At 58.2% G+C, this 55,649-nt stretch carries 57 protein-coding genes and 4 tRNA genes (1 of these 61 running past the window's edge); 54 read left to right on the top strand and 7 right to left on the bottom strand.

The window, feature by feature from the left end; all coding sequences use genetic code 11:
• The 8 genes in view from Q9Q94_RS15260 to hycI are tightly spaced (at most 30 nt apart) and all read left to right on the top strand, a layout consistent with a single transcriptional unit that may run on beyond the window.
• On the top strand, positions 1-161 hold the final stretch of the coding sequence (locus Q9Q94_RS15260) for a hydrogenase 4 subunit D (RefSeq protein ID WP_305980984.1). The gene continues 1,279 nt to the left of window position 1, outside the view; 161 of the gene's 1,440 nt are visible here — the last part of the coding sequence; the start codon falls outside the window, past its left edge; it ends in the stop codon at positions 159-161.
• A 10-nt stretch (positions 162-171) separates the two neighbouring features.
• Positions 172-822, top strand: coding sequence for a hydrogenase 4 membrane subunit (gene hyfE, locus Q9Q94_RS15255; RefSeq protein WP_305980983.1), 651 nt, complete (start codon positions 172-174; stop codon positions 820-822).
• A gap of 13 nt (positions 823-835) precedes the next feature.
• On the top strand, positions 836-2,392 hold the full coding sequence (locus tag Q9Q94_RS15250; RefSeq protein ID WP_305980982.1) for a hydrogenase 4 subunit F: 1,557 nt from the start codon (positions 836-838) through the stop codon (positions 2,390-2,392).
• Between the two features lie 30 nt (positions 2,393-2,422).
• Positions 2,423-4,135 (top strand): NADH-quinone oxidoreductase subunit C, encoded by a 1,713-nt coding sequence (locus tag Q9Q94_RS15245; RefSeq protein WP_305980981.1) that lies wholly within the window; start codon positions 2,423-2,425, stop codon positions 4,133-4,135.
• 11 nt (positions 4,136-4,146) lie between these two features.
• On the top strand, positions 4,147-4,683 hold the full coding sequence (locus Q9Q94_RS15240; protein ID WP_305980980.1) for a formate hydrogenlyase complex iron-sulfur subunit: 537 nt from the start codon (positions 4,147-4,149) through the stop codon (positions 4,681-4,683).
• A gap of 1 nt (position 4,684) precedes the next feature.
• A complete protein-coding gene (locus tag Q9Q94_RS15235) occupies positions 4,685-5,479 on the top strand; it encodes an NADH-quinone oxidoreductase subunit B family protein (protein WP_371929862.1) in 795 nt (264 codons plus the stop codon).
• Positions 5,476-5,892 (top strand): formate hydrogenlyase maturation HycH family protein, encoded by a 417-nt coding sequence (locus Q9Q94_RS15230; protein WP_305980979.1) that lies wholly within the window; start codon positions 5,476-5,478, stop codon positions 5,890-5,892. The genes Q9Q94_RS15235 and Q9Q94_RS15230 overlap by 4 nt, the downstream gene beginning before the upstream one ends.
• Positions 5,889-6,356: a hydrogenase maturation peptidase HycI gene (gene hycI / locus Q9Q94_RS15225; protein WP_305980978.1), complete on the top strand. Its 468-nt coding sequence runs from the start codon at positions 5,889-5,891 to the stop codon at positions 6,354-6,356. The genes Q9Q94_RS15230 and hycI overlap by 4 nt, the downstream gene beginning before the upstream one ends.
• Positions 6,357-6,516: 160 nt before the next feature.
• Here hycI and Q9Q94_RS15220 read toward each other — a convergent pair whose 3' ends face one another.
• On the bottom strand, positions 6,517-7,599 hold the full coding sequence (locus Q9Q94_RS15220) for a BMP family ABC transporter substrate-binding protein (RefSeq protein ID WP_305980977.1): 1,083 nt from the start codon (positions 7,597-7,599) through the stop codon (positions 6,517-6,519).
• 166 nt (positions 7,600-7,765) lie between these two features.
• On the opposite strand from Q9Q94_RS15220, the gene Q9Q94_RS15215 reads away from it, so the two are divergent.
• The 9 genes from Q9Q94_RS15215 (at position 7,766) to Q9Q94_RS15175 (ending at position 18,475) form a co-directional block, all read left to right on the top strand.
• Positions 7,766-9,301 (top strand): ABC transporter ATP-binding protein, encoded by a 1,536-nt coding sequence (locus tag Q9Q94_RS15215; protein WP_305980976.1) that lies wholly within the window; start codon positions 7,766-7,768, stop codon positions 9,299-9,301.
• 4 nt (positions 9,302-9,305) lie between these two features.
• The gene (locus tag Q9Q94_RS15210) at positions 9,306-10,403 is read left to right on the top strand and encodes an ABC transporter permease (protein ID WP_305981146.1); all 1,098 of its coding nucleotides are present in this window, start codon (positions 9,306-9,308) and stop codon (positions 10,401-10,403) included.
• Positions 10,400-11,320, top strand: coding sequence for an ABC transporter permease (locus Q9Q94_RS15205; RefSeq protein ID WP_305980975.1), 921 nt, complete (start codon positions 10,400-10,402; stop codon positions 11,318-11,320). The genes Q9Q94_RS15210 and Q9Q94_RS15205 overlap by 4 nt, the downstream gene beginning before the upstream one ends.
• Positions 11,321-12,587: 1,267 nt before the next feature.
• Positions 12,588-13,133, top strand: coding sequence for a hypothetical protein (locus Q9Q94_RS15200; protein ID WP_305980974.1), 546 nt, complete (start codon positions 12,588-12,590; stop codon positions 13,131-13,133).
• 89 nt (positions 13,134-13,222) lie between these two features.
• Complete coding sequence (locus tag Q9Q94_RS15195; protein ID WP_305980973.1) at positions 13,223-13,741, top strand: hypothetical protein; 519 nt, start codon at positions 13,223-13,225, stop codon at positions 13,739-13,741.
• 251 nt (positions 13,742-13,992) lie between these two features.
• Positions 13,993-14,811, top strand: coding sequence for a hypothetical protein (locus Q9Q94_RS15190; RefSeq protein WP_305980972.1), 819 nt, complete (start codon positions 13,993-13,995; stop codon positions 14,809-14,811).
• Between the two features lie 168 nt (positions 14,812-14,979).
• Positions 14,980-15,744: a hypothetical protein gene (locus Q9Q94_RS15185; RefSeq protein ID WP_305980971.1), complete on the top strand. Its 765-nt coding sequence runs from the start codon at positions 14,980-14,982 to the stop codon at positions 15,742-15,744.
• A 271-nt stretch (positions 15,745-16,015) separates the two neighbouring features.
• Positions 16,016-17,203, top strand: a complete 1,188-nt coding sequence (locus Q9Q94_RS15180; protein ID WP_305980970.1) for a replication initiation factor — start codon at positions 16,016-16,018, stop codon at positions 17,201-17,203.
• A gap of 207 nt (positions 17,204-17,410) precedes the next feature.
• Complete coding sequence (locus tag Q9Q94_RS15175) at positions 17,411-18,475, top strand: site-specific integrase (protein ID WP_305980969.1); 1,065 nt, start codon at positions 17,411-17,413, stop codon at positions 18,473-18,475.
• A gap of 26 nt (positions 18,476-18,501) precedes the next feature.
• Here Q9Q94_RS15175 and Q9Q94_RS15170 read toward each other — a convergent pair.
• Positions 18,502-18,577, bottom strand: a tRNA-Asn gene (locus Q9Q94_RS15170).
• A gap of 131 nt (positions 18,578-18,708) precedes the next feature.
• Between Q9Q94_RS15170 and Q9Q94_RS15165 the strand changes: the two genes are divergently transcribed.
• Both Q9Q94_RS15165 and Q9Q94_RS15160 read left to right on the top strand, forming a co-directional pair.
• A complete protein-coding gene (locus tag Q9Q94_RS15165) occupies positions 18,709-19,893 on the top strand; it encodes a hypothetical protein (protein ID WP_305980968.1) in 1,185 nt (394 codons plus the stop codon).
• A gap of 60 nt (positions 19,894-19,953) precedes the next feature.
• Complete coding sequence (locus Q9Q94_RS15160) at positions 19,954-20,334, top strand: thioredoxin family protein (RefSeq protein ID WP_305980967.1); 381 nt, start codon at positions 19,954-19,956, stop codon at positions 20,332-20,334.
• 172 nt (positions 20,335-20,506) lie between these two features.
• On the opposite strand, the gene Q9Q94_RS15155 is transcribed toward Q9Q94_RS15160, so the two are convergent.
• Positions 20,507-21,712 carry an amino acid aminotransferase gene (locus Q9Q94_RS15155; RefSeq protein ID WP_305980966.1) on the bottom strand — a complete coding sequence of 402 codons (1,206 nt, stop codon included), beginning with the start codon at positions 21,710-21,712 and terminating at the stop codon, positions 20,507-20,509.
• 124 nt (positions 21,713-21,836) lie between these two features.
• Between Q9Q94_RS15155 and uvrB the strand changes: the two genes are divergently transcribed.
• The 3 genes from uvrB to Q9Q94_RS15140 all read left to right on the top strand — a co-directional run bounded on the left by uvrB (position 21,837) and on the right by Q9Q94_RS15140 (position 24,720).
• Positions 21,837-23,891: an excinuclease ABC subunit UvrB gene (gene uvrB, locus Q9Q94_RS15150; RefSeq protein ID WP_305980965.1), complete on the top strand. Its 2,055-nt coding sequence runs from the start codon at positions 21,837-21,839 to the stop codon at positions 23,889-23,891.
• A 14-nt stretch (positions 23,892-23,905) separates the two neighbouring features.
• Complete coding sequence (locus Q9Q94_RS15145; protein ID WP_305980964.1) at positions 23,906-24,364, top strand: low molecular weight protein-tyrosine-phosphatase; 459 nt, start codon at positions 23,906-23,908, stop codon at positions 24,362-24,364.
• Positions 24,365-24,516: 152 nt separating this feature from the next.
• Positions 24,517-24,720: a cold-shock protein gene (locus Q9Q94_RS15140; RefSeq protein WP_305980963.1), complete on the top strand. Its 204-nt coding sequence runs from the start codon at positions 24,517-24,519 to the stop codon at positions 24,718-24,720.
• Positions 24,721-24,840: 120 nt separating this feature from the next.
• Here Q9Q94_RS15140 and Q9Q94_RS15135 read toward each other — a convergent pair whose 3' ends face one another.
• Positions 24,841-27,567 (bottom strand): Rne/Rng family ribonuclease, encoded by a 2,727-nt coding sequence (locus tag Q9Q94_RS15135; RefSeq protein ID WP_305980962.1) that lies wholly within the window; start codon positions 27,565-27,567, stop codon positions 24,841-24,843.
• A gap of 493 nt (positions 27,568-28,060) precedes the next feature.
• Here Q9Q94_RS15135 and Q9Q94_RS15130 point away from each other — a divergent pair, with 493 nt between their 5' ends.
• The 4 genes from Q9Q94_RS15130 to Q9Q94_RS15115 are packed head-to-tail and all read left to right on the top strand — an operon-like array spanning position 28,061 to position 30,981.
• Positions 28,061-29,047: an RluA family pseudouridine synthase gene (locus Q9Q94_RS15130; protein ID WP_371929861.1), complete on the top strand. Its 987-nt coding sequence runs from the start codon at positions 28,061-28,063 to the stop codon at positions 29,045-29,047.
• 1 nt (position 29,048) lies between these two features.
• Positions 29,049-29,708 carry an HAD-IIIA family hydrolase gene (locus tag Q9Q94_RS15125; RefSeq protein WP_305980960.1) on the top strand — a complete coding sequence of 220 codons (660 nt, stop codon included), beginning with the start codon at positions 29,049-29,051 and terminating at the stop codon, positions 29,706-29,708.
• Positions 29,696-30,037, top strand: coding sequence for a Rieske (2Fe-2S) protein (locus tag Q9Q94_RS15120; RefSeq protein ID WP_305980959.1), 342 nt, complete (start codon positions 29,696-29,698; stop codon positions 30,035-30,037). Before Q9Q94_RS15125 ends, Q9Q94_RS15120 begins: the two co-directional genes overlap by 13 nt.
• Complete coding sequence (locus tag Q9Q94_RS15115) at positions 30,034-30,981, top strand: S49 family peptidase (protein WP_305980958.1); 948 nt, start codon at positions 30,034-30,036, stop codon at positions 30,979-30,981. The genes Q9Q94_RS15120 and Q9Q94_RS15115 overlap by 4 nt, the downstream gene beginning before the upstream one ends.
• A 129-nt stretch (positions 30,982-31,110) precedes the next feature.
• On the opposite strand, the gene Q9Q94_RS15110 is transcribed toward Q9Q94_RS15115, so the two are convergent.
• Together Q9Q94_RS15110 and Q9Q94_RS15105 are read right to left on the bottom strand one after the other, a co-directional pair.
• Positions 31,111-31,830, bottom strand: a complete 720-nt coding sequence (locus Q9Q94_RS15110) for an SAM-dependent methyltransferase (protein WP_305980957.1) — start codon at positions 31,828-31,830, stop codon at positions 31,111-31,113.
• The gene (locus Q9Q94_RS15105) at positions 31,827-32,411 is read right to left on the bottom strand and encodes a Maf family nucleotide pyrophosphatase (RefSeq protein ID WP_305980956.1); all 585 of its coding nucleotides are present in this window, start codon (positions 32,409-32,411) and stop codon (positions 31,827-31,829) included. The genes Q9Q94_RS15110 and Q9Q94_RS15105 overlap by 4 nt, the downstream gene beginning before the upstream one ends.
• Before the next feature lie 83 nt (positions 32,412-32,494).
• Between Q9Q94_RS15105 and Q9Q94_RS15100 the strand changes: the two genes are divergently transcribed.
• The 9 genes from Q9Q94_RS15100 to Q9Q94_RS18045 all read left to right on the top strand — a co-directional run bounded on the left by Q9Q94_RS15100 (position 32,495) and on the right by Q9Q94_RS18045 (position 39,245).
• On the top strand, positions 32,495-32,995 hold the full coding sequence (locus Q9Q94_RS15100) for a DUF177 domain-containing protein (RefSeq protein WP_305980955.1): 501 nt from the start codon (positions 32,495-32,497) through the stop codon (positions 32,993-32,995).
• A gap of 43 nt (positions 32,996-33,038) precedes the next feature.
• Positions 33,039-33,218: a 50S ribosomal protein L32 gene (gene rpmF / locus Q9Q94_RS15095; protein WP_305980954.1), complete on the top strand. Its 180-nt coding sequence runs from the start codon at positions 33,039-33,041 to the stop codon at positions 33,216-33,218.
• A 189-nt stretch (positions 33,219-33,407) separates the two neighbouring features.
• Positions 33,408-34,448, top strand: coding sequence for a phosphate acyltransferase PlsX (gene plsX / locus Q9Q94_RS15090; protein ID WP_305980953.1), 1,041 nt, complete (start codon positions 33,408-33,410; stop codon positions 34,446-34,448).
• Positions 34,445-35,410 carry a beta-ketoacyl-ACP synthase III gene (locus Q9Q94_RS15085; RefSeq protein WP_305980952.1) on the top strand — a complete coding sequence of 322 codons (966 nt, stop codon included), beginning with the start codon at positions 34,445-34,447 and terminating at the stop codon, positions 35,408-35,410. Before plsX ends, Q9Q94_RS15085 begins: the two co-directional genes overlap by 4 nt.
• A 22-nt stretch (positions 35,411-35,432) precedes the next feature.
• Positions 35,433-36,380: an ACP S-malonyltransferase gene (gene fabD / locus Q9Q94_RS15080; RefSeq protein WP_305981145.1), complete on the top strand. Its 948-nt coding sequence runs from the start codon at positions 35,433-35,435 to the stop codon at positions 36,378-36,380.
• A gap of 4 nt (positions 36,381-36,384) precedes the next feature.
• On the top strand, positions 36,385-37,140 hold the full coding sequence (gene fabG / locus Q9Q94_RS15075; RefSeq protein WP_371929870.1) for a 3-oxoacyl-ACP reductase FabG: 756 nt from the start codon (positions 36,385-36,387) through the stop codon (positions 37,138-37,140).
• A gap of 107 nt (positions 37,141-37,247) precedes the next feature.
• A complete protein-coding gene (gene acpP, locus Q9Q94_RS15070) occupies positions 37,248-37,487 on the top strand; it encodes an acyl carrier protein (RefSeq protein ID WP_101944085.1) in 240 nt (79 codons plus the stop codon).
• A 34-nt stretch (positions 37,488-37,521) separates the two neighbouring features.
• Positions 37,522-38,760 (top strand): beta-ketoacyl-ACP synthase II, encoded by a 1,239-nt coding sequence (gene fabF / locus Q9Q94_RS15065; protein WP_305980951.1) that lies wholly within the window; start codon positions 37,522-37,524, stop codon positions 38,758-38,760.
• A gap of 56 nt (positions 38,761-38,816) precedes the next feature.
• Positions 38,817-39,245 (top strand): protein YgfX, encoded by a 429-nt coding sequence (locus tag Q9Q94_RS18045; RefSeq protein WP_371929860.1) that lies wholly within the window; start codon positions 38,817-38,819, stop codon positions 39,243-39,245.
• Between the two features lie 43 nt (positions 39,246-39,288).
• On the opposite strand, the gene nadB is transcribed toward Q9Q94_RS18045, so the two are convergent.
• On the bottom strand, positions 39,289-40,902 hold the full coding sequence (nadB, locus tag Q9Q94_RS15060; RefSeq protein WP_305980950.1) for an L-aspartate oxidase: 1,614 nt from the start codon (positions 40,900-40,902) through the stop codon (positions 39,289-39,291).
• 249 nt (positions 40,903-41,151) lie between these two features.
• On the opposite strand from nadB, the gene rpoE reads away from it, so the two are divergent.
• The 19 genes from rpoE (at position 41,152) to Q9Q94_RS14965 (ending at position 55,648) form a co-directional block, all read left to right on the top strand.
• The gene (rpoE, locus tag Q9Q94_RS15055; RefSeq protein WP_305980949.1) at positions 41,152-41,751 is read left to right on the top strand and encodes an RNA polymerase sigma factor RpoE; all 600 of its coding nucleotides are present in this window, start codon (positions 41,152-41,154) and stop codon (positions 41,749-41,751) included.
• Between the two features lie 2 nt (positions 41,752-41,753).
• Positions 41,754-42,284: a sigma-E factor negative regulatory protein gene (locus Q9Q94_RS15050; protein WP_305980948.1), complete on the top strand. Its 531-nt coding sequence runs from the start codon at positions 41,754-41,756 to the stop codon at positions 42,282-42,284.
• An 11-nt stretch (positions 42,285-42,295) separates the two neighbouring features.
• Positions 42,296-43,243: a MucB/RseB C-terminal domain-containing protein gene (locus Q9Q94_RS15045; protein WP_305980947.1), complete on the top strand. Its 948-nt coding sequence runs from the start codon at positions 42,296-42,298 to the stop codon at positions 43,241-43,243.
• A 41-nt stretch (positions 43,244-43,284) separates the two neighbouring features.
• The gene (locus tag Q9Q94_RS15040; protein WP_305980946.1) at positions 43,285-43,701 is read left to right on the top strand and encodes a SoxR reducing system RseC family protein; all 417 of its coding nucleotides are present in this window, start codon (positions 43,285-43,287) and stop codon (positions 43,699-43,701) included.
• A gap of 71 nt (positions 43,702-43,772) precedes the next feature.
• A complete protein-coding gene (locus Q9Q94_RS15035) occupies positions 43,773-45,101 on the top strand; it encodes a Do family serine endopeptidase (protein WP_305980945.1) in 1,329 nt (442 codons plus the stop codon).
• A 96-nt stretch (positions 45,102-45,197) separates the two neighbouring features.
• The gene (gene lepA / locus Q9Q94_RS15030; protein ID WP_305980944.1) at positions 45,198-46,994 is read left to right on the top strand and encodes a translation elongation factor 4; all 1,797 of its coding nucleotides are present in this window, start codon (positions 45,198-45,200) and stop codon (positions 46,992-46,994) included.
• A gap of 25 nt (positions 46,995-47,019) precedes the next feature.
• Complete coding sequence (gene lepB, locus Q9Q94_RS15025) at positions 47,020-47,841, top strand: signal peptidase I (protein ID WP_305980943.1); 822 nt, start codon at positions 47,020-47,022, stop codon at positions 47,839-47,841.
• 17 nt (positions 47,842-47,858) lie between these two features.
• Positions 47,859-48,209 carry a DUF4845 domain-containing protein gene (locus Q9Q94_RS15020; protein ID WP_305980942.1) on the top strand — a complete coding sequence of 117 codons (351 nt, stop codon included), beginning with the start codon at positions 47,859-47,861 and terminating at the stop codon, positions 48,207-48,209.
• 8 nt (positions 48,210-48,217) lie between these two features.
• A complete protein-coding gene (gene rnc / locus Q9Q94_RS15015; protein ID WP_305980941.1) occupies positions 48,218-48,889 on the top strand; it encodes a ribonuclease III in 672 nt (223 codons plus the stop codon).
• Positions 48,886-49,776, top strand: coding sequence for a GTPase Era (gene era, locus Q9Q94_RS15010; RefSeq protein ID WP_305980940.1), 891 nt, complete (start codon positions 48,886-48,888; stop codon positions 49,774-49,776). The genes rnc and era overlap by 4 nt, the downstream gene beginning before the upstream one ends.
• Positions 49,777-49,792: 16 nt before the next feature.
• Positions 49,793-50,515: a DNA repair protein RecO gene (gene recO / locus Q9Q94_RS15005; protein ID WP_305980939.1), complete on the top strand. Its 723-nt coding sequence runs from the start codon at positions 49,793-49,795 to the stop codon at positions 50,513-50,515.
• Between the two features lie 45 nt (positions 50,516-50,560).
• Positions 50,561-51,322, top strand: a complete 762-nt coding sequence (locus Q9Q94_RS15000) for a pyridoxine 5'-phosphate synthase (protein ID WP_305980938.1) — start codon at positions 50,561-50,563, stop codon at positions 51,320-51,322.
• A gap of 9 nt (positions 51,323-51,331) precedes the next feature.
• The gene (acpS, locus tag Q9Q94_RS14995) at positions 51,332-51,712 is read left to right on the top strand and encodes a holo-ACP synthase (RefSeq protein WP_305980937.1); all 381 of its coding nucleotides are present in this window, start codon (positions 51,332-51,334) and stop codon (positions 51,710-51,712) included.
• On the top strand, positions 51,709-52,740 hold the full coding sequence (gene nagZ, locus Q9Q94_RS14990) for a beta-N-acetylhexosaminidase (protein ID WP_305980936.1): 1,032 nt from the start codon (positions 51,709-51,711) through the stop codon (positions 52,738-52,740). Before acpS ends, nagZ begins: the two co-directional genes overlap by 4 nt.
• A 193-nt stretch (positions 52,741-52,933) precedes the next feature.
• Positions 52,934-54,673 (top strand): excinuclease ABC subunit UvrC, encoded by a 1,740-nt coding sequence (uvrC, locus tag Q9Q94_RS14985; RefSeq protein ID WP_371929869.1) that lies wholly within the window; start codon positions 52,934-52,936, stop codon positions 54,671-54,673.
• A gap of 17 nt (positions 54,674-54,690) precedes the next feature.
• Positions 54,691-55,257, top strand: a complete 567-nt coding sequence (gene pgsA / locus Q9Q94_RS14980) for a CDP-diacylglycerol--glycerol-3-phosphate 3-phosphatidyltransferase (RefSeq protein ID WP_305980934.1) — start codon at positions 54,691-54,693, stop codon at positions 55,255-55,257.
• Positions 55,258-55,309: 52 nt separating this feature from the next.
• Positions 55,310-55,385: transfer RNA gene (locus Q9Q94_RS14975), tRNA-Gly, on the top strand.
• Between the two features lie 100 nt (positions 55,386-55,485).
• Positions 55,486-55,559: transfer RNA gene (locus Q9Q94_RS14970), tRNA-Cys, on the top strand.
• Positions 55,560-55,572: 13 nt separating this feature from the next.
• Positions 55,573-55,648 (top strand) — tRNA-Gly (locus Q9Q94_RS14965).
• The last annotated feature ends 1 nt before the right edge of the window (position 55,649 follow it).

Genomic DNA, 55,649 nt, shown 5'->3' with positions numbered 1-55,649 from the left:
TTGCGTGGTTCCTGCGCTGGTTTGGCGCGACAAGTCCGGGAGCGACGTCTGAGGCTGTAGCCAGTGCGGCTCCTGTTCCGCTGGCAATCCAGTTCGTGCTGAATTTGCTGCTGGTCATGTGCGTCGGCTCAAGCTTCATCGCTGCAGCCTGGCTTGGATAAGGGAGTCGTCATGAACGGAACATTGATGGTAAATGGCCTGGCCGGGCTGCTGATTGTCACCTCGCTGCTGGTGACAGGTGCTCGCAACACGGCTCAGGCCGCCAGGCTGTATGCCCTGCAGTCATTCGTGCTGGTGCTGATCTTTCTCGCGCTGGCGGTGTCGCATGACGCACATGAGCTGTACTGGTGGGGCGTTTCTGCCTTCATCACCAAGGTGGTGCTGGTGCCCGTGATCATGCTGAGGGCATTGGGGCCGCTGCCTCAGACGGAGGAGCTTCCCGGGGTGCTCGGACCGGCCTGGCTGGTTCTGGTGGCTGCCGTGATCGTCGGCCTGTCCTGTTACGCCGTATCGTCGGTACAGCTTGCGGTGGTTGCGCAGCTCAAGCCGGCATTGGGTGTGTCACTGGGGCACTTCCTGCTCGGACTGGTCTGTATCGTGAGTCAGCGCAACATTCTCAAGCAGGTCTTCGGGTACTGCCTGATGGAAAACGGCGCGCACCTGACGCTGGCCCTGCTGGCCTACAAAGCGCCGGAGCTGGTCGAAATCGGCATCGCGACGGATGCCGTTTTTGCGGTACTCATCATGGTTGTGCTGGTCAGGAAAATCCACCACACGCTGCACACGCTTGACGTGAGGCAACTCACGGCCTTGAAGGGCTGACAACATGATTTCCATGGAACTTCTTTCCACGCTTCTGCTGATTCCACTGCTGACGGCGCTGCTGGCGTTTGCGGCCCGCTGGGCCGGGGCGGCGACCCACATGCTCGTGACCGTGATCCAGAGCGCCGGGATTGCCCTGCTGCTGGTGTTTTCCCTGTTCGTAGTTGGGCAGGTGCTGGTGTCCGGCCCGCTGTCTGCGCTGCACGACTGGATGTATGTGGACGCGCTGGGCGCGGTCTTCCTGATGTTGATCGGTGTCGTTGGCTTCCTGACCGGTTTGTATTCGATCGGCTACATGAACCACGAGTTCGACCATGGCCATCTGGACGCGAAGAAGCTGTGCAGCTATTACGGCATCTTCAATCTGTTCGTGTTCACCATGCTGCTCGCCGCGACGGCCAACAACATCATCATGATGTGGGTAGCAATCGAGGCGACGACACTGGGCTCGGTGTTTCTGGTGGGGTTCTACGGCAAGCGTTCGTCGCTGGAGGCCGCCTGGAAGTACGTGATCATCTGTACCGTGGGGGTGGCGTTCGGCCTGTACGGTGTGGTGCTGGTGTATTCCAATGCGGTCGGGGTGCTGCCGCACAGTGGTGATGCGGCGTTCTGGACGGTGCTGCTGACGCAGGCCAAGGCGCTTGATCCGACCCTCATGAAGCTGGCTTTCGTGTTTGTGCTGATCGGCTTCGGCACCAAGGCGGGGTTGTTTCCGATGCACGCCTGGCTGCCGGATGCCCACTCCGAGGCACCCAGTCCGGTCAGCGCGCTGCTTTCTGCTGTGCTGCTCAATTGTGCGATGCTGATCGTGGTGCGTTTCTACATGATCGTATCGAAAACCATCGGCCCGGCTTTCCCGCAGACACTGCTGATCGTGTTCGGTCTGATGTCGGTGGCCGTGGCGGCCTTCTTCATCATCGTGCAGCGCGACATCAAACGCCTGCTGGCCTATTCCAGCGTCGAAAACATGGGGCTGATCGCACTGTCCTTCGGTATCGGTGGCCCGCTCGGTGTGCTGGCGGCACTGTTTCATACGGTCAATCACAGCCTGGCCAAGGCGCTGCTGTTCTGCGGCTCGGGCAATGTGCTGCTCAAATACGGCACGCCGGACATGGACAAGGTGAAAGGTCTGCTGAAGCTTGCCCCGCTGACCGGCGTGATGCTCACGGCCGGAGCTCTGGCGCTCGGTGGCGTGCCGCCGTTCAACGTTTTTGTCAGCGAATTCATGGTGGTCACGGCCGGCATCAAGAGCGGCCACATAGGGCTGATGATCATTCTGCTGCTGCTTCTGACCATCGTGCTGGCAGGGCTGGTGCGCATGGTGGCTGGCACGGTGTTCGGCCCGGCACCGGAAGGCCTGAAGAAGGGCGAGACGGGTGTGCTGACTCTGGCGCCGATGGTGATCCTGCTGGCATTGATGCTGGTGATGGGGATCCGCGCACCGGAGCCGGTGGTGCATTTGCTCGACAGTGCGGCTCGTGTAGTGCTGGCGGGCAGTGACGAAGTGAAACCGGATGTGCCGGCGCCGATTCTGCTGCCTGCACCCGCAGTGCCCGCAGCGACCCATTGATCCCCCGAGCAGGCAAGGAGACGACGAAACATGTCCGTAGCTGAACAATCCCGGATCGGGCGTAACTATATCGCCGGGCTGAGCGAGAAATTCCCGGCCGCGATGCTGGAAGTGGAATGGCAGACGGCCGACCAGATCACCGTGACGGTCAAGCCGGATGCCTTGCCCGAGGTGGTGTCCTGGTTGTACTACGATCAGGGCGGCTGGCTGTCGGTGCTTTTCGGCAACGATGAGCGCACCCTGAACGGCAGCTTTGCTGTGTACTACGTGCTCTCGATGGAAAAGGACGTGAAGTGCTGGGTGACGGTGAGGACGCTGGTTGATCCGGTCACCCAGGAATACCCCTCGGTCACGCCAAAGGTCCCTGCCGCCGTGTGGGGCGAGCGCGAAGTGCGTGACATGTATGGCCTGCGCCCGGTGGGGCTGCCGGACGAACGCCGTCTGGTGTTGCCGGACGACTGGCCCGAGGATCTGTATCCGCTGCGCAAGGATACGATGGGTTACAACCAGCGACCGGCGCCGACCACCGACACGGAGACCTATCAGTTCGTCAACGACGGGGGCGAGAGCCGCGTGGTGCCGCTGGGGCCGCTGCACATCACTTCCGACGAACCCGGGCACTTCCGTCTCTTCGTGGATGGAGAAGACATCGTCGATGCTGATTACCGCATGTTCTACGTGCATCGCGGCATGGAAAAGCTTGCCGAAACGCGCATGGGCTACGACGAGGTCACTTTCCTTGCCGACCGCGTCTGCGGTATCTGCGGCTTTACCCACAGCGTGGCCTACGCCAGCTCGGTCGAGAATGCACTGGGTATCGTTGTGCCGCCGCGTGCGCAGGCCATCCGCAGCATCTTCCTCGAAGTCGAGCGCCTGCACAGTCACCTGCTGAATATCGGTCTGGCCAGTCACTTCGTAGGTTTCGACACCGGTTTCATGCAGTTCTTCCGCGTGCGCGAGAAGGCCATGACCATGGCCGAGCTGCTCACCGGCGCGCGCAAGACTTATGGGATGAACGTGATCGGCGGGGTGCGCCGCGACATCCTCAAGGACGAACGCGCCAAGACCCTCAAGCTGTGCGCCGAGTTGCGTGCCGAAGTGACGCCGCTGGTCGAGATGCTGATGGAAACGCCCAATCTCAAGCAGCGCACGCAAGGCGTCGGGCGCCTTGATCCGAAGGTGGCACGCGATTTCAGCCCGGTCGGGCCGGCAATCCGTGGCAGTGGCTTTGCCCGCGACATTCGCGTTGATCACCCGTACGCGGCTTACGCCGACATGCCTTTCGGCCTGCATGTGCTGGACGGCTGCGATGTGCTCTCCCGCGTGCTGGTGCGCGTGAAGGAGTTCTACGACTCGCTGGCGATCATCGAACATGCGCTTCACAACATGCCGGAAGGCCCGTTGCTGATCGAAGGCTTTGCCTATACGCCGCACAAGTTCGCACTGGGCTATGCCGAAGCGCCGCGCGGCGAGGACATCCACTGGAGCATGCTGGGTGACAACCAGAAGCTGTTCCGCTGGCGTTGTCGTGCGCCGACCTATGCCAACTGGCCGCCCCTGCGCTACATGCTGCGTGGCAATACAGTGTCGGATGCGCCGCTCATCGTGGCCTCCATCGACCCCTGCTATTCGTGTACCGACCGGGTGACCCTGATCGATGTGAAGAAGCAGAAGGCCACCACGGTGCCGTATCAGGAAATCGAACGCTATGGTCGCGAGCGCAAAGACTCGCCGCTGAAGTAAGGAGCCGATGAATGTTCAAACTGCTCAAGATCATCCGCGGGGCAGGGGAGGCGACCGAAAAGTATCCGTTCGCGCCTTTCCCGGTCAGTCCGAATTTCCGCGGCAAGCCGGAGCACTCGCCAGCGCAGTGCATTGCCTGCGCCGCCTGCGTGACGGCCTGTCCGCCGAATGCGCTGACCATGCAGACCAATACGGCAGAGGGCAAGCGCACCTGGCAACTCAATATCGGTCGCTGCATTTTCTGCGGGCGTTGCGAAGAGGTCTGCCCGACCCGGGCGATCAAGCTCTCGCAGGAGTTCGAGCTGGCCGTCGGCAGCAAGGCCGACCTGCTCCAGCGGGCGGATTTCACGCTGACCTCCTGCTATTGCTGCGGCAGCGCCTTCGCACCCGCCAAGGAAGTCGACTATGCCCTTGCCTTGCTGGCGCAAGGTGCGCTTTCGGCCGAGCAGGCCGAAGCCATGCGGCCTCATCTCGAGACCTGCCCGGAGTGCAAGCGCAAGCAGGCGCTTGCCAGCATCGAACCCGCCCAAGCCCTGATGCGAGGCTGACATGAACAAGCCCATCGAATTTGCTCCGCGCAACGCCAATGGCATGCCCGTGCCGCTGACTCTGGATGAAGAGGTCGCCAGGCTCAAGGGGACCTTGCTGAAGGACATCCAGCGTTCCGCCTACGTCTATCGCGTGGACTGCGGCGGCTGCAACGGCTGCGAGATCGAGATCTTCTCGGCGATCACGCCGGTCTTTGATGCCGAGCGCTTCGGCATCAAGGTCGTGGCCTCGCCGCGGCACGCGGATATTCTGCTGTTTACCGGTGCGGTCACGCGCTCGATGCGCATGCCTGCGCTGCGCGCCTACCATGCCGCACCGGACCCGAAAATCGTCGTGTCTTACGGAGCCTGTGGCTGCTCGGGGGGGATCTTCCACGATTGCTATTGCGTGTGGGGCGGTACCGACCAGATCGTGCCGGTGGATGTGTATATCCCCGGCTGCCCGCCGACACCGGCCGCGACCCTCTACGGTTTTGCCGTGGCGCTGGGCCTGCTGGGCCAGAAGCTGAAAGGCACGCATCACGAGGAAGCGGCTGGCGAACAGGCTGCGCTGGCTCATCCTGGCGTGCCGCTGGACTTGCGCGTGCTGCTCGAACGCGAGGCTCGGCGCATGGCGGGCTACCGCCATGGTGGCTTGATTGTTGATGAGTTCATGGGCCTGATCGAAGCAGCCGGCACGCCGCAGGATTTCGAGGCACAGGTCAGCCGCTTGCTGACGGAGCGCGATGATCCGCGTCTGGCCGAGATTTATGGCAATCTGCAGGGCATTATCCGCAGCGCCGTGAAACCTGCATGACAGACAAGGTCATCTTCTATCAGCTTGGGCAGAAGTTTCTCGACCGGCAGGAAGACATGCCGGCGGAAGCCAAGCAGGTGGTGTATTACTCGCTGGCCATCGGTCACCACATTGGTGTGATCGACTGCCTCAAGCCCATCCTGGAATGCCCGAGCGAGGCTTATGCTGCTTGGCTGGACAAGATGCCCGAGGGGGATGCCCGCAGCAAGCTGGTGGGCCTGCTCAAATGGGGCGAGATCACCATTGACCGCTCGCATACGGGCTTGCTGGCGGGCATGCTGGACGCGACGCGTGCCGGCTTCGATGCGCTTGAAGCAGACTGGACCGCTGCGCTGATGCAATCGCTGCAGTCCATCGAGGCCGAACCGGCGATCTACCTGATCGCCAAGAGACGGATAGGCGGGCGCACATGAGCGGCGTCATTCTGACCGTTGGCAACAGCATGATGGGGGATGATGGCGCTGGCCCGCTGCTGGCGGATCTGCTGACGAAGACGCCTGCGTCGGGCTGGAGCGTTATCGATGGTGGCTCCGCACCCGAGAACGTCGCCCATGAAGTGCAGGCTCTCAAGCCTCAGCGCGTGCTGGTGGTGGATGCGGCGGACTTCGCCGAGGCGCCTGGCACTGTGCGCCTGATTGACGATGCGGCGATTGCCGACATGTTCATCATGACCACTCACAACCTGCCGCTGAGCTTCCTGATCGAACGCTTGCGAGAAACCATTCCGGAGGTGCTGTTCCTTGGCATCCAGCCGGATCTGGTGGCCTTTGGCTTTCCGATGGGCAGCGCCGTGCGCTCGGCAGTCGAGGCCCTGCATACGGGCTTGTGTGCCGGCGAGGATCCGGCTACGTATCCCTGGCTGCAGATACCTGCCTGAAGATCCGCTTCTGGCGGGCTTTTTCGGGATGGCGTACTGAAGAGCCACGTCTGGTGGGCATGTCCGACATGGGTGGCTGAAGAGCTCCGCCAGAAGCGACTTTCCGGGCGGGTCAACAAAAAAGCCCGGCCAGAGCCGGGCTTGTGCTGGCCGGAGCAACTTACTTCGGCACGCTGCCTTCGACGCCTTCGACGAAGACGCTCATCTTGCGCAGTTCCGGGTCGGCCAGAGTCTTGCCGGCGGCGACCAGTTCCTTGCCGGTGTTGTCCTTGAGCGGGCCGCTGAAGGGGTGCAGCTTGCCGGACTTGAGCGCATCGCGACGCTCTTCGGCCAGTTTCTTCGCATCCGCCGGTGTGGATGGGCCGAAGTTGTCGATGTTGACCGCGCCTTCCTTCACGCCGTACCAGATGTCGGTGGTTTTCCATTCACCCTTCTGGATCTTCTCGATCTGTTCGCTGTAGATCACATCCCAGTTGAGGATCGAAGCGGCCAGTTGGGCCTTGCCACCGAACTTGCTCATGTCCGAATCCCAGCCAAAGGCGTAAACCCCTTTTTCCTGAGCCGTCTGGACAACCGCGGGCGAGTCGGTGTTCTGCATCAGCACGTCGGCGCCTTGCGAAATCAGGGTCAGCGCGGCTTCACGCTCCTTGCCCGGATCGAACCAGCCGTTCACCCAGATCACGCGGGTGCTGGCCTTCGGGTTCACGCTGCGCGCGCCGATGGTGAAGGCATTGATGTTGCGGATCACTTCGGGGATCGGGATCGAGCCGACGACGCCGAGCTTGCCGTTCTTGCTCATCTTGCCGGCCACGACGCCGAGCATGTAGGCACCTTCATAGGTGCGCACATCGTAGATGCCCAGATTCTTGCCGGTCTTGTAACCGGTGGCGTGCATGAAGATGGTCTTGGGGAACTGGCGCGAAACCTTGTCCATCGCGTTCATGTAGCCGAAGGAGGTGGCGAAGATGACCTTGTGGCCTTTGGTGGCGAGGTCGCGGATGACGCGCTCGGCGTCGGCGGTCTCCGGCACGTTTTCGACGAAAGTGGTTTTGACCTGGCCGGCGAATTTGGCCTCGGTGGCCTTGCGGCCCACATCGTGGGCGTAGGTCCAGCCATGATCCCCAGTCGGCCCGATATAGAGGAAACCGGCTTTGAGCGGTTCAGCGGCCTGGGCTCCGCTGCACAGGGCGGCGGCAGTCAGGGTAAGGGCGGCCAGGCGGCCGAGGGTCTGGAACAAACGCATCGAAAAATCTCCTGATCAGGTCCTGAAAGAGGAAGCTGGGAACGGTACGGAAACAGGGCAGTAAAACTGGCGAGATTATGACTCTAATCAGCGTTCGGTGGCGTACAGACCAGGCCAGGCTGATAGACTGCGCGCTTCAATCTGTTCGTGTCCGAGAACCTGCTGCATGAGTGTGCCGCTTTCCCCGCCCGAGATCCCGCCCCGCCTGGCGCTGTGGCATGTCACCAAGCGTTATCCGGGCGTTGTCGCCAATGATGATGTGAGTCTTGCCGTCATGCCTGGCGAGATTCACGCCGTGCTTGGCGAAAATGGAGCCGGCAAGAGTACCTTGATGAAGATCATCTACGGTGCCGTGCAGGCTGATGAAGGCCACCTGGTCTGGAACGGGCAGGAAGTGCGCATTGCCAATCCGGCCGCAGCCCGTCATCTCGGCATCGGCATGGTGTTCCAGCATTTCCAGCTGTTTGATACGTTGACGGTGGTCGAGAACATCGCGCTGGCGCTGGAAGGCCGGTTCGATCTGAAGACGCTGGCGCTGCAGGTGCGCGCCGTGTCGGAGAAGTATGGTTTGCCGCTTGATCCGCAGCGTCTGGTGCACAGCCTCTCGGTGGGCGAACGCCAGCGTGTCGAGATCGTCCGCTGCCTGTTGCAGAACCCCCAGCTGCTGATTCTGGATGAACCGACCTCGGTGCTTACGCCACAGGCGGTGCGCAAGTTATTTGACACACTGCGTCAGCTTGCCAGTGAAGGGGTGAGCATTCTGTATATCAGCCACAAACTCGACGAGATCCGCGAGTTGTGCGACCGGGCGACGGTGATGCGGGGTGGCAAGGTGACCGGAGAGACCGATCCGCGTCAGGAAAGTGCTGCCAGTCTGGCGCGCATGATGATCGGACGCGAGTTACCGGTGTGTTCGGCGCCGCCGTATCACGGTGAACGTCGGCCGGTATTGCAGGTACAGGGCCTCAACTTTCGCAATGAGGACCCCTTTTGTGCTTCCCTGTTCGATGTGAATCTGAGCGTCAATGCCGGGGAGGTGGTCGGTATTGCCGGGATCTCCGGGAATGGCCAGGCCGAGCTGCTGGCAGCCCTCTCGGGGGAGCAGGTTTCGCGTCCGGACGCCGTTTTGATAGAAGGAGCTCCGGTCGGACATCTGCATGCCGGTCAGCGGCGCAACCGCGGGCTGGCTTTTGTGCCTGAGGAGCGCCTCGGGCGCGGCGCGGTGCCCGCGATGACACTGGCCCAGAATTACCTGCTGACGGCGCATCGCCAGCCCTCCCTGCGCCGCCACGGGTTGATCAGCCGGACGCGGGCACGAGAGTTTGCGGCCCGCTGCATCGAGCGTTTCGACGTGCGCTGCAACGGTGTTCTGGCCGCTGCACGCAGTCTCTCGGGGGGCAATCTGCAGAAATTCATCGTTGGCCGCGAAGTGATGCAGGAGCCCAAGGTGATGATCGTGGCGCAGCCGACCTGGGGCGTGGATGTCGGCGCTTCGGCATTCCTGCGGCAGACCTTGCTGGATATAGCGCGTAGCGGTGTCGCCGTGCTGGTGATATCCGAAGAGCTGGAAGAACTTTTTGAAATCTGTGACCGCATCGGTGTGCTTGCAGGGGGACGTCTTTCCGAGCCTGTGCCGCGCGAAGAGACGGATGCCGAACAGATCGGCCTGCTGATGGCGGGCACTCAACAACAGGCGGCGTGACGTGATGCAGATCCTTGAACCTCGTGGCAATCCTTCACAGCTGATGCGCTGGCTTGCTCCGCCGCTGGCGATCATGCTGACCCTGCTGGCGGCTGCGGCCATTTTCGCGTTGCTTGGCAAATCACCGCTGCAGGCTTTCTACGTTTTCTTCATTGAGCCGCTGGAATACGCCAATGGCTGGAGCGAGTTGCTGCTCAAGGCTTCTCCGCTGATCCTGATCGCGCAGGGGCTGGCGCTCGGGTTTCGCGCACGGGTGTACAACATCGGAGCCGAAGGGCAATTCCTGCTGGGCGCCATCTGTGCCAGCGGGGTCGCGATTTATACCGACGGGATGACCGGCTGGTGGATACTGCCGGCCATGGTTTTGGCTGGCGCTATCGGTGGCGGGTTGTGGGGAGCGCTGCCGGCCTGGCTGAAAACCCATTACAACGCCGAGGAAACCCTGACCACGCTGATGCTTGGGTATGTGGCGAGCTATCTCTTGTCCTGGCTCGTTGGCGGTCCCTGGAGAGATCCGGCAGGAACCAATTTCCCGCAGTCCATCCTGTTTTCCGAGCCCGCGATGTTTGCCCCGGTTTTCGAAGGCTTGCGTCTGAACAGCTCGGTATTCATCACTGCACTGGCTGTTCCCCTGTTCTGGCTTTTCGTGTCCAAGAGTTTCATGGCCTACCAGCTCGCGGTAGGGGGAGAGGCGCCTGCTGCGGCACGTTACGCGGGTTTCTCGGCAAGGCGTACGGTATGGGTCAGTCTGATCGTCTCAGGCGTCACGGCGGGAATCGCAGGGGCTGCCGAGGCCGCCGGGCCGGTTGGACAACTGACCTTGTCGCTTTCTCCGGGGTATGGTTTTGCGGCAATCATCGTGGCGTGGGTCGGACGTCTGCATCCGGTCGGGATTGTCCTGTCAGGTCTGCTGCTGGCATTGATCTATATCGGTGGCGAGGCCGCGCAGGTTTCCATGCAGCTGCCCTCGGCCATTTCCTGGCTGTTTCAGGGCATGCTGCTGTTTTTCCTGCTGGGGGCCGATGCATTTGTTGATTTTCGTCTCAAACGGCGCCCCCTCAAGTTGTGGCTGAAAGACCGGGCGAAGGAGCAGGAAGCATGATCGAGCAGTTGATTCCGATACTTGCCACAACCCTGGCGGCTGCGACGCCGCTGGTGTTTGCCGGGCTGGGCGAGCTGGTGACCGAGAAAAGTGGTGTGATCAATCTCGGGGTAGAGGGCATGATGCTGGTCGGCGCGATCGCCGGGTTTGCGGCGGCCCTGCACTGGGGCGTCGCCGGAGGAATTGTGGCGGGCGCTGTGGCCGGCGCGTTGGCGGCACTGCCGTTCTGCTTTCTGACGCTTTCATTGGGCACGAATCAGCCTGCTACCGGGCTGGCATTGACGATTTTCGGGATCGGGCTGTCCGCCTTCATCGGGCAGTTCTACGTCAGCCAGAGTCTGCCGGGGCTGCAGCCTTATGCCATTCCCCTGCTGTCCTCGATCCCGCTGCTTGGCCCCGTGTTTTTTGAGCAGAGCGCGGTGGTCTATCTGTCCTACCTGGCTTTCGGTCTGGTTGCCTGGATGCTGGCTCGGACACGCTGGGGACTGATTCTGCGAGCGGTAGGCGAGAGCCCTGAAGCCGCACATGCGATTGGCTATCACGTGATTGGCATCCGGTATGCGGCCACCTGTTTTGGTGGCGCGATGGCGGGGATCGCGGGGGCTTATCTGTCGACCGTATATACGCCGCTGTGGGTGCAGAACATGACTGCAGGGCGGGGCTGGATTGCTGTGGCGCTGGTGGTTTTTGCCACCTGGAAACCCGCGCGGCTGATGCTCGGCGCCTACCTTTTTGGTGGCATGACGATTTTGCAATTGCATGCGCAAGGATTCGGCGTGGACTTGCCGTCCCAGCTGCTGGCGGCGGTGCCCTATGTGGCGACCATTCTCGTCTTGGTGCTGATCTCGCGAGATCGCAAGGTCCTGTTGCTGAACCTGCCTGCATCGCTCGGCAAGCCCTATATTTCGGGAGGCTAAGGCCTTCCGGGCGCTGCGCAGCCGCGTCCTGCATCTTCTGGCCGATCTTGGGGACGATGCTGACAGCCGCGCCTGTGCATATTCCAGGATTGAGCATTGCTCATCCAGAACGGTCTGGTGAGTCAGTGCGGACCATGGCCGTCCGTATTGGAAAACCGGCGTGAGATCGAGTGGGCAGGGACGCAGTTCGCCGGGCGGCGTGTATATCTGGATGTTCATGGGCTCCATGGCTTGCCGGGCCATGTCGTTACTTGTATTCATCTCCGTCCGGATGAAAAGCGTCGTCTGGTGCAAAGCTTCACTGCGATAGCAGGCCGTTGATCGCTTGGTCAGTAAGGGACTGACTACCTGACTTTTGCGGTCAGTTCCTTGGGCCGGTAGCAGATTGAAGTTCTGCCTGTTGAGATTGCTCATCCCCTCTGACGGGTAGGCCGTCGTTGATGGGGCGAGCTGGGTTTTTCTTCTCCGAGGGGCCTGGCCGGGGTGGTGATTCTTCGCGTGGCCCTTGGTTGTTCTTCGGTGGACAGCGATGTGCGCGCACTTTGCTTCCCAGTATCCCAGCCCGCAATCGTGCGGAGCCCTTTAATGACCCTTCAGCCGGATTTTTGTGTCAGTAGGCAGGTATGGTCCGGTCCTGCTTACGTTTCGACCATCCCGGATGCTGCTGGAATAGACTGATTTGACCCTCGGATGGATTGTGCGTGCGCAGGCCCGCCAAGCCTGCCAGAGATGGTCGCGCGGGGCCTGAGAGTGGTTTCGGGCCTGTGCTAGGCTGTAGAACGACGGGCGTGGAACAGGGTGCGTCAGGCGGGGTGAGGAGTGATGTGATCTAGGGGATAATCACGTTCTCAGGCGCTGAAACGAAGAAAGCCAGCACCGAAGTGCTGGCTTTCAGATTTGGCTCCCCGACCTGGGCTCGAACCAGGGACCTACGGATTAACAGCCGACTAGGTCATTGATTTTAAAGTGTTTTGTGCCCGCCCTCACACGCCAAAACACGCTGGCGCTCGCCGTTTCTGTCACGTTCCCTTTGTCCCTGAATCAACGCTCAAACCCCAAGGGTTATCCACGGGGCCGCCGACGGCTGCCTCATACAAGCCAGAGGAGAGCGGCCCGGTGGGTAACCCGGCAATTTCGGGTGTAATCTATCGGCATAGGGCTGTATCCGGCCAGAAGGCGACGTTCGCAGATGAGCGCCGTATGCGGTCATTCGATAACGTTCTTAAATGATAACTTTCATCATTCGTTAGCCGCCCAAGGAGAACACGTGGCCAATCGCGCGTATTTAATGAACCACTCACAGGAAGCCGCAATAATTGCCGCAGCTTCTGAAGAGAGTTGTCTCCTTGGCGCCAACTATCAGGCCCCAATACTCTGGGTTGCTCTTTTCGAGCCCAATGACCTTACTTTCGTTTCCGTCCCATGCACAAATGACAACGGTGATGAGGTCATCGAGAAAATTCCAACTCTCTTTGCCCCAACAGCCAAGGCAAAGAACACCTACGCAGCGCGAAGCGTTTCATTGGCAAGGGCATTGGGTACGGAGAACGCCTGTCACATTTCAGAATGGGAGGCATTTCTTTCATCGGACCTTCCCGCATCAATGCTACAAATAGACCTTGCTGAGTTGTGGATGATGTATGAAAACCAAACAGACCTCGAACTGGACCTTCGTGAGTGGTTGTCTGGCGTAAACAACCTATCGGGACATGAATGGGAAAGTCTATGCTCCCAGGCCAACCTGAACGACTCTGAGGTTCGGCGTTACGGCCTCCGCGGTTTTCCGTGGCAATCCAACGTTCAGTGGGCATAGCCGGCCACAAGCTGACCTTCGTTATCCGCCCACGAAGCAGTCGTTCAAAGCCGTTTCGGGCATGAAAATATTTACCTACTGGGTGATCCATGGCTGACTTCCCAACACCTCGTGACCTCATCGACCGGCGAGATCAAATCAATCAAGAGCGAAATTCAAAACTTCAACTTGAGTTAAAAGTCGCGCTCTATGCCTATGCTGAAAAATACCTCATCGTCTCCTCCACAACAGGAATAGCTGAGTCAGGAGAACCTATGGTTCTTTCGTTCGACGTCGACGACGAAGAGCTCGGGACAGTTGTTCTCAACAAACTCGTTGATTGCTATCGCGCTCCAGCTCCGTCGTATCGGGAACATAAACTCTCAGATTGGCGTGCGTTTGCTTTGTCTGGCGCGAAAACTGGCCGTGCCTTTGAGAGTTCTTCAATCTACATTTCTGTCGAAACAGTTAATACTGCTTTGCGCGTCGAAGCTTGTCCGCGAACGCCTATGTCGGGGATTTTTGTCGGCAAGTTGCACTCTGTTGCCGCTAGTCCTGAGGAAATTGGTTCAACCATTCGTGCTGTAATTGCCTCCATTAAATTGCTTGGCGACCACAATGCGCTCTAATACGCGTGCAATCAGGCGGGAGCCGGCCACTAGCGGACGATCAGGCTTGCGGCTTCAAAGCAGCCGTTCGACGCACCGGAACTGAAATCTGTAGAGTGAGGTTTTTGTCGATTCTGTTAATGCGGCTCATTTTTACAGCGGAATCATGGAGAGCCGCTCTGGAAGCCAATCTTCGCTGGTCGGTCGTGCCATGTTGGGGAGCACGCGCCGATGTTGGGCGGCAAAACTGATCCCTATAACACGTTAGGCCAATGATGCCTCGAGTCCATTTTTCAATAGTTCGTTACCTTCCATTACTGATTTGTACCTTGGCGCCGGGCTGCACCTCACCGCAAAGTGTTGCGGCTCAAAAATGGAAGGATCAATTTGCAAAAGGGGAGGCACTCTTCAAGGAGAAGTGCAGCTCAGTGGCGGGAATGAAGATATACAGAACCGTTGAGAACGTCGACGGTCTTTTACTACTTAAGGTAAGGGGCACCCCCGGAGAGCGCGAATGGAGAGACCCGATGTGGCCGAGCGCCGCATTCGAAAATGAATACGGCGGTGAGACATACATCAAATCATTTCTAAGCCAGGAACACGCTCCGGGAAACGCCGATGGAACACCAGGAGCAATAACCCCACAATACCGAGGCTATCTCAATACAGCCCGTCGTCCTACTGGACGCCCGGGCTATCTGTTCGTTGATGTCATCGACGAAAGAGACGGCACGCGATATAGATACAAAGGTCGATGGGAAGAACCATGGCAATACGACAAATCCTATCTCAAAGGGTATATCAAATTCTTCCTCGACAAAGCAGTGGCTCCGGAACCTGCTCCACGCTATGCAGTGACATACGAAGAATATGTTGTTCCTGAGGAGCGAGCCCTTTGGGTTGCCGGAGGAAAGGTTTCAGTTATTGACCTTGCGAAGAACGAAGTCCTTGGGGAAATGATTCAATACAAACATAGCTGGGGTGGCATAAGCCCTTGGCTTCGAGGTCCGATTTGCCCGGGTTTCGGTGGTACATCTGATGGCTATACCCGGAAATTCGTTGATCAAGTACTAATTCCGGTCGGTAGATAAATGCCATACGACTACCGTCGCTGGTCTAACCCGGCGGTCAAGGGCGCTCCACTTCGTTCCGCTGGACTCCGCCTGCTGCGCAGTCTTCGCCCCCTACCTCTACGTTCAAACGTCCGCTTTCAAATAGTCTGACCGTCCGCTCCGGGTCGATTTCAGTCATATTCGAAAATGAAAGAATACGGAAAACTCTCTCTCGATCAGTTTAAACGCCTTGTGGCCGTGCTTCCTGAACTGCAGCAGCAGATGGCAGATATTCCTAGATTGGTTAGGGGGTGCTCTCAGGAGAAATTGAATCAGTTGTTTGAGAAGGATTTTTTCTGGGCTGATTGCTATGAGTTGCCGTTTGTTGAGCAAATAGCGCTGTTGCTTTACGTTCTTGGTAAAGCACATTTACCGGTCGAGGCGGCTCAACAGCCTGATCCCCAACAGGCTTGCATAGATTTCATTGATCAGGATGAAGAGTGGCAGGGGCCAGTCGAGCCATTTAAGTTGCAAGATGTTGTTGGGCTGACGTTGATGTTGCAGCGAAACATTCTCTCGATAATGCTGTATCAACGTTCCTTGAGTGCGCTTCTTGAAGAAGCTCGCGCGGGGAATTTTGATTCACTCTTCAAAGCTGTTCGTGTAGATCGATCAATAGTGGCTTGTCCGACGGTAGCAGCCTGTATTGCGCGGGCGGAGCTTGCTGACGACAAAGACTTCTTTCTTCGCCTTGGACATGCGTTGAAAGGGCCGTCTAAGAAGCACTGGAAGTCATACCAAAATCTTCATTACGCCATGTATATGTTGCGTGAATGTGGTTTTGACAGGATGTCTGAAGCTCAGCTTGAAAATTTGTTTGTGAATGAGTTGAAGTTGTACGAGGCACATCCTGGTGCCGGTAAAAATCTGTTCAAGCAGTTCAGAGAAGGCAAGGGTTTTTCAACCACCTGAAATTGCAATTTGAGGTGGTCGTTTTTGCCTGTCTAGGCGCATAGCTTTCGTATCCGTTCCGGAAAGCCAAATCGGCATGTCCGGCAGTTCCAAAGGAACGGATATGAGTAAGAGCAAGTCAAGCCCGGAGTCGGGCAAGCCAGTTACCCGCGTTGCCCAAACGGCGCAGCCTGCCGGGTGCGGGAGCGCCTGCGCAGCGGGCGCCCCGTCCCCGACAGAGCAAGCCGTGGATGCGTCTCCTAGTAACACAGCATCCAATTCCTGCAGTGGGATGGTTTTTAAGCCTCTTCGCTGGGGGGTAGATAGTCTTTATCTCTCCTTTGATGGCGAACTCAACGCAGATGTTGAAAAAGAACTTCAGAAGCTGAAGCAGGCTGCTCAGTCCTCGGAAGAGCCTGAGCAGGCGTGCGCGCAATTCGCTCTGGAAGACCATCTGTTTGAGGTAAAGGACAAGGGATCGGGCTTGTTTCCCTATGTTCTGGACGACAACGCCTTCCGGATACAGCTTTCGCGACGCAACAAGCGCTTGCCGATGGCCTATGTGAAAGTCTCGTCTGCTTACCTGTCCAGCAAGCGCCCGTGCGACATAGAAGACGATCTGCTCTGGTTGCTATGTCAGGTCGGGACGAACGTTGATCCTGCAAAGGTTAGCCGGATCGATCTGTACCTTGATTTCGTCTGCGACATATCGATGGAGAGCTGGACGCGTGCGGCGTGGCTGACGCGCGCTTCATCGGTGAATGCCTACGCCATTGATAACGAGTTTTCGGGGTGGTCCATCGGGCAGGGCGGGGTGCTGTCCTGCCGTCTTTACGACAAGACGCTGGAGTTGGAGAAGAGCAAGAAGTACTACCTTCAGCCGCTCTGGACAGAACGAGGATGGAAGGCCGGGGAGCGGGTTTGGCGGCTTGAGTTTCAGTTCAGGCGTGAGGTGCTGACCCAGAAGGGGCTGTCTGAACTTTCAGGCATGCTGAGGCACCTGAACGGGCTGTGGAGTTACGCCACAACCGAATGGCTCAAGCTGACGATGCCTAATCCAGACGATCAAACCCGCTCACGCTGGCCGATTCATCCCTTGTGGATCGCTCTCGCGTCGATTGATTGGGAGACGGATGGCGGGCCTCTGAGCAAACGTTTTTCCCCGAATCGGGCGCCGCAGGATGCAACGCTTTGTCGTTTTGCGTTCAGCGCCCTGACAAGCTTCATGGCGCGTGAAGGTGAGTTCGATTTCTGGCGGGGCTGGTCGCTGCTGCGTGAGATTGTCGAGGACCACTATCAGCAGCGGGCCGAGTTTGAGGGCATCCCCTTCGAACAATTGGTGGAAGAGAAAGTCAGGTTCAAGGGGCGCAAGTTCAATACGCTCTTCAATCCTGCGCCAGTATCGGAGGAAGAACTTGCCGAGCGGGAGGCGGAGGCCTTTGAGCGTGAGTACCGGAAGCAGAGCCGTGGCGGCTGGTGAGCCAGAACAAGGCCTGCCCCTGCCTGCTGTGCGATGCCTGACAAGGGAGCAAGCCGCCGAATATCTGGGGATCGGCGTCACCTTGCTCATGGAGTTGGGCATCCCTGCGTTGCGCTTGGGTCGTCGCTGCGTGTTCGACAAGCTTGACCTTGACGCATGGCTTGACGACTATAAGGCTAGAGGGCGGGCCGGAAAGGAGTTATCGATATGGCCCGTGAAACCGGTATCTACCGGCGACCGGATTCCCGGTTCTGGTGGATCAATGCCACGCTTCCAAATGGAAAGCGCATACGCCAGAGCGCTGGGACTGAAAGCCGAGAAGAAGCAGAAGCCTTGTTAGCCAAGCTTACGCTGGACGCATACAAGGCCGAGCATTTCGGAATCAAACCCCCGCGTACATGGCAAGAAGCAGTGGTGCGGTATCTCTCGATCAAGGCGAGTCTTCGCAGTTTCAAGGATGTGCAGCGGATTTGCCGCGAACTGGACTACTTGCTGGGCGACCTCACACTGAACCAGATCAACGGGGATGTGGTGTGGCAGGTCGTGCAGCGGCAGATGAAACGCGGCAACAAACCTGCGACAGTCAATCGCTACCTGTCGTTGATTCGCAGCTTGCTGCGGATGGCGCGGGATGAATGGCAGTGGATCGACAGCATCCCGAAGATTCGCTTATTGCCCGGAGAAGTCGAACGGGACAGGTGGCTGACGCAAACGGAGGCTGACAGGCTGGTTAAGGCCTGTCCGGATCATCTGGCGGCGTTGGTGCGCTTTGCCTTGGCGACAGGTTGTCGGGCGCGAGAGATTACCGACTTGGAGTGGGAGCGGGTGGATTTGCAGCGCAAAACCGCTTGGCTTGACCATACCAAGAATGGAACGCCGCGAGGCGTGCCGCTGAATACAGACGCTGTTGAGGTACTCAAGGAACAGGTCGGCAAGCATGACCGGTACTGCTTTACTTACCGGGGCAAGCCGATTGTGTTTCAGGTAACGAACACCGCTTGGCTAGGTGCTCTCAAGAAAGCCGGGATTGAAGACTTCCGTTTTCATGACCTTAGGCACACTTGGGCTTCGTGGCACCGACAGGCGGGCACTAGCTGCGACGAGTTGAAGGACTTGGGGGGGTGGAAATCCCGTACCATGGTCGACCGCTACGCCAAGTTTGCTACGGAGAACCTGAAGAGTGCTGCAGCAAGGATTGAGCGAAGGCGGGAAGATGAAAACGTGGTCGAACTCGTCACGTTTTTGTCACGGCAGAAAGCTGAAAGGGCCTAGCCTTGCGGCTAGACCCTTCCTAAATTTGGCTCCCCGACCTGGGCTCGAACCAGGGACCTACGGATTAACAGTCCGGCGCTCTACCAACTGAGCTATCGGGGAATCGAGAGGCCGAATAATAGATATGGCTGTTGATTGTGTCAAGATTTTTGAGTTAATTTTGCTGTCTTTCGATGAAGTGGCCTGATCAGCTTGCTGCGCATCGGTAATAAATGTTTCCGGAGATACTCGTGATGCCACGTACCCTGCAGTCTTTGTGTGTTGCCCCGGTCTTGTGTGTGCTGGCATTTTTGCCGGTAGTCGCACATGGCGCCGTAGAAAAGAAAGAAACCTGGCTGGGTCTTCCTGTTGAATTTGCCAGCCAAGAGTATGCAATCAAGGGCGGGGTGGCTGTTGAGCTGAGCAAGCTCAAGGTTCAGACTGCAACACCGATTGAGGTGGAACGGGCTTGGGTTACTCCTGACTGGGCCGACTGGATCACCAAATTCCGTATGTCACGTGTTCGGGTGGAGGCCGGTGAGGTTGTTGCACGCCCCAGTTCGCTGGCCCGACTGGGCCTGGTTGATGGCCCGTCTACGCGCAAGGTGACGAGACTGGAATTTACCAGTCTCAAACTGCTGTTCGGGACGAGTCCTTTGCTTCTGCCGGGGGGGGAAATGCGTTTTGCCCCCGATGGGGCGCTCAGCATCATCAAGATCAAGTATGAGGGCGGGATCAATCTGGAGCTTTCTCCGCGCGAGGGTGGCAAGCTGGCAGTGCTGGTTCAGTCAGGTGCTTTGAAGTGGCCCGTGCTGCCCGGATTCAGTTTTGATAGTGTCGTTGCCCAGGGCGAGATTACAGATGACAACCTGCTGATCGACAAGATCGGAGCGAATGGTGATGGCGGTTCGGTTAGTGGCATGCTGCATATGGTGTCTGCAGGCAAGCTTCTGCTCGAAGGTGAGATTAAGATGGAAAGCCTGCGCGCGCGGGATGTCATCAATAGACTCTATCCGCGCAGTACCGTGGATGGTCTTTTGAGCGGGTCTTTCAAACTGGATGCGTCGGCCGACAGCTTTGAGGGACTGGCCTCTTCTGTTGCGGTCAATGGCACCTATACCATCAAGAATGGCTCACTTGATCGCTTCGGTCTGCTCGAAGGGATGCGTCGCAGCGGTTCTGGTGTGGTTGGCGGGGGGCTGATCAGGTTTGACAGCTTGAGTGGCAAGTTCGGAGGGCGTACCGGAGAGCCGGCGCAGGCCGACTTCCAGGGGCTTACCTCGGGGGCTCTGCGTGGTTCAAGTTCTTTTTCTGTGCAGCAGGATGGCAGATTGAAGGGCGTGGTGCATGGGTCGCTGACCTTGCCGGGCGGTGAGAACGTGTCGCGCAGTTTCGAGTTGTCGGGCAAGGTCGATGCGCCGACCATGAGCACACGGTAGTATCGTGTCTGAAGCAGGCCTGATCCGGGCTCTGCCCGGATCGTCCTGAAGGGTTTTGTCGTGTCGTTTCTTGCTCGCGAGGCTGAATTTCTGGTCTCCTGCCTCTGTGCTGCCTGGTGTGGCACCTGTCGTGAATATCGCGCAGGGTTTGATGCCTTGCAGGCACGCTTTCCGGATGTAGGTTTTGTCTGGGTTGACGTGGAAGATCAGTCCGAGGTTGTGGATGATCTGGACGTTGAGAATTTCCCGACAGTCGTGATTCAGCGTGGTTCTCAGGTCTTGTTCTGTGGCCCGATGCTGCCGCAGCATCATCTGCTGGAGCGCCTGATCGCCACCTATTTGCTGCAGAGCGAGGCGGAGTCGGCGGCGTACGTGGCTGGCAATGCCGAACGACGCGCCTGGCAAGGGGTGGCGGATATCCGCTCACGGCTGCCCGGGTAGGCTGAAGAGCCGCTTCCCGCCTCGTTCTTCGGGGTCGTGCTCTTTAGATGTACTTCCCGTCTTTGTCCTCAGGGCGATCTGCCGAAGATGTCCGCCCCACGCTGCTCTTCGGGCATGGGCCGTAAAAAAGCCCGGTCAGCATTGACCGGGCTTTTTGTTGCGCGAAGCAGGCTTACTTCAGCACGGCGGCAATGGCATCGGCAACATAGTCGATGTTTTTGGTGTTCAGCGCGGCCAGGCAGATACGGCCCGTTGACACTGCGTAGATGCCGAATTCGTTCTTCAGGCGCTCAACCTGTTCTGCCGTGAGACCGGTGTAGCTGAACATCCCGCGCTGTTTGGTCACGAAACCGAAATCTTGCGCTACGCCACGTGCAGCGAGCTTTTCAACAAGACTGGTGCGCATGGCACGGATGCGCACGCGCATGCCGGCCAATTCGTCCTCCCATTGCTGACGCAGTTCGGGTGAGGCCAGTACTGCCGCCACGATCGCGCCGCCATGGGTCGGCGGGTTGGAGTAGTTGGTGCGTACGACGCGTTTGACTTGTGACATCACGCGGCCGGTTTCTTCCTTGCTGGCACAAACGACGGTCAGTGCACCGACGCGTTCGCCGTAGAGCGAGAAGGACTTCGAGAAGGAGCTGGAGATGAAGAATTGCAGGCCGGAAGCGGCGAAAGCGCGCACGGCGACAGCGTCAGCGTCGATGCCGTCAGCAAAGCCTTGATAGGCCATGTCCAGGAAGGGGATCAGACCGCGATCCCGGCATGCATTGACGACTTCTGCCCATTGAGCGTCCGTCATGTCGGCGCCCGTCGGGTTGTGACAGCAGGCGTGCAGGATGATGATCGAGCCAGCGGGCAGGCTGGACAGGCAGGCCTTCATCCCGGCGAAGTTCACGCCACGTGTGGCTGCATCGTAGTAGGGGTAGTTTTCAACCGTGAAGCCGGCTGATTCGAACAGGGCGCGGTGATTTTCCCAGCTCGGGTCCGAGATATACACCTTGGCCTGCGGCAGCAGGCGCTTGAGGTAGTCTGCGCCGACCTTGAGCGCGCCAGTGCCGCCCAGCGCTTCGACCGTGATGGTCTTGCCTTCGGTGACCAGCGGCGACTCCTTGCCAAACAGCAGGGCGGCAACGGCTGTGTTGTAGGCGGCCAGGCCTTCGATGGGCTGGTAGCCCCGCGCGGGTGCAGCTTCCAGACGGGCCTTTTCAGCGGCCTTGACTGCTCCAAGCAGCGGGATCTTGCCTTCGTCAGTGAAGTACACGCCTACGCCGAGATTCACCTTGGTGCTGCGGGTATCGGCATTGAATGCTTCGTTCAAACCCAGAATCGGGTCACGCGGGGCCATTTCGACGGCGGCAAAAATCGACGAACTCATGAGTGCTCCAGTTTCAGTGAAAGGCCTCGAAATCAGGTCGCTTCGAGACAGGAAATCCGCAATAATCAACGATCGGTCGTCTTCAAAAGTTGACGACGCAGTCCTTGAAAAACAATATTTTATCATGGCCGACACCCCAGCCTCCCCCACGATTGTGTCCTTTCCGGGCAGCCCCTTTCGCTTGCATCAGCCTTTTCCTCCTGCGGGGGATCAGCCTGCAGCGATTGAACTGCTGACTGAAGGTATCCAGGATGGTCTGATGTTCCAGACCTTGCTCGGCGTGACCGGCTCGGGCAAGACCTACACCATGGCTAACGTGATCGCCCGCTGCGGCCGGCCGGCTCTGGTGCTGGCGCCGAACAAGACCCTGGCAGCGCAGCTGTATGCCGAATTCCGTGAGTTCTTTCCCGAGAATGCGGTCGAGTATTTTGTTTCCTATTACGACTACTACCAACCCGAGGCATACGTGCCCTCGCGTGATCTGTTCATCGAAAAGGATTCGTCGATCAATGAACACATCGAGCAGATGCGCCTGTCGGCCACCAAGAGCCTGCTGGAACGGCGTGATGTGGTGATCGTGGCAACCGTGTCGTGCATCTACGGGATCGGCGATCCGGTGGATTACCACAGCATGATCCTGCATCTGCGCGAAGGCGAAAAAATGCCTCAGCGTGATGTGCTGCAGCGCTTGGTCGCCATGCAGTACGACCGCAATGATGTGGATTTTCAGCGCGGGTGTTTTCGTGTGCGGGGTGATGTGATCGATGTGTTTCCGGCTGAAAGTGCCGAGCTGGCTTTGCGCATCGAGCTTTTTGACGATGAAATCGAACATCTGACCCTGTTTGATTCGCTGACGGGGCACATGAAGCAGAAGCTCGGGCGTTTCACCGTGTTTCCGTCCAGTCATTATGTGACTCCGCGTGCGACGGTGGTCGAAGCCATCGAGAAGATCAAGGAAGAGCTGCGCGAGCGCATCGAGTTCTATCAGCGAGGCGGCAAACTGGTCGAGGCGCAGCGGATTGAGCAGCGCACCCGCTTCGATCTGGAAATGCTTTCGGAACTGGGTTTTTGCAAAGGCATTGAAAACTACTCACGGCATATGTCCGGTCGCATGCCGGGGGATCCGCCACCGACCCTGATCGATTACCTGCCGCCGGATGGGTTGTTCTTTGTCGACGAATCTCACGTAGCCATCCCGCAGGTGGGGGGCATGTTCAAGGGCGATCAGGCTCGCAAGCTCAATCTTGTTGAGTACGGATTCCGCCTGCCTTCGGCGGCAGATAATCGTCCGCTGAAGTTTGATGAGTTTGAGCGCCTGATGCCGCAGACCGTATTTGTTTCTGCGACGCCGGCTGCTTACGAAGAGCAGCACCAAGGGCAGGTCGTGGAGCAGGTCGTGCGCCCGACCGGGCTGGTTGACCCCGTAATCGAGGTGCGCCCTGCAGTGACGCAGGTGGATGATTTGCTGACGGAAATCCGCAAGCGCGTGGTTGTTGGGGAACGGGTGCTGGTGACTGTGCTGACCAAGCGCATGGCCGAAGACCTGACCGATTATCTGGCTGAAAACGGCATTCGCGTACGCTATCTGCATAGCGATATTGATACGGTGGAGCGTGTCGAAATCATTCGCGACCTGCGTCTGGGTGAGTTTGATGTGCTGATCGGCATCAACCTGTTGCGTGAAGGCCTGGATATCCCCGAGGTCTCTCTGGTTGCGATTCTGGACGCAGACAAGGAAGGCTTTCTGCGTTCGGTGCGGTCGTTGATCCAGACCATCGGGCGGGCGGCGCGTCACCTGCACGGCACCGCCATCCTGTATGCCGATCGGATGACGGATTCGATGCGCGCCGCGATAGGAGAAACGGAGCGGCGTCGCAACAAGCAGATCGCTTTCAACGAAGCCAACGGTATCGTGCCGAAATCGGTCAACAAGCGGATCAAGGACATTATCGACGGGGTTTATCAGGATAGTGAGGCCAATCCGCGTACTGGCCGTGCTGCTGCCGAGCCCCAGGCGGATTATGCGGTGATGGACGAGAAAGGCCTGGCACGCGCCATCAAGCAGCTCGAGAAAGAGATGCAGGAGCATGCCCGCAATCTTGATTTTGAAAAGGCCGCGGCGGCGCGTGATGAGCTGTTCAGACTGCGGCAGCGGGTTTTTGGCGCGGACCACCACTGAACGTTGATCAGGCGATGAAAAAAATCCTGTTTGTGTGCACAGGCAACATCTGTCGCTCCCCGACGGCAGACGGTGTCGCTCGTCATCTTGCGACACAGCAGGGGCTTGCACATCTGTTTGAATTTGATTCGGCAGGGACCCATTCGTACCACACCGGAGAAGCCCCGGATGTGCGCGCCCAAAGTGCGGCTATCAAGCGTGGTTATGACCTGTCGCGATTGCGGGCACGCCCGGTTCAGACTCGTGATTTTGAGTATTTCGATCTGATCCTGGCGATGGATAAAGGGCATCTCGCATATCTGCAACGGCAATGCCCCAGTGGTTTCCAACACAAGCTTGATCTCTTCCTGAACCACTCCCCAGCCCATGCCGGGATGGATGTGGCCGACCCGTACTATGGCGGTCCAGCAGGTTTTGAAGAGGTACTGGATCAGTGTGAGGCAGTCATTCAGGTCCTTCTCAAAATGCGTTGACATGCCCGATTGGCTGTAAGGGTTTTCTTGCCGCCGTGGAGTTTGTCGCGTACCTTGCGGGGCAGCCGCGAGCTTCTTGAGGCTCATGTGCCGACATTGCAGGTTTCACCCGGAACGCTGCGCCCTGTTTATCTGTTTGCAAGGAATGCTGTATGGCTACTGGAATTGTGAAGTGGTTCAACGACGCCAAGGGCTTTGGCTTCATCACCCCGGATCAGGGCGGCGAAGACCTGTTTGCCCATTTCTCGGAAATCTCCGGCTCGGGTTTCAAGTCGCTCAAGGAAGGTCAGCGCGTCGAGTTTGAAATCAAACAAGGCCCCAAAGGTCAGCAGGCTGGAGCGATCAAGCCGCTGTAACCTTGATGGCTGAGCATGTGCGAAGGCAGGGGAGACCCTGCCTTTTTTGCGTCTGCTTTCCGCACATGAAAAAGCCGCCATCCTTGCGGACGACGGCTTGTATTCCGATGCAGCTCGAGCTTACTCGTTTCGAGTTTCCACCTGTTGCAGAGGCTCTTCGGTTTGCGCCGGGCGCTCTTTGCGGCGGCGCGGTGCGCGAACGACCGGAGCCTCTTCTGCCGGAGCCGCGATCGGGCTGGTTCCGGCAACGGTTTCCACCATCTGCAGAGCAGCCTCTTCTGCAGCCAGGAGCGCCTTCAGATCAATCTGTGGCGCCTTGGGCGCGATAGCCTCTACTGGCGCGGGTATCGGGGCAGGGGGGATGGCGACCGGCGCAGGCTGGGCTTCTTCAGCCACCACGGCTGGAGAATAAGGCGCAGCGGAGGTCTCCACGGAGGGTGTTTCTTCGGCGGCTGTTGGCATGGTCTCGGCGACCGCTGCTACGGTAGCCACAGGGGCGGCGAGCACGGGTTCGTTCAGCGCCAGTGAGGCCTGTGGTGCTGCGTCGGTTTCGGTCGCTTCCGGCGCCGCAGTTTCAACGCCTTCCGCGCTGTTGACGGCATCGGCATCGTTACGGCGTTCGCCACGGCCGCGGCCGCGACGGTTGCGTCGGTTACGCCCTTCGCGTCCTTCTCCGTTACGTGCTTCGGATGCAACGGCCTCACTACTTGTAACAGTCGGCTCTTCTACAGCAATGGCGGCTACCACCTGCTCCTGTATCTCGGCTTTTACCGCGGCTTCGCGTTGCGGCTGGCGTTCGCGTCGTTCCTGATTGCGCTCTCCGCGCTCGCGTTGTGGTTTGGCAGGTGTTGCGGAGGTATTTGTCTCGGCACGTGCTTCGTTACGCTCCTGCTTCTCGCCGCGTTCCGGACGATTGCGCTCGCCACGATTGCCGCCACGCTCATTGCGGGCGCGGGCTTCACCCGTCGCCTGCTCTTCGCGAGGCTTGTTGCCTTCCTTGCGTCCTGCCTGGCCTTGCTCGGCGTTGCGGCCACCCTTGCGCTCACCACGCTGCTCGTCGCGACGGCGACCATCACGACGCTCGCCGTTGCGGGGTTTGGCGGCAGCTGGAACCGGAGCTTCCGGAGTCGCGGCATCACCGCTGAGCCAATCCAGAAGGCGGCTGAACAGCCCCTTCCTGGGTTCGGCGGCGCCGGTATTCTTGGCCGGGCGTGCTGCACGGGGTTCAACCATCGGCGCAGGCTGTTCCGGGGTGACGCCTTTGATGGCGGCTTCCTGGCGGGCCTTGCCTTCGGTCTGGGCGGAAGGGGGGGTGTAAGTGGCCTCTGCGGGGGCTGCTGCCATGCGGTAGCTGGGGACATTGCTGTCTTCCAGATTCAGCTGGTCGTGGCGCAGACGTACGATTTCGTGCGCCGGAGTTTCCAGGTGGCGATTCGGGATGATCAGCAGATTGACCTTGTGACGCAGCTCGATCTTGGCAATGTCATCACGCTTTTCGTTGAGCAGGAAGGTGGCAACATCAACCGGAACCTGAGTGTGCAGGGCGCCGGTGTTTTCCTTCATGGCCTCTTCTTCGAGGATGCGCAGGATGTGCAGTGCCGCCGATTCGGTGGAGCGGATGTGGCCCGTCCCGGTACAGCGCGGACAGGTGATGTAGCTGGTTTCGGCCAGTGCCGGGCGCAGGCGCTGACGCGACAGTTCCAGCAGACCAAAACGGCTGATCTTGCCCGTCTGGACGCGGGCGCGGTCGTAGCGCAGGGCGTCACGCAGGCGGTTTTCGACCTCACGCTGGTTGCGCGGGTTTTCCATGTCAATGAAGTCGATCACGATCAGGCCGCCCAAGTCGCGCAAGCGCAACTGGCGGGCAACTTCATCCGCCGCTTCGAGGTTGGTGCGCAGAGCGGTGTCTTCGATATCCGAACCACGGGTCGCACGGCCCGAGTTCACGTCGACTGCGACCAGTGCTTCGGTGTGGTCGATCACCACGGCGCCGCCGGAAGGCAGGTTCACCTGACGGCCATAGGCCGACTCGATCTGATGTTCGATCTGGAAGCGCGAGAACAGCGGCACGTCATCGTGATAGCGCTTGACCCGGTTTACATTGGCCGGCATCACCGTGCCCATGAAGGCGCGGGCCTGCTCGTAGATTTCGTCGGTGTCGATGAGGATTTCGCCGATGTCTGCGTGGAAGTAATCACGCACTGCGCGGATCACCAGGCTGCCTTCCTGATAGATCAGGAAAGCGCCGTTCTGTGCCTTGGCAGCCCCATCAATGGCTCCCCACAGTTGCATCAGGTAGTTCAGGTCCCACTGCAGCTCTTCGGCCGTGCGGCCGATGGCGGCGGTGCGGGCAATCAGACTCATGCCACCAGGGACTTCCAAGGCATCCATGATCTCGCGCAATTCGGCACGATCATCGCCTTCGACACGGCGCGAAACGCCGCCGCCGCGCGGATTGTTCGGCATCAGGACGAGGTAACGGCCGGCGAGTGAAACGAAGGTGGTCAGGGCTGCGCCCTTGTTGCCACGCTCTTCCTTCTCGACCTGGACGATGATTTCCTGGCCTTCGCGCAAGGCTTCCTTGATGGAGGCGCGGTTGTCGGCGCCTTCGCGGAAATACGAGCGGGAGACTTCCTTGAACGGCAGGAAGCCGTGACGCTCTTCGCCATAATCGACGAAAGCGGCCTCGAGGCTGGGCTCGATGCGCGTGATCACACCTTTGTAGATGTTGCTCTTGCGCTGTTCCTTGGCGGCCGATTCGATGTCGAGGTCGATCAGTTTCTGACCATCAACAATCGCAACGCGGAGTTCCTCGGCCTGCGTTGCATTGAAAAGCATTCGCTTCATTTAGTTCTTCTCCCGCGCGCTAAAGCGGGCAGGGCAAACCACTGTCTTTCCCTTGAGAGGAAAGGTATGACTCAACTTGTAGTGAACAAATTTCTCATGTGTTCGAAGCAAGGAGTGAATCGGGTTTGCCTTACGACACCCTGAGCCGCCTGAGCGGAGCTCAAAGTGTTCCAGTCTGGTTCGCGTTCGCGCGCAAAATGGGTCGATCAATCAAGTGGTTTGGGATACCATCGGCCGCTTTATCCGGCCGATCATTGTTTTCGCGGCGCTTGTCGCGCAGATGGGCGGGTGGCCGGCCAGCCGTTCCGAGTCTGTGACCTGCGCGCCGGATAACTCTACGGCGCCAACCGCTGCCGGCTGGAGCGTGCGAGGCTAGGAGCCTGGGCGCTTCAAACATGCCGGAGGGGCGATACAGACAGGACGGGCAGGCCGTGCAACACGGACGACCCACGGGGCAAAACCCGTGAAAACCAGCGCAGTATATTTGAAACCCATGACTTTAGGCAAAACCCCGGAATCTCCCTTGCGCGCTGCAGTTGCCGTGCGCCGTGTCCTGATTGGTGAGGAGGATGCCGGTCAGCGCATTGACAATTTCCTTCTGCGCGAGTGCAAGGGCGTGCCCAAGAGCCATATCTACCGGATCTTGCGCAGTGGTGAGGTGCGGGTCAATGCGGGCCGGATCAGTCAGACCTACCGCCTGCAGGCCGGGGATGAAGTGCGGATTCCGCCCATTCGGGTAGCTGATAGGCCAGCGGCGCCGGAAATGGGCGCCGCACAGCGCCATCCCTTCCGGATCGTCTTCGAGGATGAAGCCTTGCTGGTCATCGACAAGCCTGCCGGGCTGGCGGTGCATGGCGGCAGCGGGGTGAGTTTCGGTGTGATCGAACTGTTGCGGCGCCAGCGCCCCGAGGCGAAGTTCCTCGAGCTGGCGCATCGTCTTGACCGTGAAACCTCCGGCTTGCTGATCATCGGCAAGAAGCGGGCTGCGCTCAATATGGTGCAGGATGCGATGCGTGAAGGGCGTATGGAGAAGCGCTATCTGGCCATGGCGGCCGGGCGCTGGATGAATCCGTTGCAGCACATCAAGGCGCCTCTGTATAAATACCTGACGGCCGATGGCGAGCGTCGCGTGATGGTGCGCGAGGATGGCAAGGCTTCGCACAGCGTGGTGCGTCTGGTGCAGCGCTGGGAGCGCTACAGTCTGGTCGAGGTGGAGCTCAAGACCGGGCGCACCCACCAAATTCGCGTGCACATGCAGTCCCAGGGTTTTCCTTTGCTGGGCGATGACAAGTATGGCGACTTTGCGTTGAACAAGACGCTGGCGCGTGAAGGTCTGTCGCGCATGTTCCTGCACGCGGCCTTGTTGCGTCTGCAGCATCCGCTGACGGGCGAGATGCTGGAGCTGCGGGCTGACTTGCCGGACGAACTGGCGGGTTTTGTAAAGAGCGTGGATGCAAACCAGAAGAGGGATTTTGGCTGAGATGAGCGAGCGGAATTTTGACCTGATCGTGTTTGACTGGGATGGCACCCTGATGGACTCCACGGCCTTGATCGTCGAATCGATCCAGGCTGCCTGCGCTGACATTGGCGTGGCGATTCCGCCGCGTGAGCGGGCGGCGCACGTGATCGGCCTGAGTCTGCTTGGCGCGGTGCAGGAGGTTGCGCCTGATCTGGACGAGGCCGGTTGCCAGCAACTGGCCGAACGCTATCGCCACCACTATCTGGCGCGTGATCACGAAACGGTGCTGTTCGACGGTGCCCGCGAATTGCTGGAAAGCCTGCGGGAGCAGGGCTATCAGCTGGCGATCGCCACCGGCAAGGCGCGACGCGGCCTGAATCGCGTCTTGGCACAGAGCGGGCTGGAGCCGCTGTTTCATGCGTCGCGCTGCGCCGATGAGAGTTTTTCGAAGCCGCATCCGGGCATGTTGCTGGAATTGATGGATGAGCTGTTCGTCGCGCCCGAGCGCACGCTGATGATCGGCGATACGACGCACGATCTGCTGATGGCGAAGAATGCCGGTGCGGCGGCTTTGGCGATGACCTATGGTGCGCACCCGGTCGAAGGCCTGGCTGCCGAGCAGCCGCTGGCCTTGCTGGATTCGATGCGTGCATTGCGGGACTGGCTGGCGTGTCACGGCTGATCTGTGCTGCAACCGATCTGCTGGATGGCGGCGACGGTCTGCGCTTCCAGGTGGATACTGCGGGCGGTGCGCAGGCTGCGTTTGTCTTGCGCTGGCATGGCGGCGTGTACGCTTACCTGAACCAGTGCGCGCATGTGGCGATCGAACTGGACTGGAATCCAGGCAAGTTTCTGGATGTTGATGGCGAGTATGTCATGTGTGCGGCACATGGCGCCCTGTATGAACCTGATTCGGGCCGCTGCGTTGGCGGGCCTTGCGTGGGCCAGGCTTTGCGGCGTCTGATGGTCAGTGAGCGTAATGGCAATATCTATCTTGAGGCAGAAGCATGAACGAAACCAATGAAGCAGGCTGGGAACGCAAGGTCATCGAGCAACTGGCATTTGAAAGCCTCAAGGAGGCGCGGCGCAAGCGGCGCTGGAGCATCTTTTTCCGCGCTTTGGGCTTTGTGTATTTTGGGGTGCTGATCTTCCTGCTTGCGCGTGGAGGCAGCGAGAGCACCCACATTGACGGTGGCGGTCAGCATACGGCGCTGGTGCAGCTGGAGGGCGTCATCGGGGCGAGCAGCGAGGTGAAGGCAGAGGAAACGATTGAAGCGCTGCAGGCCGCTTTTGAAGCCAAGAGCGCCAAAGGCGTGGTCCTGCGTATCAACAGCCCGGGCGGCAGCCCGGTGCAGGCGGGCATGATCTATGACGAGATCCGTCGCTTGCGCGCCAAGTACCCGGACAAGCCTGTTTACGCTGTGGTCGAGGATGTGTGTGCCTCCGGCGGCTATTACGTGGCGGCGGCGGCCGACAAGATCTATGTCGACAAGGCCAGCATCGTCGGCTCGATTGGCGTGCGCATGGATGGTTTTGGCTTTACCGGCACGATGGAAAAGCTGGGGGTCGAGCGCCGCAGCATCACGGCGGGCGAGAACAAGGCTTTTCTGGACCCCTTTTCGCCGCAGAACCCGAAGCATGTTGAATTTGCCAAGGGCATGCTCGCAGAGATTCATCAACAGTTCATTGACGTGGTGCGTCAAGGGCGCGGCAAGCGCTTGAAGGAAACGCCGGAGATGTTCTCCGGCCTGTTCTGGTCTGGCGCAAAAAGCATCGAGCTGGGGCTGGCTGATGAACTCGGTACGCTCGATTCGGTGGCGCGCGATGTCCTCAAGGCTGAGGAGGTGCGCGATTACACCAAGCGCGAAAATGTGGCTGAGCGACTGGCCAAGCGATTCGGTGCGGGCGTGTCGGCCAGCGTGCTGCAGGAGCTGGATCGTTTTAGCGTGAAATAAAGTCCCGCCTGAAGAGCCGCTTCTGGCGGACTTCTTCAGGTCAGGGTGCTGCCGAGGCTTTGTGGTGGCTGCTCTGCCGGACGGGTGCCTGAAGATCGTTGTCAGGAGCGGCTTTGCGGGAGGTCTCTCTCAGGCTGCCAGCAGCAGGAAAACCGTGGGCTGCCGATCCAGATCGGGCAGCCCGCTTTTTTTCCAGGCCGCCACGCTGCGCGTTGCAACCAGTTCGGTGGGGGTGCTCAGGCTGCGTGCCACGCAGATCAGCGTGCCCGGGGCGCAGGCTTCGAGCAGGCTGGCAAGCATCGCCGTGTTGCGGTAAGGCGTTTCGATGAAGAGCTGGGTGCGCGCGAGTTTGGCTGATTCGCGCTCGAGCTGCTTGATGGCTTGCGCGCGCTCATCCGGCTTCTGCGGCAGATAGCCGTGGAATGCAAAACTCTGGCCGTTCAGGCCTGACGCCATCAAGGCCAGCAGGAGCGAGGAGGGGCCAACGTGCGGAACGACACGGATTCCTTTTTCGTGCGCGCGCCGTACGACCAGCGCGCCAGGGTCGGCAACGGCCGGACAGCCCGCCTCGGACAGCAGTCCGCCATCGCGCCCGGCGAGAATTGGCGCGAGCAGGGCGTCGAGACTGCGGGAATCCGGTTTCTCCGGCAATTCGTGGATTTCGGCACTCTGGATCGGGCGGCTGTAGCCGAAGCGCTTGAGATCGGCGCGTGCCGTCTTGGCGCGTTCGGCAATGAAATAATCGAGCGCATCGAACTGTGTCAGCACATGCGGCGGGTGGGTGTTCGCCGTTTCAGAGGGCCCGAGCGCAACGGGCAGCAGATGGAGAAGGCCGGGCGTGGTGCTCATGGAACCATCACCCCTTCGGCGCGCAGCATGCGGGCCAGGGCAATCAGCGGCAGGCCGATCAGGGCGGTGGGGTCGTCGCCGCGCATGTAGTCGAGCAGACTGATGCCGAGTCCTTCGGACTTGGCGCTGCCGGCGCAGTCGAGCGGGCGCTCGCGCTCGACATAGCGCACGATTTCAGCCTCGGTCAGCTCGCGAAAACGTGCTTCGGTGGGGATCCCCTCCAGCCGGGTTTGGCCGTTACGACTGTTGTAAAGACAGACCGCCGTGTGAAAGACGATGGTGTTGCCACTCATTGTGCGCAATTGGGCTACTGCCCGTTCAACTGTTCCGGGCTTGTCAAAGCGCTCGTCGCCGCGGTGAGCAACCTGGTCAGAGCCGATGATCAGTGCGTCCGGGAACTGGGCGGCAACGGCCTTGGCTTTTGCTACGGCCAGGCGTTCTGCCGTATTGACGGGCGTTTCGCCTGCAAGTGGAGTTTCGTCGACTTCGGGTCGGGCTGTTTCAAATGGCAGGCCGAAGCGGTCCAGCAGCTGTTTGCGGTAGATCGAAGTCGAGGCGAGAATGAGGCGGGGGCTGGGCATGAGGGCGGAAGGCAGTCCAACCCCTGCATGGTGAGGGATTAGTCTTTGACAGGGAGAGCCGAAAATAATAACATTGCCGGTTCATGTCGCACCAGTCACGAGTCATTCCAGATCCTTTCGAGTTCGCGCGGCGTGGTGATACGCTCTCCGGCGAGCTGGATGCGCGCGACCTGCCAAGGCTGGCGGCCGCGTTGCGGGATACGGGGGGTGAGCAATCTGTTAGCTACGAGCTCTCCGGGTTCCGGTTGGATGACAAGTCTTTCATCGAGGTGTTTGCCTCGGCAGCGTTGATCATGCAATGTCAGCGATGCTTGGGTGAAGTGTCGTGTGCGGTGGATGCTGAGTCCCGTTTGCTGCTGGTCCCCCGGGGCGAGTCCATGCCGGATGAGGGGCTGGAAAGTGATGATTTCGATCCGGTCGAGGCCGGCCGGGACTTTGACGTTCTGGATGCTGTAGAAGAAGAATTGTTGTTGGCCCTGCCGCTGGCGCCAACGCATGGTGATTGCAGTGTGCCGGCGGCAAAGGAAAATGGCGACGACCGTTCGCCGTTTGCGTTGCTCAAGAGTCTCAAGACCAAGAGCTGACGTGAATCGAAACGATTGAAACGTGAGTTTTAAGGAGTAAGAAATGGCTGTTCAACAGAACAAGAAGTCGCCTTCCAAGCGCGGCATGCATCGTTCACATGATTTCCTGACAGGCCCGGCGCTTGCCGTCGAGCCGACTACCGGCGAAGCACATCTGCGCCACCATGTGTCGCCTTCCGGCTACTACCGTGGCAAGAAGGTTACCAAGGCCAAGGGCGAGTAATTCGCTCCTTGAGTGAGCAGGCGCAAGTGTTGGTTCTCCTGCCTTGCGCCAGCTTGAGCACTTTTGTGCGCTTCTCGCGTGACGCCGCCTGTTCTGTCGCGGTGTATTTCAGCAGCCAAGCATCTGTCTGCATCCCGTTTCCCGGGGCTGCGGATGTCTTTGCTCGCCTACTGATTTTGTAACTTGCTGATGCCTATCACACTCGCGATTGATTGCATGGGTGGCGACCATGGTCCTTCCGTGACCATTCCTGCTGCATTCCAGTTTTTGCGTGAAGATGCGCAGGCTCGCGCCATTCTGGTTGGCTTGCCGGAAATCTTCGATGAAACTTTCCGCAAAGCGGCTGCCGAATTTGCCGAACGCCTGATTGTACGTACCGCATCTGAAGTGGTCGGAATGGATGAGGCGCCTGCTTCTGCCATGCGTGGCAAAAAAGATTCGTCGATGCGCGTGGCCATCGACCTCGTCAAGAGTGGCGAGGCCTGTGCTGCCGTATCTGCTGGCAATACTGGCGCATTGATGGCGATTTCGCGCTTCGTGCTCAAGACGCTGCCAGGAATTGATCGTCCTGCCATTGCTACCATCATCCCGTCGATGAAGGGGCAGACCTACATGCTGGATCTGGGTGCCAACGTGGATTGCACGGCAGAGCATCTGCTGCAGTTTGCCATCATGGGCTCAGCACTGCTGGAGTCGGTCGAGCATAACGACTCGCCTACGGTTGGCTTGTTGAATATTGGCGAAGAAGACATCAAGGGAAATGAAGTGGTCAAGCGTGCGGCGGAACTGTTGCGCCAGTCTGACCTGAACTTCTACGGCAACGTCGAAGGGAATGATATTTTCAAAGGCACGACCGATATGGTCGTGTGCGATGGTTTTGTCGGGAATGTGGCGCTCAAGTCGGCAGAAGGCCTGGCTCACATGGTGACAACCTTTCTGACGGAAGAGTTCAAGCGCAGCCTGCTGTCCAAATTGATTGCAGTGATTGCCATGCCGGTGTTGCGCCGTTTCAAGAGGCGCTTTGATCCCCGTCGATATAACGGAGCTACCTTGCTGGGGTTGCGTGGCGTGGTGGTGAAGAGCCATGGCTCTGCGGATGAATTCGGTTATGTGTGGGCATTGCGCCGGGCTGCCGAGGCGGCACGGAACAATCTGATTGAACGAATCGGATTGCATATGCAATCGCTTGTTTCCGATGCCGGAACCGCTGGAGAAGGGGGCGCAGAATGATGTTCTCACGCATTGCCGGAACCGGTAGCTTTGTGCCGGGAGAGCCTGTTTCCAATCAGGATCTTGTTGCGCGAGGTGTTGATACTTCAGACGAGTGGGTGTCCGAGCGAACCGGAATTCGCTGCCGTCATCTGGTGTCTGATGGTACGAGTACAAGTCAGATGGCGGCGGAAGCCGCACGTCGTGCACTCGATGCCGCAGGGCTCAAGGCTGCAGATATTGATCTGGTGATTGTGGCAACCACAACGCCGGACATGGTGTTTCCGAGTACGGCCTGTCTGGTGCAGAACGCTCTGGGTATCCCTGCCGGCGCTGCAGCGTTCGACCTGCAGGCGGTATGTAGCGGATTCGTGTATGCGCTGACCGTTGCAGACAAGTTCATTCGTTCTGGCAGCCATCGTCGCGTACTGGTGATCGGGGCCGAGACGCTGTCCCGCATTCTTGACTGGTCTGACCGTACGACCTGTGTTCTGTTTGGCGATGGCGCAGGTGCTGTGGTTTTGGTCGCCGACGAAACCCCGGGTATCCTCGCGGCGGCCATGCATGCTGATGGTACGCAGAATGAAATTCTCTCTGTCAGTGCCAAACTGTCGAGCGGAGGGGTGCTTGGCTGTCCATTCATCCGGATGGATGGACAGGCTGTGTTCAAATATGCAGTTCGTGTGTTGAGTGAGGTTGCTCACGAGGTGCTTGAGCAGGCGGCTTTGCCTTTGGCTCAGCTGGACTGGCTGATTCCGCACCAGGCGAACATTCGCATCATGCAGGCGGTTGCCAAAAAGCTTGGAGTTCCCTCTGATCAGGTCATCGTGACGGTGGACCGGCACGGCAATACTTCAGCTGCGTCGGTGCCCCTGGCACTGGATGTAGCCGTGCGCGACGGCCGTATCAAGGCTGGTCAGACCGTGCTGCTTGAGGGTGTTGGCGGTGGTTTTACCTGGGGCGCAGCCCTTCTGCGTTACTGATTGATCCTCCCGGAGTTTGTTCATGAGTTCTGCTGGTCAATTTGCCGTTGTTTTCCCCGGACAAGGTTCCCAGTCTGTTGGCATGATGTCCTCGTTTGCGGACTCGGCTGTGGTGCGGAATACCTTTGCCGAGGCGTCCGATGCGCTGGGGCAGGATTTGTGGCAACTGGCCGCAGAGGGGCCGGTTGATGCGCTGTCGCAGACAATCAACACCCAGCCGGTCATGCTGACAGCTGGTGTCGCAACGTGGCGCGCCTGGCTGGAGCAAGGTGGTGCCAGACCTGTACTGCTAGCCGGGCACAGCCTGGGGGAATATGCGGCACTTGTGGCCGCAGACGTGCTGGAGTTTGCGGAGGCTGTGAAACTTGTGCGTTTCCGCGCGGAAGCAATGCAGGAAGCCGTTCCCGCCGGCGAAGGAGGTATGGCAGCGATCCTGAACTTATCTCCGGAATTGGTGGAAGAGGCTTGCGTCGAAGCGGCGCAGGGGCAATCGGTAGCTGCTGCGAACCTGAACTCACCGGTCCAGATCGTGATCGCAGGTCACGCGGCTGCGGTTGAGCGTGCAATGGAAGCGTGCAAGACTCGCGGAGCCAAGCGCGCAGTATCCTTGCCGGTCAGTGCTCCTTTTCATAGCGTTTTGATGAAGCCGGCGGCTGAGCGCTTGGCAGAACGACTGGCGACAACCCGTTTTTCTGCTCCCAGAATTCCGGTACTTAACAATGTGGATGTGAAGATTGAAAGTGATCCAGTGGCTATTCGTGATGCGCTGGTGCGTCAGGCCTACAGCCCCGTGCGCTGGATCGAAACCGTTGAAGCAATGACCGCCCAAGGTTTGGCTGGTGTTCTGGAATTCGGGCCGGGCAAGGTGTTGGCAGGGCTGGTCAAGCGTATCAATGCTGAATTGGCTGTCGAGGCTGTAATTGATGCCGAGGCGCTGAAACGCGTCGTTGCGCAATACCGACAGGTTTGAGGAGATGGATTTGGTGAAAACACTGGATGGTCAGGTCGCGCTGGTTACGGGCGCAAGCCGTGGCATTGGGCGTGCTATTGCAATGGAGTTGGGCCGACTGGGCGCTGTAGTCATTGGCACGGCTACCTCTGCTGATGGAGCTGCTGCAATTGGCTCTGCTCTGCAGGAGGCTGGAGTCAAAGGTTGTGGTCTGGCACTGGATGTGACGGACGCTGCTGCGAGCGAAGCTGCAATAGTCCGGATCGAAAAGGATTTTGGTGTGGTATCCGTTCTGGTCAATAACGCCGGAATTACCCGCGACAACCTGGCTATGCGCATGAAAGACGAGGAGTGGGATGCCGTGATGGATACCAACCTCAAGGCAGTATTTCGTATGTCCCGGTTGGTCATGCGTGGCATGATGAAGGCACGTCACGGCCGTATCATCAATATTACTTCGGTAGTAGGGAGCTCCGGCAATGCCGGGCAGGCCAACTATGCTGCAGCCAAAGCTGGCGTAAGCGGCATGACGCGTGCCTTGGCGCGTGAGCTGGGGAGCCGCGGCATCACAGTGAACTGCGTGGCACCGGGCTTTATTGATACCGACATGACGCGCGAACTGCCCGATGCGCAGCGCGATATGTTGCAGTCGCAGATTGCGGTAGGCCGTCTTGGCCGACCGGAAGAAATTTCTGCTGTAGTGAGCTTCCTGGCTTCGCCGGCCGCGAGCTATGTGACGGGGGCAACCATCCACGTCAACGGCGGAATGTATATGGCATAAGTTCGCCATACGAGGGCGAACGGCGGAGATGGCTGAAGTTATGGCTTTTTTCTGCTAACATGGACAAGTTTTTTTACTTTATACCGATTGAACAGAAGGAGCGAATCATGGAAAACATCGAGCAGCGCGTACGCAAGATTGTTGCTGAACAACTGGGCGCCAACGAAGCCGACATCAAGAACGATTCCTCGTTCGTTGATGATCTGGGTGCTGACTCTCTTGATACTGTCGAACTGGTGATGGCGCTGGAAGAAGAATTCGAATGCGAAATCCCTGACGAAGAAGCCGAGAAGATCACCAACGTTCAGCAGGCGATTGACTATGTCAGCGCCCACCTGAAGGCTTGATCTGTTTTTGTTCATTTGCACCAAGGAGTGACCTTTGACGCGTCGCAGAGTAGTCGTGACTGGGCTCGGCATCATTTCGCCGGTCGGTAATACCGTTGCCTCCGCTTGGGACAACATTGTCAATGGTCGCTCTGGCATCGACCGCGTTACGCGGTTTGATGCCAGTACCCTGCCGACCCAGATTGCGGGTGAGGTGAAGGGGTTCGATGTGGCTGCGTATCTTTCTCCGAAAGAGGCGCGTCGTTTCGATACCTTCATTCATTACGGTCTGGCTGCAGCCATCGACGCCATCAAGGATGCAGGCATTACCGAGAAGCCGGCTAACGCCGAGCGTATCGGTGTATGCATTGGTTCCGGGATTGGCGGTTTGCCGCTGATTGAAGACACCATGCATGCGATTGCTGCTGGCGGGGCGCGCAAGATATCTCCTTTTTTCGTGCCCGGATCGATCATCAACATGATCTCTGGCGTTCTGTCGATCAACTACGGTTTTCAGGGGCCGAATTTTGCTACGGTGAGTGCCTGTGCTACGGGTAATCACTCGATCGGTGAAGCGCAACGTCTGATTGAGTATGGCGATGCTGACATCATGATTGCTGGCGGTGCCGAATCAACAGTCTCGTTGTTGGGAATGGGCGGGTTCTGCTCGGCCAAAGCCTTGTCTACGCGTAATGATGATCCAAAAGCAGCCAGCCGACCGTGGGATGCAGGACGTGATGGATTCGTGCTGGGCGAAGGTGCCGGCATTCTGGTGCTTGAAGAGTACGAGCACGCGAAGGCTCGTGGTGCCAAGATTTACGCCGAACTTGCTGGTTACGGCATGAGTTCTGATGCCTACCACGTGACTGCTCCTGCAGAAGGTGGAGAGGGTGCTGCGCGCAGTATGGCGAATGCGCTACGTAACAGCCGTATCTCGACCGACGAAGTGAACTATGTAAATGCTCATGGCACTTCGACACCACTTGGCGATATTGCTGAAACCTGTGCTGCCAAGCGTTGTTTTGGCGCGCATGTAAACAAAGTAGCGATGAGCTCCACCAAATCGATGACCGGACATCTTCTGGGGGCTGCTGCCGGGATTGAAGCTGTATTTTCAGTGCTGGCAATTCGCGATCAGATTGCTCCGCCAACCATCAATATGGTCAATCCTGATCCTGCTTGTGATCTGGATTACGTGCCAAATGTTGCGCGCCAGATGTCAATTGATGTAGCTGTTTCGAACTCCTTTGGTTTTGGTGGGACGAACAGCACCCTGGTTTTCCGGAAAATTTGATTTTCAACGGCCTTAGCCGTGTTGATACCACGGAAACATAAGGGCGCCTGACGAGAATGTCGGCGCCCTTTGTATTTCAGCTGCGTCAGTCCAAGGCTTTGATGCTTGCATCGATATCGGCACACTTATTAGTGGTCGGTAGTGTAGTCGTTAGCAAGACACCAAGCTGGGTAATGGTTTTTGTGCTGGCATGTGTTGTCGTCTCGATTTTCTGGCAATGGCGGCGAAAGGCGTATTTCAGTCAGTTGAGCGTGCGTTTGACTGCATCGCAAGAGCTCTGGCTGCTAACGCCGGCAACAGAGGTTCAGGTTGAAATATTGCCTGGATCCGTTGATCTGGCGTGGCTCATTGTGCTGCATTGGCGGGTCATGGAATCACCCCGTCAAGACCGAGTGGCGTTGACTCGCGAGGCGTTTTCTTCTGAGGACTGGCGAGCATTAAGGCGATTTTTGCGCTGGCATCGGGCGAGCGCTATCCAAGGGTAGTGGCCCTTATCCACGGATTTCACTGAATGCATGGCGACAGGCTCTAGGTCGCATGATTCCAGCGTTTCAGCGTGGCGGGCCAGCGAGGGTTTGTTAATACTGTTGGCACTGCCCGGGCAGACGTTTGCGGGTAGTCTTTCGAGAAATGCAGCCCTCGGCTTTCTTTGCGTCGAATGGCACTGCGCACAATAAGGTCTGCGGCAGTGACCAAGTTGCGTAACTCGATGAGATCATTGCTGACCCGGAAATTGCTGTAGTACTCGTCAATTTCTCGATTGAGCAGTCGAATGCGATGCTGGGCGCGTTCCAGCCGTTTGTTTGTGCGCACGATGCCGACGTAGTCCCACATGAAGCGACGCAACTCATCCCAGTTATGGGAAATCACTACTTCTTCATCCGCATCGCCGACGCGGCTTTCGTCCCAGGTGGGGAGGCTGGTGGCTGGTTGGCGCGGATTGGCACGAATATCTTGCGCAGCGGCTTCGGCAAATACAACGCACTCCAACAGGGAGTTGCTGGCCAGGCGGTTTGCTCCGTGCAGGCCCGAACAGGCGGTTTCTCCTATGGCGTACAGGCCAGGCAAATCAGTTCTGGCGCGCAAGTCAATCTGTACACCGCCACAGGTGTAGTGAGCGGCGGGGACCACAGGGATTGATTGTTTTGTGATGTCGATACCTAATTCCAGGCAGCGAGCAGTGATGGTCGGGAAGTGCGCATGCAGGAATTCCGGGCTCTTGTGTGAGATGTCGAGAAATACACTGTCGATCCCGCGCTTTTTCATCTCGAAATCGATGGCACGCGCTACCACGTCGCGTGGTGCGAGTTCTGCTCGAGGGTCGTGTTTGGGCATGAAGCGAGTCCCGTCAGGCAACCGTAGCAGGCCGCCTTCTCCCCGCACCGCCTCCGATATCAAAAATGACTTGGCTTGCGGGTGATACAGGCACGTGGGGTGAAACTGGATGAATTCCATATTCGTGACTCTGCAGCCCGCACGCCACGCCATTGCAATACCATCTCCGGTGGATGTATCCGGATTGGTTGTGTAGAGATAGACTTTGCCTGCCCCGCCGGTAGCAAGTACCGTATGGCCTGCAGCGAAAGCGCCGACGTGGCCGTTGTCCAGGTTCAGCAGATAAGCTCCCATGCACCCCGACTCTGGTTTGCCGAGCTTGTGGCCAACGATCAGATCAATTGCTACGTGGTTTTCAAGAATGCTGATGTTCGGGTGCCGTTTGACCCGGTCGATCAGGGTCTCCTGTACAGCGGCACCGGTTGCGTCTGCAACGTGCACGATGCGGCGATGACTATGGCCACCTTCACGAGTTAGATGCATTCCCCAGGCTGTATCCGAATCTGGCGTGAACGGAACGCCTTGTTCGCGCAACCACTGGATTGCGGCGGCCCCATTCTCAACCACAAAATGTGTTGCCTTGGGGTCGCATAGTTGGGCTCCAGCGATCTGGGTGTCCTCGTAATGGGAAGCAGTTGAGTCGGCAGGGTCAATAACCGCTGCGATGCCTCCCTGTGCCCAAGCGCTGGCACCGTCTTCAATATGGCGCTTGGTCACGATAGCTACCTGATGCGTATCAGCAAGGCGTAGCGCCAGAGATTGGCCGGCCAGACCGCTGCCGATGATCAGCACGTCGAAACACTTCAAAGGGGAGACTCCTGCACAAGAGATGTTGTCTTAGGGGGTTAATCCTAGCCCTCGCTGGCCTTTGGGCCAAGCTTTTGGTCGATAGAACGGTTTGTGTGGAGTGATACGAGTGAAATTAAATGGTGGAGTTGAATGTTGTTCCGCCTATGAACTTTGTGCGGCAGAAGGTGGTCTGATCGGCAAATGGTCGTATTGGCTTCGGCTATACTTTGTCTCCCCCGGCCCCGACAAATCAGTTTTCCATAGCCGATGAGCGACAGAGAGATTGACCAACAATTGGTTGAGCGTGTGCAACGTGGCGACAAGCAAGCCTTTGGTTTGCTGGTCGCCAAGTACCAGCGCAAGCTTTCCCGTTTGCTATCAAGGATGATTCGTGATCCTGCGGAGGTGGAAGATGTGGCACAAGAAGCTTTTATCAAGGCCTATCGCGCCCTTCCGTCTTTTCGCGGCGACAGTGCTTTTTACACATGGTTGTACCGGATCGGGATTAATACGGCAAAGAACCATCTGGTGTCGCAAGGACGGAGAGCCCCAACGACGACAGAGGTCGAGGCTGAAGATGCCGAACAGTATGAGTCGGGTGAGTTGCTACGTGATAACGACACTCCTGAACGTTTGTTGCAAACCCGGCAGATCGGGAACACCGTAAATGAGGCGGTGGAGGCTTTGCCGGAAGAGTTACGGACAGCCATCGTATTGCGTGAAATTGAAGGACTGAGTTACGACGAGATTGCTTCGGTTATGGGATGCCCGATTGGAACCGTCCGGTCGCGTATTTTCAGGGCGCGTGAGGCAATCGCGGAACGTTTGCGGCCGATGCTTGATGTCGCGCCGGACAAGAGGTGGTGATCATGACGAACGAACAATTGTCTGGGTGGATGGACGGTGAGGCCAGTGCTGCTGAGGCCGAACAGATTGTTAAAAATCTGGCGGGACATGGTGGTTCACGCGAGGCGTGCAAATTGTATTGGCTTGTTGGTGATTGTCTGCGCGGTGATTTTCCGCGTGGCAATGATCTGTGTGACCGGGTAATGACTGCACTGGAGACCGAGCCAACTGTGCTGGCACCCATAGTTCACAAAGCTGAGCAAAAAAGAGGGCGCTGGATGTCCTTGGCGGCAGCTGTGGCAGGAATGGCGGTCGCCGCATGGATGGGGCTGGGGCTCTGGACCCCTCCTTTCCAAGACGAGGCAATGGGGCTTGCACGACAGCGCGGTATTCAAGATCAGCCGCTGGCAGCTGCTGTATCACCGGCTGAAATTCTGCCGGATGACCGCAGTTATCTGATGGCACACCAAGCGTCGGCAGTGGGAGTGCCAATGGCCGGAGTTGCGCAGTACATCCGTACGGTGAATGTCGAGCAGGTGGGCGGGGCTCGATGACACACTTGCGCATGATCCTGCTGGTGGGCCTTGCTCTGGCGGCCCCGGCTGCTTTTGGTGACGAAGCGCATACCTGGTTGCTGCGCATGAATCAGGCGTCTAGGTCCCTGAATTACTCGGGAACTTTTGTCTATCAAAGTCAGGGGCGCATAGAAACTTCCCGCATAGTTCATCTGGTGGATGCGTCGGGGGAGCATGAGAGGCTGGAGACTCTGGATGGTCCCCTGCGCGAAGTGATACGACACAATGAGGACGTGCAGTGTTTTTTGCCTCAAGACCGTATTGTCGTAACCGACAAAGCTGTTTTGGGGCGGCAGCCAGGGCGGCTGATTACGAAACCCGCTACGCTGTCCGAGTTTTACAGCATCCGTCTTGGTGTGCAGGAAAGAGTGGCTGGGCGTGACGCACAGCAAATACTGCTAGAGCCGCGGGATGAGATGCGCTACGGTCACCAGCTTTGGATTGATGTGGCTTCGGGGCTCCTGCTGAAGGCCACGATGCTGAATGAACATGCCGGAACGCTTGAGCAGTTTGCTTTTTCCGAGGTATTCCCCGGAGGCAATATTGATCATGAAAAACTTAAGCCGAGTGTACTGAAAACAGGGGAGTGGCGAGTAATCAATGCTCGTGGGGTGGAGTTGCGACCTGAAGATCTGGAATGGAGTTTTCGAAAATTACCGCCGGGCTTCAGAGGTGTTTCCTGGGTAAAGCGCTCTGTTCGGCGTGGTGATGCAAGCACGATCCATGCGGTTTTTTCTGATGGGCTGGCAAATGTTTCGGTATTTATCGAGGCAGCAGCAGGTAGTTTGGCTGGGGCCACTCAAAGTGGTCCGGTGAGTACGGGCTCTACCGGGGTTTACCGCAGGCTCGTCGGGGATCGTTTGGTGACGGTGCTTGGTGAGGTGCCGCTGGGGGCTCTGCGACGCATTGCCGAAGGTGTTGAGCGAAGGGCGAAGTAGTGCTGGACATGTGCTTATAGGCTTTAGTCAGGAAGGTTTTTGTGCAAGCAGAAGGTATTGTTACACGCGTCGAAGGAGCGCTTGCATACGTCAAGGTTCAGCGTTCGGGTTCCTGTGGACGCTGTCACGAGGCGGGCGGATGTGGCGGCGGGATTGAAGCGTCCGGCTGCCAGGAGTTTTTGTTAGACAACGCTTTTGGCGCCCGACCAGGCCAAAGCGTTTGTCTGGCCGTTCCTGATGGCGCAGCGCTTAAGGCTGCTTTTCTGGTGTATGGACTTCCACTCTTGGCTATTCTCGTTGGAGCAGGAGGCTCGTTCTTCTTTTTTGAGAGCGATGTGGCTGCCGTCACAGGAGGAGGGCTGGGTTTTTTGCTGGCATCGTTGCTGGTCTACGGAAGTCGCAAGGCAGGCTTTGTGCAGCAGACTCAGCCGCGCATTACAGGCATTTTGGAACAATGAAGTGTTGGTTGCGGAAATGTTGCTTGCTCTTTTGCACATGGGGGCCGGCCGCGACAGCACAGGCCCGTGAAGTGCCCGAGTTTGCGGCGCTGGTGGAGAAGCAGGCTCCTGTAGTGGTCAATATCAGCGCCACGCGCCAGACGAAAGTACCCAAAGCCCCATTTTTACGTTCTGAGCGTGATGATGGCATTCCTGGTTGGCTGCAGCGTATGCTGCCCGCCCCTCCGGATATGCTGGACGAAGAAGAGGATGACCGTGCAACTGGCTCTGGTTTTGTGATCGGGGTAGAGGGGTACATCCTTACCAATGCCCATGTAGTTGAAGGTGCCAGTGAAATACTGGTGCGCTTCAATGATCGGAGGGAGTATCCGGGGCGTCTGGTGGGGGCTGATCGGCGTACTGACGTTGCTTTGCTCAAGGTAGATGCACGCAATCTGAGGCAGGCTCGGCTTGGTGATCCTGCCCGTTTGCGAGTTGGGGATTGGGTCTTGGCCATCGGATCTCCTTTTGGATTCGAGAGCTCTGTTACGGCCGGAATAGTAAGTGCCAAAGGGCGCTCATTGCCGGATGAGAGCCTCGTGCCTTTTATCCAGACCGATGTAGCTATCAATCCCGGAAATTCAGGCGGTCCGCTGTTCAATCTGAGTGGTGAAGTGATTGGCATTAACTCCCAGATATACAGTCGTACCGGGGGATTTATGGGGCTGTCGTTTGCCATACCGATTGATGTTGCCATGGATGTTCAAGCGCAGTTGCGTCAGAACGGACGAGTGAGGCGCGGCCGGATCGGGGTGCTGGTGCAGGAAGTCACACGAGACATGGCTGATAGTTTCGGGCTGGCTCAACCGATTGGCGCACTGGTTAGCCAGATTGATGCAGGTGGCCCCGCTGCTGCTGCGGGCATAAAGTCTGGCGATATCATTGTTCGATTTGATGGCAAGGAAGTAAAAAGCTCTAGCGACTTGCCGCGGATCGTTGGAGGAGTCAGGCCCGGCATGCAAACTGTGGTGCAGTACTGGCGTGCCGCCAGACTCCAGACCGCGCAACTTGCTGTGGCCGAGTTTGCTGAAGAGTCTTCCTTGGTCCCTGTGCGTCAGACTGAACCCTCGTTGCGCGGAGCAAATGCACTGGGATTGATTGTGCAGGACCTTTCGCGCGATGAGCGGCATACAACCTCAGGGGTAGCCATTCGTGAAGTGCTGGGTGCTGCGGGGCGTGCTGAGTTGCGACAGGGTGATGTAGTCGTCGCCTTGGTGTTGCATGGCGCCCCCAGTGATATTCGATCTGCGACGCACTTCAATCGGATGGTGAATGATCTTCCTCGAGGCTCCGCAGTAACGCTGCTGGTGCGGCGCGGCGATGCGCAGAGTTTTGTGGCTATGAAAGTCCCCGGGAAATAGCCTTCATCGGCTATAATCACGCGATTTTTCATATACTTGCCAAGGGGCGTCGTGCGCCCCTTGGCGCTTTTTACCTGGTTCCAAGAACGCCATCGCATGCAGCATATCCGTAATTTCTCGATTATTGCCCACATCGATCATGGCAAGTCCACCCTTGCTGATCGCATCATTCAAACCTGCGGCGGTCTCTCCGATCGGGAGATGGAGGCGCAGGTGCTTGATTCGATGGATCTGGAGCGAGAGCGTGGCATTACCATCAAGGCTCAGACTGCCGCTCTATCCTACAAAGCGCGCGATGGACAGGTTTACAACCTGAACCTGATTGACACGCCGGGGCATGTCGACTTTTCATACGAAGTCAGTCGTTCGCTATCGGCGTGTGAAGGCGCCCTGCTGGTTGTTGATGCTTCTCAGGGGGTGGAGGCTCAGACCGTTGCGAACTGTTATACGGCGATTGAGTTGGGCGTGGAGGTTGTCCCGGTTCTCAACAAAATGGATCTACCTTCGGCAGATCCTGATACGGCACGCCAGGAAATTGAGGACGTAATCGGGATTGATGCTACGGATGCGATTCCCTGTTCAGCAAAGACTGGCATGGGCGTGGAAGAAATTCTCGAAACCATCATTGCACGCATTCCTGCTCCTCGCGGCAATCCGGAAGGCCCCTTGAAGGCTTTGATTATCGATTCCTGGTTCGATAATTATGTTGGAGTGGTCATGCTGGTGCGGGTCGTGGATGGTGTCTTGCGACCCAAGGACAAGATTCTGTTCATGAGTAATGGTGCGCAGCATCTATGTGAACAGGTTGGCGTATTCAGTCCCAAGTCGGTTTCACGCGACAGTCTTTGTGCGGGGGAGGTAGGGTTTGTAATCGCCGGGATCAAAGAACTGACCTCTGCCAAGGTGGGGGATACGATTACTTTGGTAAGCAAGTCCGCTGCCGTTCCGCTGGAGGGATTCAAGGAAATAAAACCACAGGTGTTTGCTGGTTTGTATCCTGTTGAATCCAGCGAATATGATCAGTTGCGCGACTCGCTGGAGAAGCTGAAACTCAACGACGCTTCCCTTCAGTACGAACCGGAGGTCTCGCAAGCTCTTGGGTTCGGGTTTCGTTGCGGATTTCTCGGTTTGCTGCACATGGAAATCGTGCAGGAGCGCCTGGAGCGCGAATTCGACATGGACCTTATTACGACGGCGCCGACCGTGGTGTACGAAGTCCTGATGAATGATGGTGCCGTGTTGAAGATCGAAAATCCGGCAAAACTGCCTGAGTCGAACAAGTTGCAGGAGATCCGTGAGCCCATCATTACTGCGACAATTTTTGTCCCGCAAGACTACCTTGGGCCTGTTATTACATTGTGCAACCAGAAACGTGGTAACCAGGTAGACATGCACTACCACGGACGTCAGGTGAAGCTGGTTTACGATATGCCCATGGCTGAAGTTGTGATGGATTTCTTTGATCGGTTGAAGTCCGTGTCGCGCGGTTATGCGTCGCTGGATTACGATTTCAAAGAGTATCGGGCGGCTGATGTCGTGAAGCTTGATGTGTTGGTCGCCAGCGAAAAAGTCGACGCCTTGTCAGTAATAGTTCACCGGGCAAACGCTCAGTATCGCGGCAGGGATCTGGCCAACCGTTTGCGTGCGCTGATTCCACGCCAGATGTTTGATGTGCCTGTGCAGGCTGCGATTGGCTCCAATATTCTGGCCCGTGAAACCATCAAGGCACTGCGCAAGAACGTCTTGGCCAAGTGTTATGGTGGCGACATAACACGCAAGAAAAAACTGCTGGAAAAGCAGAAAGAAGGCAAAAAACGCATGAAGATGGTGGGCAATGTTGAAATTCCGCAGGAAGCTTTCCTTGCCGTATTGCGTACTGACGAAGGCAAGTAACCGAAATTTTTGATTCGAGGTATTCGTGGATTTTGCTCTCATTCTGTTTGTCCTGAGTGTTATCTCGGGCGTGTTGTGGTTCTACGACGTATTCAAGGCGCGAAAACTGCGTGCCAAGGGCGAGCCGGATCCATGGTGGGTTGAGTATGGCGCAAGTTTTTTCCCGGTTATCTTGCCGATCTTCATGCTGCGCTCATTCTGGATAGAGCCGTTTCGCATTCCTTCCGGTTCGATGTATCCAACCTTGTATGTCGGCGACTTTATTCTCGTGAATAAATATGCTTACGGGATTCGGCTTCCGGTGCTTAATAAAAAGGTTGTTGAAATTGGAAATCCGCAGCGTGGTGATGTGATGGTCTTCCGCTATCCACACGATACGCGACAGGATTACATCAAGCGTGTGATTGGATTGCCGGGTGACAAACTGGAGTATGCCAACAAGCGTTTGACCATCAACGGTGAGGCCATGGCCGTTCGTCCGGATGGAGACTTTCTCATTCCGCAGACCTTTGACGTATTCCAGAAGCTGGAAGAAGATCTGGGCGGCGGGCGCAAGCACATGATGCTGAATAATCGTGATGCTCAGCCTTTTGTGCCCGAGCAGATGGTGGTTCCACATGTTTATTCTGACAACTGCAGTTATTCCGGTTCCGGCGTGACGTGCACAGTGCCGGAAGGCCATTATTTTGTGATGGGGGACAACCGCGACCAGAGTGCTGATTCGCGTGTATGGGGGTTTGTGCCAGATGAGAATATTGTCGGCCGGGCTTTCTTTGTCTGGTTCCACGCTGACCGGATTCTGCCGCCATCAGGCGTCAGCTTCGGCAGGATTGGAAGTTTTCACTGAAATTAGGGAGAAGTGACATGAAGCGACAGAACGGGTTTTCACTGATTTCTACCTTGATCGTCGGGGCGCTGTTGATGTCAGTGCTGGTGCTGGGTTTGAAGCTGGTGCCGGTTTTCAATGAGTACTTCGAGGTCAAGAAAGGCTTCAAGAATGTTGTGGCTGCGACAGATCCTGGCGCTCCGCCCAGTACGTTTCGCACCGCATTCAGCAAGCATCGGGATGTGAATGACATCACATCGGTAGATCCGCAGGCCGTTTCGGTCAACAAGGATAACGGCAAGGTAACCCTGCAGGTTTCTTACCGCCGGGAAGTTCCCCTGTTTGCGAATGTCGGGTTGTATTTTGATTTTGACGTTTCCTCGAATTGAGCAGTGCATTGAAATTTGAAGTGCTGGAACGACAACTGAGCTACCGCTTTCAGCGTACGGTATTGTTGCGTCAGGCGCTGACACATCGCAGTTTTTCTGCTGATCATAACGAGCGTCTGGAATTTCTGGGCGACAGCATTCTCAACATGGTGGTTGCCTTGGCGCTGTATGTGCGCTTTGACGGACTGCGTGAAGGGGAGATGTCGCGTTTGCGTGCGCAGCTGGTAAGGCAGGATACCTTGCAGATGATTGCCGAGCGCCTTGATCTGGGGAGTTGCCTGAGTCTGGGGGAGGGGGAGTTGAAGAGTGGCGGTCATCGTCGCCCTTCCATCCTCGCTGACGCTCTGGAAGCCGTGTTTGGAGCAATTTATCTGGATGCCGGTTTTGAGGCAGTCAAGCGTGTGATTGATGGCTTGTACGCTGAAATGCTGATGTCTCTTGATCCTGCCCGCTCACTCAAGGACCCCAAGACGGCATTGCAGGAGGCCTTGCAGGCGCGCCGTTTGCCTTTGCCGAAGTACGAGATGACGGAGGAGCGCGGCGAAGCGCATGCCCGCGAATTTGAAGTGCATTGCGTGATTGAGCGTTTGAATATCTGCACTGCCGGGGTGGGGGCCAGTCGCCGCATTGCCGAGCAAGTGGCTGCCGCCGCCGCATTGACCCAACTGGAACAAGCATGAGCGACGAAGTTTTTTACACCGGTCTGGTGGCCATTGTTGGTCGTCCCAATGTTGGCAAGTCGACGCTGCTGAACCGTCTGGTGGGGCAGAAAGTCAGCATCGTCTCGCGCAAGGCGCAGACCACGCGTCACCGTATCACGGGCGTGCTGACCGAGGGCCGACAGCAGTTCATTTTCGTTGACACACCGGGTTTTCAGACGCATCACCGCAACGCCCTGAATTCGACGATGAACCGCACGGTCAATCAGGTCCTGGCCGAGGTGGATGTGGTCATGTTCCTGATCGAGCCAGGTCGTTTCGGACCTGACGACCGAAAAGTGCTTGAGTTGCTGCCGCGCGAAGCCAAAGTGGTGCTGGTCATCAACAAGGTGGATCTGGAAGCGGACAAGACGAAACTTCTCCCGTTCATGGAGAAAATGTCCGCGGAATTCCCGTTTGCCGAGATCGTGCCGGTCAGCGCCGAGAAGGGCCATAACGTCGATCAGTTGCTGAAGGCGCTTGGAAAATATCTGCCAGAAGGCGAGCCGCTGTTCGGCGAGGATGACATTACTGATCGCAGCGAACGTTTCCTTGCCGCCGAGTTTCTGCGTGAGAAACTCTTTCGCATGATCGGCGAGGAGTTGCCGTATGGAATGACCGTCGAGATCGAGAAATTCGAAGTCGAAGGCAATCTGCGCCGGATCTTCGCGGCGATCATTGTCGACAAGGCGAGCCACAAGGGCATCGTCATCGGCAAGGGCGGTGAGAGTCTCAAGCGCATATCTTCCGAAGCGCGTGTCGAGCTCGAAAAACTCTTCGACGGCAAGGTTTACCTCGAAACCTGGGTCAAGGTTAAGAGTGGCTGGGCCGATGACGAGCGCGCATTGAAGTCGCTCGGTTACGACTGATCGCGCGTCTGGCAGCATGAGTACGCGCCTGCGCATCGACAATCAGACCGGTTTTTTGCTGCACAGCTATCCGTGGCGTGAAACCAGCCTGATCGCCGAAATTTTTTCGCGCGAATATGGGCGTGTGCCCATGGCCGCGAAGGGCGCGCGGCGCACAGGCTCAACCCTGCGGGGCGTCTTGATGGCTTTTCAGCCCCTGGATGTTTCCTGGACCGGCAAGGCCGAGATCAAGACCCTGACGCACGCCAGCTGGCAGGGCGGGCAGGCCTTGCTTTGCGGCATTGGCCTGCTGTGTGGCTACTACCTCAATGAGCTCCTGCTGCGTCTCCTGCCGCGTGAGGACGCACACCCACTGCTTTTTGATGCCTACGCCGAAACGCTGGCCCGGCTTGCTGCAGGCCAGGCTTACGAGCCCCTGTTGCGCGGTTTTGAGCTCGTGCTCTTGCGTGAAATTGGCTATGCGCCGACGCTGGATTGCGATGTCGAGACCGGTGAGGCAGTAAGTGCTGACGGCGAATACATTTTCTTGACCGAACGTGGGCCGGTCGAGGCCGATGATGCGACAAGTGATCTATCCTTGATTCCTGGCCGTACCCTGCTGGCGATGGCTGAGGGCGACTTCAGTGCGCAGGAGACTTTAGCGCACGCCAAGGGTCTCATGCGGCGTTTGATCCAGTACCATCTTGGCGGGCAGGCGCTTGAATCGCGCCGCATTCTCATGGAGTTGCAGGAACTCTAAGGAAATACTTCGATCTTTGAAGTCGAAGTTTTTGAGGGAACCAGAATGATTGAACTCGGCGTAAATATCGACCACGTTGCTACCCTCCGCCAGGCGCGGAAAACCTATGAGCCGGATCCGGTATGGGCAGCGGTTGAAGCTCATCTGGGCGGGGCCGACGGCATTACCGTGCATCTGCGCGAAGACCGTCGCCACATTCAGGATCACGATGTACGGCGCTTGCGCGAGCTCACACACATCAAACTCAATCTCGAAATGGCGGCCACCGATGAGATGGTCGGTATCGCCTGCCAAATCAAGCCGGAGATGGCGATGCTGGTGCCCGAGGGGCGACAGGAAGTCACCACTGAAGGCGGGCTCGACATCGTCGGGCAGGAGGTGCGCCTGAAAGACGTGATTGCCCGCCTGGCTGACGCCGGCATCATGACCAGCGTATTCATCGATCCGGAGCCGGCCCAGGTCGAGGCGGCTGCACGTATCGGTGCGCGGGTCTGCGAAATCCACACTGGCCCTTATGCGGCAGCCTTTCACACCAAGGGTCGTGATGCACGCAGCCCCGCGGTGCTGGAGGAGTTGAACAAGATCCGCGTAGCGGGTCGTGCCATCGTTGATCTGGGCATGCGCTTCAACGCAGGCCATGCGCTCAATTATTTCAACGTGCAACCGGTTGCCGCACTGCCGGATGTGCGTGAGCTGCACATTGGTCACGCCATTGTCAGTCGTGCCGTGTTCGTCGGTTTGCGCGAGGCCGTGGCCGAGATGAAGCGTCTGATGCGCGAAGCCGACGCCACGCGCTTGGCACGCTGAGCTCGCTACGTGATTTACGGCATCGGCACGGATATCGTCACGGTCGCGCGCATGCGCGAGGCGCTGGCGCGTCATGGTGAGCGTTTTGCCGAGCGCCTGTTGCATCCGGACGAGCTGGATGCTTACAGGAAGACGCGCGAACCGGAGCGTTTCCTCGCCAAGCGTTTTGCTGCCAAGGAAGCTTTTGCCAAAGCGCTCGGCACGGGTTTGCGCCCACCGGCGACCTTGTCTGCCATCGGCGTGAGCCACGACGCGCTTGGCAAACCTCTGTACATTTTTAGTGATGCGCTGGCCGATCATCTGCTGGGTCTTGGCCTGAATGCGCATCTGTCGATCAGCGACGAGCGCGAGCATGTGATCGCCTTCGCGATTCTGGAAAAACACTCATGAGTCTTTTGCTCCCCCACGGCCCTGTGATGGCCGATGTTGCCGGATTCAGGCTGAGTGACACTGAGCGCGAAGTGTTGTGCCATCCGCTGGTGGGTGGCGTGATCCTGTTTTCTCGTAATTTCGAAAACCCCGATCAGCTCGCTGCCTTGTGCGCCGAGATTCACGCTCTGCGCAGCCCGGCCCTGATCATCGCCGTGGATCACGAAGGTGGTCGCGTGCAGCGCTTCCGCCAGGGCTTCACGCGCCTGCCGGCAATGCGCAAGCTGGGCGAGCTGTATGCCCGTTCGCCGCGCGAGGCCTTGCTTTCGGCGCAGGACGTGGGCTACGTGCTGGCGTCCGAATTGCTCGCGCACGGCATTGATCTTTCCTTCACGCCGGTGCTCGATCTGGATTACGGTCAGAGTGCCGTGGTAGGTGATCGCGCCTTCCACCGCGACCCGCAGATCACTGCCATGCTGGCGCATGCGCTGGCGATGGGCTTGCGCGAGGCCGGCATGGGCTGTGTCGGCAAGCATTTTCCCGGGCATGGCTTTGCCGAGGCGGATTCGCATGTGGCGATGCCGGTCGATACGCGCAGTTTTGACGCAATCTGGGCGGAGGACATCGCACCTTATCGCGCAGAGCTGAAGCAGGTGCTCTCTGGTGTGATGCCGGCGCATGTGGTGTATGAACAGATCGATCCGCACCCGGCGGGCTTCTCGCCCTTCTGGTTGCAGGATGTACTGCGGGGGCGCATCGGCTTCAATGGTGTGGTGTTCAGCGATGATCTGACCATGGAAGGCGCCACCCTCGCAGGCGATATCGTCGGGCGTGCCGAGGCCGCTTATGCCGCAGGCTGCGACATGGTGCTGGTGTGCAATCGTCCCGACTTCACCGCAGACCTGCTGACGCGCTGGCAGCCCGCTTTGCGAGCCGAATCCGCTGCGCGCATCGCCGCGCTGCAGCCCGTGCAGTATCCGGCAATGGAAGTGCTGTCGATCGACAAACGCTTCACGGATGCCTGGGCTTCGGTGCAGGCCTTGGCCTGATGCGTGTGTCTGGGAAGCCGCTTCTGACGGACATCTGCAGGCATGCGTGCTGCAGAGCCGCCTGCAGATTGCCTCTGCGAGATATGTTCCTGAAGAATGAGACTGGATGCGGCTCTTCAGGCAGGGGGCTGGCGTGAGTTTCGATCACAAACCCTTCCTGCGTGCGCTGACCGAAGCGCCCGGCGTGTACCGCATGATCGGCGTCGATGAAGAAGTGCTCTACGTCGGCAAGGCCAAGAACCTCAAGCGTCGCGTCTCGAATTACTTCCAGAAGAATCATCCGAGCCCGCGCATCGCGCTGATGGTGGCGCAGATCGTGCGTGTGGATACCACGGCGGTGCGCTCCGAGGCCGAGGCGCTGATCCTCGAAAACAACCTCATCAAGACGCTCAAGCCGCGCTACAACATCCTGTTTCGCGACGACAAGAGCTATCCCTATATCGCCATCACCGGCGACGCTTCGCCGCGTCTGGCCTACTACCGGGGCGCTTTCGAAAAGGGCGTGCGCTACTTCGGGCCCTTCCCGTCGAGCTGGGCGGCGCGCGAGAGTATCCAGCTGCTGCAGCGCCTGTTCCTGCTGCGAACCTGCGAGAACAGCGTCTTCAGTAATCGCTCGCGGCCCTGTCTGTTGCATCAGATCAAGCGCTGCTCGGCGCCTTGCGTGAATGTGATCGATGCCGAGAGTTACGCGCGTGACGTGAAGCTCGCCACGCTCTTTTTGGAAGGCCGCCATTCTGACGTGATTGATAGTTTGACGGCGCGCATGCAGGCGGCGTCGGATGCGTTCGCCTTCGAGCAGGCAGCGGTGTTCCGTGACCAGATCCGCGCCTTGCAGACCGTGCTGCACAAGCAGTTCGTCGATTCCGGCAAGGACGAGGATGTGGACATCCTTGTTGCCGAGGCTGCGGGCGGGCAGGTCTGCGTGAATCTGGCGATGGTACGCGGCGGGCGTCACTTGGGCGACCGTGCCCAGTTTCCCAGCGCGAGTGAAGGTCTCACCGTGGCGGATGCCTTGCTGGCGTATGTCGAGCAGCATTACCGCCTGCATCCGGCACCTGCCAAGCTGGTGATCGAGGGCGCGGATATCGACGCGGTGCGTGCGGTGCTCGAAGACGTTCTGGAACGCCCTCCCATCGTCGCTGTGGCACGCTTTCAGGCCGAGAAGGCCTGGGCCGAGATGGCGCAGAACAACGCGAAGCTGGCCATCGAAACCCGCCTGCGCGAAACCGGTCGTGCCGAGACACAGCTTGATGCGCTGCAAGCTGCGCTGGAAATGGCCGAGCGCCCGAACCGCATCGAGTGCTTCGACATCTCGCACACCCAGGGTGAGGCCACCCAGGCGTCTTGCGTGGTGTGGGAAGGTGCAGGCATGAAGAAGAGCGAGTATCGCCGCTTCAACATTAGCGGCATTACCGGTGGCGATGACTATGCGGCGATGCGCCAGGCGCTGACACGGCGTTATGAGAAGGTCGCCGCAGGCGAGGGCGTGCGCCCCGATCTGATCCTGATTGACGGGGGCAAGGGGCAGGTCGGCGTGGCCTGGGAAGTGCTGTCGGAACTCGGCCTGCAAAGCATCGCCATGGTGGGCGTAGCCAAGGGCGAGGAGCGCAAGGCAGGTCTCGAACAACTGATCTGGCCGGATGGCCGCCCCGGTCTTGCCTTGGGCGGCGAGCACCCGGCACTGCATCTGATCCAGACCGTGCGCGACGAGGCGCACCGCTTTGCGATTACCGGCATGCGCGCCAAGCGCAGCAAGACGCGGCTGACGTCAAAGCTCGAAGATATTCCGGGCATCGGCCCGACCCGGCGCAAGAAACTGATTGAGGCGTTTGGCGGACTTGCAGGCGTGCGCGAAGCGACCGTGGAAGATTTGTGCCGCGTCGATGGGATCAATCGTAAAATGGCCGAGCAGATCTATAACGCCTTGCGATAGGCGAACCTGGACCCCTAATGGATTTCAATCTTCCCAATGCCCTGACTTGGGCACGCATCGTGATGATTCCGCTGGTGCTGGCGGTGTTTTTCCTGCCTGTCGAGGTGCTGTCGCCACATCACCAGAATGTGACGGCCTGTGCGCTGTTTGTGGTGGCGGCGGTGACTGACTGGTTCGATGGCTGGCTGGCGCGACGCATGAATGTGACTTCTGCATTCGGGGCATTCCTGGATCCGGTGGCGGACAAGCTGATGGTTTGTGCTGCACTGGTTCTGCTGGTCTGGCTGGACCGCTGCAACGTGCTGTTGGCCTTCATCATCATCGGTCGCGAGCTGACTATTTCTGCCTTGCGCGAGTGGATGGCACAGCTCGGCAAGTCTCGCAGCGTGGCCGTGTCGTTCATCGGCAAGCTCAAGACCACTGCACAGATGACGGCGATCCCCTTGCTGCTGTTCAGCGATGATCTGCTGGGGCTGCCGATTCACAAGATCGGAGTGGTGCTGATGTGGGTGGCTGCGGTGCTGACGCTGTGGTCGATGGTGTATTACATGCGCAAGGCGCTGGCGGTGCTGAACGAAAAGTAGCAAGAAATTCTTGACAGACTCCGGAAAAGCATTAAAATGCGCGGCTCGTGATGCGGGAATAGCTCAGTTGGTAGAGCGCAACCTTGCCAAGGTTGAGGTCGAGAGTTCGAGACTCTTTTCCCGCTCCAGTAATTTCTGGGAAAGCTGAAGCTGGCTTTCCCTTTTAATTAGAAGTAAAAACTCCGGGTAAGACCGGGGGTGGCGCAAGCCGAATTTGTGTCGAATAACGGCGCGATAGCAAAGCGGTTATGCACCGGATTGCAAATCCGTGTAGGTCGGTTCGACTCCGGCTCGCGCCTCCAGAAAAAGAAATACGCGGGAATAGCTCAGTTGGTAGAGCGCAACCTTGCCAAGGTTGAGGTCGAGAGTTCGAGACTCTTTTCCCGCTCCAG

The organism is Uliginosibacterium sp. 31-16 (genome assembly GCF_030730865.1).
In the GTDB taxonomy this organism is placed as follows: Bacteria; Pseudomonadota; Gammaproteobacteria; order Burkholderiales; family Rhodocyclaceae; genus Uliginosibacterium.
Note: the sequence above shows the minus strand (reverse complement) of the source record. Positions and strands in the feature narration are given on the sequence as shown.

Coding starts and splice junctions, on each gene's coding strand:
- hyfE (WP_305980983.1), top strand. CDS start 172: ATGAACGGAACATTGATGGTAAATGGCCTGGCCGGGCTGCTGATTGTC.
- Q9Q94_RS15250 (WP_305980982.1), top strand. CDS start 836: ATGGAACTTCTTTCCACGCTTCTGCTGATTCCACTGCTGACGGCGCTG.
- Q9Q94_RS15245 (WP_305980981.1), top strand. CDS start 2,423: ATGTCCGTAGCTGAACAATCCCGGATCGGGCGTAACTATATCGCCGGG.
- Q9Q94_RS15240 (WP_305980980.1), top strand. CDS start 4,147: ATGTTCAAACTGCTCAAGATCATCCGCGGGGCAGGGGAGGCGACCGAA.
- Q9Q94_RS15235 (WP_371929862.1), top strand. CDS start 4,685: ATGAACAAGCCCATCGAATTTGCTCCGCGCAACGCCAATGGCATGCCC.
- Q9Q94_RS15230 (WP_305980979.1), top strand. CDS start 5,476: ATGACAGACAAGGTCATCTTCTATCAGCTTGGGCAGAAGTTTCTCGAC.
- hycI (WP_305980978.1), top strand. CDS start 5,889: ATGAGCGGCGTCATTCTGACCGTTGGCAACAGCATGATGGGGGATGAT.
- Q9Q94_RS15220 (WP_305980977.1), bottom strand. CDS start 7,599: ATGCGTTTGTTCCAGACCCTCGGCCGCCTGGCCGCCCTTACCCTGACT.
- Q9Q94_RS15215 (WP_305980976.1), top strand. CDS start 7,766: ATGAGTGTGCCGCTTTCCCCGCCCGAGATCCCGCCCCGCCTGGCGCTG.
- Q9Q94_RS15210 (WP_305981146.1), top strand. CDS start 9,306: ATGCAGATCCTTGAACCTCGTGGCAATCCTTCACAGCTGATGCGCTGG.
- Q9Q94_RS15205 (WP_305980975.1), top strand. CDS start 10,400: ATGATCGAGCAGTTGATTCCGATACTTGCCACAACCCTGGCGGCTGCG.
- Q9Q94_RS15195 (WP_305980973.1), top strand. CDS start 13,223: ATGGCTGACTTCCCAACACCTCGTGACCTCATCGACCGGCGAGATCAA.
- Q9Q94_RS15190 (WP_305980972.1), top strand. CDS start 13,993: ATGATGCCTCGAGTCCATTTTTCAATAGTTCGTTACCTTCCATTACTG.
- Q9Q94_RS15185 (WP_305980971.1), top strand. CDS start 14,980: ATGAAAGAATACGGAAAACTCTCTCTCGATCAGTTTAAACGCCTTGTG.
- Q9Q94_RS15180 (WP_305980970.1), top strand. CDS start 16,016: ATGGTTTTTAAGCCTCTTCGCTGGGGGGTAGATAGTCTTTATCTCTCC.
- Q9Q94_RS15175 (WP_305980969.1), top strand. CDS start 17,411: ATGGCCCGTGAAACCGGTATCTACCGGCGACCGGATTCCCGGTTCTGG.
- Q9Q94_RS15165 (WP_305980968.1), top strand. CDS start 18,709: ATGCCACGTACCCTGCAGTCTTTGTGTGTTGCCCCGGTCTTGTGTGTG.
- Q9Q94_RS15155 (WP_305980966.1), bottom strand. CDS start 21,712: ATGAGTTCGTCGATTTTTGCCGCCGTCGAAATGGCCCCGCGTGACCCG.
- uvrB (WP_305980965.1), top strand. CDS start 21,837: ATGGCCGACACCCCAGCCTCCCCCACGATTGTGTCCTTTCCGGGCAGC.
- Q9Q94_RS15145 (WP_305980964.1), top strand. CDS start 23,906: ATGAAAAAAATCCTGTTTGTGTGCACAGGCAACATCTGTCGCTCCCCG.
- Q9Q94_RS15140 (WP_305980963.1), top strand. CDS start 24,517: ATGGCTACTGGAATTGTGAAGTGGTTCAACGACGCCAAGGGCTTTGGC.
- Q9Q94_RS15135 (WP_305980962.1), bottom strand. CDS start 27,567: ATGAAGCGAATGCTTTTCAATGCAACGCAGGCCGAGGAACTCCGCGTT.
- Q9Q94_RS15130 (WP_371929861.1), top strand. CDS start 28,061: ATGACTTTAGGCAAAACCCCGGAATCTCCCTTGCGCGCTGCAGTTGCC.
- Q9Q94_RS15125 (WP_305980960.1), top strand. CDS start 29,049: ATGAGCGAGCGGAATTTTGACCTGATCGTGTTTGACTGGGATGGCACC.
- Q9Q94_RS15115 (WP_305980958.1), top strand. CDS start 30,034: ATGAACGAAACCAATGAAGCAGGCTGGGAACGCAAGGTCATCGAGCAA.
- Q9Q94_RS15110 (WP_305980957.1), bottom strand. CDS start 31,830: ATGAGCACCACGCCCGGCCTTCTCCATCTGCTGCCCGTTGCGCTCGGG.
- Q9Q94_RS15105 (WP_305980956.1), bottom strand. CDS start 32,411: ATGCCCAGCCCCCGCCTCATTCTCGCCTCGACTTCGATCTACCGCAAA.
- Q9Q94_RS15100 (WP_305980955.1), top strand. CDS start 32,495: ATGTCGCACCAGTCACGAGTCATTCCAGATCCTTTCGAGTTCGCGCGG.
- rpmF (WP_305980954.1), top strand. CDS start 33,039: ATGGCTGTTCAACAGAACAAGAAGTCGCCTTCCAAGCGCGGCATGCAT.
- plsX (WP_305980953.1), top strand. CDS start 33,408: ATGCCTATCACACTCGCGATTGATTGCATGGGTGGCGACCATGGTCCT.
- Q9Q94_RS15085 (WP_305980952.1), top strand. CDS start 34,445: ATGATGTTCTCACGCATTGCCGGAACCGGTAGCTTTGTGCCGGGAGAG.
- fabD (WP_305981145.1), top strand. CDS start 35,433: ATGAGTTCTGCTGGTCAATTTGCCGTTGTTTTCCCCGGACAAGGTTCC.
- fabG (WP_371929870.1), top strand. CDS start 36,385: ATGGATTTGGTGAAAACACTGGATGGTCAGGTCGCGCTGGTTACGGGC.
- acpP (WP_101944085.1), top strand. CDS start 37,248: ATGGAAAACATCGAGCAGCGCGTACGCAAGATTGTTGCTGAACAACTG.
- Q9Q94_RS18045 (WP_371929860.1), top strand. CDS start 38,817: ATGTCGGCGCCCTTTGTATTTCAGCTGCGTCAGTCCAAGGCTTTGATG.
- rpoE (WP_305980949.1), top strand. CDS start 41,152: ATGAGCGACAGAGAGATTGACCAACAATTGGTTGAGCGTGTGCAACGT.
- Q9Q94_RS15050 (WP_305980948.1), top strand. CDS start 41,754: ATGACGAACGAACAATTGTCTGGGTGGATGGACGGTGAGGCCAGTGCT.
- Q9Q94_RS15045 (WP_305980947.1), top strand. CDS start 42,296: ATGATCCTGCTGGTGGGCCTTGCTCTGGCGGCCCCGGCTGCTTTTGGT.
- lepA (WP_305980944.1), top strand. CDS start 45,198: ATGCAGCATATCCGTAATTTCTCGATTATTGCCCACATCGATCATGGC.
- Q9Q94_RS15020 (WP_305980942.1), top strand. CDS start 47,859: ATGAAGCGACAGAACGGGTTTTCACTGATTTCTACCTTGATCGTCGGG.
- era (WP_305980940.1), top strand. CDS start 48,886: ATGAGCGACGAAGTTTTTTACACCGGTCTGGTGGCCATTGTTGGTCGT.
- recO (WP_305980939.1), top strand. CDS start 49,793: ATGAGTACGCGCCTGCGCATCGACAATCAGACCGGTTTTTTGCTGCAC.
- Q9Q94_RS15000 (WP_305980938.1), top strand. CDS start 50,561: ATGATTGAACTCGGCGTAAATATCGACCACGTTGCTACCCTCCGCCAG.
- nagZ (WP_305980936.1), top strand. CDS start 51,709: ATGAGTCTTTTGCTCCCCCACGGCCCTGTGATGGCCGATGTTGCCGGA.
- uvrC (WP_371929869.1), top strand. CDS start 52,934: ATGATCGGCGTCGATGAAGAAGTGCTCTACGTCGGCAAGGCCAAGAAC.
- pgsA (WP_305980934.1), top strand. CDS start 54,691: ATGGATTTCAATCTTCCCAATGCCCTGACTTGGGCACGCATCGTGATG.